At 58.5% G+C, this 56,845-nt stretch carries 55 protein-coding genes and 1 pseudogene (1 of these 56 cut by a window edge); 14 read left to right on the top strand and 42 right to left on the bottom strand.

What is annotated here, in order from left to right; genetic code table 11:
• The 3 genes in view from trbB to ACZ9HU_RS20635 are tightly spaced (at most 14 nt apart) and all read right to left on the bottom strand, a layout consistent with a single transcriptional unit that may run on beyond the window.
• On the bottom strand, nucleotides 1-786 hold the 5' portion of the coding sequence (gene trbB, locus ACZ9HU_RS20645; protein WP_476107783.1) for a P-type conjugative transfer ATPase TrbB. It extends 231 nt beyond the left edge of the window; only the first 786 of its 1,017 coding nucleotides appear in the window; its start codon is at nucleotides 784-786; its stop codon lies off the left edge, out of view.
• A complete protein-coding gene (locus tag ACZ9HU_RS20640; RefSeq protein ID WP_476107782.1) occupies nucleotides 783-1,196 on the bottom strand; it encodes a CopG family transcriptional regulator in 414 nt (137 codons plus the stop codon). Before ACZ9HU_RS20640 ends, trbB begins: the two co-directional genes overlap by 4 nt.
• Nucleotides 1,197-1,210: 14 nt before the next feature.
• On the bottom strand, nucleotides 1,211-3,259 hold the full coding sequence (locus ACZ9HU_RS20635; protein WP_476107780.1) for a conjugal transfer protein TraG: 2,049 nt from the start codon (nucleotides 3,257-3,259) through the stop codon (nucleotides 1,211-1,213).
• Between the two features lie 161 nt (nucleotides 3,260-3,420).
• Here ACZ9HU_RS20635 and ACZ9HU_RS20630 point away from each other — a divergent pair, with 161 nt between their 5' ends.
• From ACZ9HU_RS20630 to parT, 3 genes are all read left to right on the top strand, one after another.
• Nucleotides 3,421-3,669, top strand: a complete 249-nt coding sequence (locus tag ACZ9HU_RS20630) for a hypothetical protein (RefSeq protein WP_476107778.1) — start codon at nucleotides 3,421-3,423, stop codon at nucleotides 3,667-3,669.
• Between the two features lie 79 nt (nucleotides 3,670-3,748).
• Nucleotides 3,749-4,225 (top strand): antitoxin Xre/MbcA/ParS toxin-binding domain-containing protein, encoded by a 477-nt coding sequence (locus tag ACZ9HU_RS20625; RefSeq protein WP_476107776.1) that lies wholly within the window; start codon nucleotides 3,749-3,751, stop codon nucleotides 4,223-4,225.
• Nucleotides 4,222-4,701 (top strand): type II toxin-antitoxin system Prs ADP-ribosylating toxin ParT, encoded by a 480-nt coding sequence (parT, locus tag ACZ9HU_RS20620; RefSeq protein WP_476107775.1) that lies wholly within the window; start codon nucleotides 4,222-4,224, stop codon nucleotides 4,699-4,701. Before ACZ9HU_RS20625 ends, parT begins: the two co-directional genes overlap by 4 nt.
• Nucleotides 4,702-4,731: 30 nt before the next feature.
• On the opposite strand, the gene rlxS is transcribed toward parT, so the two are convergent.
• The 3 genes from rlxS to ACZ9HU_RS20605 all read right to left on the bottom strand — a co-directional run bounded on the left by rlxS (nucleotide 4,732) and on the right by ACZ9HU_RS20605 (nucleotide 7,868).
• A complete protein-coding gene (gene rlxS, locus ACZ9HU_RS20615; RefSeq protein ID WP_476107774.1) occupies nucleotides 4,732-6,693 on the bottom strand; it encodes a relaxase/mobilization nuclease RlxS in 1,962 nt (653 codons plus the stop codon).
• 373 nt (nucleotides 6,694-7,066) lie between these two features.
• Nucleotides 7,067-7,201 carry a hypothetical protein gene (locus ACZ9HU_RS20610; RefSeq protein ID WP_476107771.1) on the bottom strand — a complete coding sequence of 45 codons (135 nt, stop codon included), beginning with the start codon at nucleotides 7,199-7,201 and terminating at the stop codon, nucleotides 7,067-7,069.
• 346 nt (nucleotides 7,202-7,547) lie between these two features.
• Complete coding sequence (locus ACZ9HU_RS20605; protein ID WP_476107769.1) at nucleotides 7,548-7,868, bottom strand: DUF736 domain-containing protein; 321 nt, start codon at nucleotides 7,866-7,868, stop codon at nucleotides 7,548-7,550.
• Nucleotides 7,869-8,241: 373 nt separating this feature from the next.
• Here ACZ9HU_RS20605 and ACZ9HU_RS20600 point away from each other — a divergent pair, with 373 nt between their 5' ends.
• Nucleotides 8,242-8,466, top strand: a complete 225-nt coding sequence (locus ACZ9HU_RS20600; protein ID WP_476107768.1) for a hypothetical protein — start codon at nucleotides 8,242-8,244, stop codon at nucleotides 8,464-8,466.
• Nucleotides 8,467-8,493: 27 nt separating this feature from the next.
• On the opposite strand, the gene ACZ9HU_RS20595 is transcribed toward ACZ9HU_RS20600, so the two are convergent.
• The 19 genes from ACZ9HU_RS20595 to ACZ9HU_RS20505 form a co-directional block, all read right to left on the bottom strand.
• Nucleotides 8,494-8,748, bottom strand: coding sequence for a hypothetical protein (locus ACZ9HU_RS20595; RefSeq protein WP_476107767.1), 255 nt, complete (start codon nucleotides 8,746-8,748; stop codon nucleotides 8,494-8,496).
• A 109-nt stretch (nucleotides 8,749-8,857) separates the two neighbouring features.
• A complete protein-coding gene (locus ACZ9HU_RS20590; RefSeq protein ID WP_476107765.1) occupies nucleotides 8,858-9,172 on the bottom strand; it encodes a DUF1905 domain-containing protein in 315 nt (104 codons plus the stop codon).
• A 251-nt stretch (nucleotides 9,173-9,423) separates the two neighbouring features.
• The gene (locus tag ACZ9HU_RS20585; RefSeq protein ID WP_476107763.1) at nucleotides 9,424-9,600 is read right to left on the bottom strand and encodes a hypothetical protein; all 177 of its coding nucleotides are present in this window, start codon (nucleotides 9,598-9,600) and stop codon (nucleotides 9,424-9,426) included.
• 29 nt (nucleotides 9,601-9,629) lie between these two features.
• On the bottom strand, nucleotides 9,630-10,100 hold the full coding sequence (locus tag ACZ9HU_RS20580; protein ID WP_476107762.1) for a hypothetical protein: 471 nt from the start codon (nucleotides 10,098-10,100) through the stop codon (nucleotides 9,630-9,632).
• A 134-nt stretch (nucleotides 10,101-10,234) separates the two neighbouring features.
• Nucleotides 10,235-12,127, bottom strand: a complete 1,893-nt coding sequence (locus ACZ9HU_RS20575; RefSeq protein ID WP_476107761.1) for a ParB/RepB/Spo0J family partition protein — start codon at nucleotides 12,125-12,127, stop codon at nucleotides 10,235-10,237.
• Nucleotides 12,128-12,298: 171 nt separating this feature from the next.
• On the bottom strand, nucleotides 12,299-12,685 hold the full coding sequence (locus ACZ9HU_RS20570; RefSeq protein ID WP_476107760.1) for a DUF2958 domain-containing protein: 387 nt from the start codon (nucleotides 12,683-12,685) through the stop codon (nucleotides 12,299-12,301).
• Nucleotides 12,682-13,728 carry an ArdC family protein gene (locus ACZ9HU_RS20565; RefSeq protein WP_476107759.1) on the bottom strand — a complete coding sequence of 349 codons (1,047 nt, stop codon included), beginning with the start codon at nucleotides 13,726-13,728 and terminating at the stop codon, nucleotides 12,682-12,684. The genes ACZ9HU_RS20570 and ACZ9HU_RS20565 overlap by 4 nt, the downstream gene beginning before the upstream one ends.
• Before the next feature lie 451 nt (nucleotides 13,729-14,179).
• Nucleotides 14,180-14,803, bottom strand: a complete 624-nt coding sequence (locus tag ACZ9HU_RS20560) for a lytic transglycosylase domain-containing protein (RefSeq protein ID WP_476107791.1) — start codon at nucleotides 14,801-14,803, stop codon at nucleotides 14,180-14,182.
• The gene (locus tag ACZ9HU_RS20555) at nucleotides 14,800-15,267 is read right to left on the bottom strand and encodes a S26 family signal peptidase (protein WP_476107758.1); all 468 of its coding nucleotides are present in this window, start codon (nucleotides 15,265-15,267) and stop codon (nucleotides 14,800-14,802) included. Before ACZ9HU_RS20555 ends, ACZ9HU_RS20560 begins: the two co-directional genes overlap by 4 nt.
• A gap of 94 nt (nucleotides 15,268-15,361) precedes the next feature.
• Nucleotides 15,362-15,589, bottom strand: a complete 228-nt coding sequence (locus tag ACZ9HU_RS20550; protein WP_476107756.1) for a helix-turn-helix transcriptional regulator — start codon at nucleotides 15,587-15,589, stop codon at nucleotides 15,362-15,364.
• A 378-nt stretch (nucleotides 15,590-15,967) separates the two neighbouring features.
• Nucleotides 15,968-16,894: an SDR family oxidoreductase gene (locus ACZ9HU_RS20545; protein WP_476107755.1), complete on the bottom strand. Its 927-nt coding sequence runs from the start codon at nucleotides 16,892-16,894 to the stop codon at nucleotides 15,968-15,970.
• 53 nt (nucleotides 16,895-16,947) lie between these two features.
• A complete protein-coding gene (locus ACZ9HU_RS20540) occupies nucleotides 16,948-18,180 on the bottom strand; it encodes a cytochrome P450 (protein WP_476107753.1) in 1,233 nt (410 codons plus the stop codon).
• Between the two features lie 25 nt (nucleotides 18,181-18,205).
• Nucleotides 18,206-19,837 (bottom strand): GMC family oxidoreductase, encoded by a 1,632-nt coding sequence (locus ACZ9HU_RS20535; protein ID WP_476107752.1) that lies wholly within the window; start codon nucleotides 19,835-19,837, stop codon nucleotides 18,206-18,208.
• A 28-nt stretch (nucleotides 19,838-19,865) separates the two neighbouring features.
• Complete coding sequence (locus tag ACZ9HU_RS20530) at nucleotides 19,866-20,735, bottom strand: SMP-30/gluconolactonase/LRE family protein (protein WP_476107751.1); 870 nt, start codon at nucleotides 20,733-20,735, stop codon at nucleotides 19,866-19,868.
• 72 nt (nucleotides 20,736-20,807) lie between these two features.
• Nucleotides 20,808-23,306: a TonB-dependent receptor gene (locus tag ACZ9HU_RS20525; RefSeq protein ID WP_476107750.1), complete on the bottom strand. Its 2,499-nt coding sequence runs from the start codon at nucleotides 23,304-23,306 to the stop codon at nucleotides 20,808-20,810.
• 40 nt (nucleotides 23,307-23,346) lie between these two features.
• A complete protein-coding gene (locus tag ACZ9HU_RS20520; protein WP_476107748.1) occupies nucleotides 23,347-24,387 on the bottom strand; it encodes an aromatic ring-hydroxylating dioxygenase subunit alpha in 1,041 nt (346 codons plus the stop codon).
• A 21-nt stretch (nucleotides 24,388-24,408) separates the two neighbouring features.
• Nucleotides 24,409-25,611 carry an MFS transporter gene (locus ACZ9HU_RS20515; RefSeq protein ID WP_476107747.1) on the bottom strand — a complete coding sequence of 401 codons (1,203 nt, stop codon included), beginning with the start codon at nucleotides 25,609-25,611 and terminating at the stop codon, nucleotides 24,409-24,411.
• Nucleotides 25,608-26,510 (bottom strand): HpcH/HpaI aldolase/citrate lyase family protein, encoded by a 903-nt coding sequence (locus tag ACZ9HU_RS20510; protein ID WP_476107745.1) that lies wholly within the window; start codon nucleotides 26,508-26,510, stop codon nucleotides 25,608-25,610. Before ACZ9HU_RS20510 ends, ACZ9HU_RS20515 begins: the two co-directional genes overlap by 4 nt.
• Before the next feature lie 32 nt (nucleotides 26,511-26,542).
• Entirely contained in the window at nucleotides 26,543-28,264 is a 1,722-nt protein-coding gene (locus ACZ9HU_RS20505) for an aromatic amino acid ammonia-lyase (protein WP_476107743.1), read from the bottom strand.
• A 54-nt stretch (nucleotides 28,265-28,318) separates the two neighbouring features.
• Between ACZ9HU_RS20505 and ACZ9HU_RS20500 the strand changes: the two genes are divergently transcribed.
• Complete coding sequence (locus ACZ9HU_RS20500; RefSeq protein WP_476107742.1) at nucleotides 28,319-28,795, top strand: Lrp/AsnC family transcriptional regulator; 477 nt, start codon at nucleotides 28,319-28,321, stop codon at nucleotides 28,793-28,795.
• Between the two features lie 140 nt (nucleotides 28,796-28,935).
• On the opposite strand, the gene ACZ9HU_RS20495 is transcribed toward ACZ9HU_RS20500, so the two are convergent.
• The 10 genes from ACZ9HU_RS20495 to ACZ9HU_RS20450 all read right to left on the bottom strand — a co-directional run bounded on the left by ACZ9HU_RS20495 (nucleotide 28,936) and on the right by ACZ9HU_RS20450 (nucleotide 39,011).
• Nucleotides 28,936-30,642, bottom strand: coding sequence for an acyl-CoA dehydrogenase family protein (locus ACZ9HU_RS20495; RefSeq protein WP_476107740.1), 1,707 nt, complete (start codon nucleotides 30,640-30,642; stop codon nucleotides 28,936-28,938).
• 68 nt (nucleotides 30,643-30,710) lie between these two features.
• Entirely contained in the window at nucleotides 30,711-31,982 is a 1,272-nt protein-coding gene (locus tag ACZ9HU_RS20490; protein WP_476107738.1) for an NAD(P)/FAD-dependent oxidoreductase, read from the bottom strand.
• Between the two features lie 14 nt (nucleotides 31,983-31,996).
• A complete protein-coding gene (locus ACZ9HU_RS20485; RefSeq protein WP_476107737.1) occupies nucleotides 31,997-32,314 on the bottom strand; it encodes a 2Fe-2S iron-sulfur cluster-binding protein in 318 nt (105 codons plus the stop codon).
• Nucleotides 32,315-32,325: 11 nt separating this feature from the next.
• Nucleotides 32,326-33,162: an S-formylglutathione hydrolase gene (gene fghA, locus ACZ9HU_RS20480; RefSeq protein WP_476107736.1), complete on the bottom strand. Its 837-nt coding sequence runs from the start codon at nucleotides 33,160-33,162 to the stop codon at nucleotides 32,326-32,328.
• Nucleotides 33,163-33,173: 11 nt separating this feature from the next.
• Nucleotides 33,174-33,572 (bottom strand): VOC family protein, encoded by a 399-nt coding sequence (locus ACZ9HU_RS20475; RefSeq protein WP_476107735.1) that lies wholly within the window; start codon nucleotides 33,570-33,572, stop codon nucleotides 33,174-33,176.
• A gap of 26 nt (nucleotides 33,573-33,598) precedes the next feature.
• A complete protein-coding gene (locus tag ACZ9HU_RS20470; RefSeq protein WP_476107734.1) occupies nucleotides 33,599-34,711 on the bottom strand; it encodes an S-(hydroxymethyl)glutathione dehydrogenase/class III alcohol dehydrogenase in 1,113 nt (370 codons plus the stop codon).
• Nucleotides 34,712-34,784: 73 nt separating this feature from the next.
• Nucleotides 34,785-36,203, bottom strand: coding sequence for an aldehyde dehydrogenase family protein (locus ACZ9HU_RS20465; RefSeq protein WP_476107733.1), 1,419 nt, complete (start codon nucleotides 36,201-36,203; stop codon nucleotides 34,785-34,787).
• A 50-nt stretch (nucleotides 36,204-36,253) separates the two neighbouring features.
• The gene (locus tag ACZ9HU_RS20460) at nucleotides 36,254-37,276 is read right to left on the bottom strand and encodes a Rieske 2Fe-2S domain-containing protein (protein WP_476107732.1); all 1,023 of its coding nucleotides are present in this window, start codon (nucleotides 37,274-37,276) and stop codon (nucleotides 36,254-36,256) included.
• A gap of 45 nt (nucleotides 37,277-37,321) precedes the next feature.
• Nucleotides 37,322-38,053, bottom strand: coding sequence for a hypothetical protein (locus tag ACZ9HU_RS20455; protein ID WP_476107731.1), 732 nt, complete (start codon nucleotides 38,051-38,053; stop codon nucleotides 37,322-37,324).
• Complete coding sequence (locus tag ACZ9HU_RS20450; protein WP_476107730.1) at nucleotides 38,046-39,011, bottom strand: bile acid:sodium symporter family protein; 966 nt, start codon at nucleotides 39,009-39,011, stop codon at nucleotides 38,046-38,048. The genes ACZ9HU_RS20455 and ACZ9HU_RS20450 overlap by 8 nt, the downstream gene beginning before the upstream one ends.
• A gap of 147 nt (nucleotides 39,012-39,158) precedes the next feature.
• Here ACZ9HU_RS20450 and ACZ9HU_RS20445 point away from each other — a divergent pair, with 147 nt between their 5' ends.
• On the top strand, nucleotides 39,159-39,470 hold the full coding sequence (locus ACZ9HU_RS20445) for a hypothetical protein (protein WP_476107729.1): 312 nt from the start codon (nucleotides 39,159-39,161) through the stop codon (nucleotides 39,468-39,470).
• A gap of 310 nt (nucleotides 39,471-39,780) precedes the next feature.
• Here the strand turns inward: ACZ9HU_RS20445 and ACZ9HU_RS20440 are convergent, their stop codons facing one another.
• Together ACZ9HU_RS20440 and ACZ9HU_RS20435 are read right to left on the bottom strand one after the other, a co-directional pair.
• Nucleotides 39,781-40,524, bottom strand: a complete 744-nt coding sequence (locus ACZ9HU_RS20440) for a helix-turn-helix transcriptional regulator (protein ID WP_476107728.1) — start codon at nucleotides 40,522-40,524, stop codon at nucleotides 39,781-39,783.
• A 61-nt stretch (nucleotides 40,525-40,585) separates the two neighbouring features.
• Complete coding sequence (locus ACZ9HU_RS20435; protein WP_476107727.1) at nucleotides 40,586-41,536, bottom strand: HEPN domain-containing protein; 951 nt, start codon at nucleotides 41,534-41,536, stop codon at nucleotides 40,586-40,588.
• 241 nt (nucleotides 41,537-41,777) lie between these two features.
• Between ACZ9HU_RS20435 and ACZ9HU_RS20430 the strand changes: the two genes are divergently transcribed.
• From ACZ9HU_RS20430 to ACZ9HU_RS20400, 7 genes are all read left to right on the top strand, one after another.
• Nucleotides 41,778-42,542: a helix-turn-helix transcriptional regulator gene (locus ACZ9HU_RS20430; protein WP_476107726.1), complete on the top strand. Its 765-nt coding sequence runs from the start codon at nucleotides 41,778-41,780 to the stop codon at nucleotides 42,540-42,542.
• Nucleotides 42,543-42,617: 75 nt separating this feature from the next.
• Entirely contained in the window at nucleotides 42,618-43,235 is a 618-nt protein-coding gene (locus ACZ9HU_RS20425; protein ID WP_476107725.1) for an acyl-homoserine-lactone synthase, read from the top strand.
• On the top strand, nucleotides 43,225-44,097 hold the full coding sequence (locus ACZ9HU_RS20420; protein ID WP_476107723.1) for a phytanoyl-CoA dioxygenase family protein: 873 nt from the start codon (nucleotides 43,225-43,227) through the stop codon (nucleotides 44,095-44,097). Before ACZ9HU_RS20425 ends, ACZ9HU_RS20420 begins: the two co-directional genes overlap by 11 nt.
• On the top strand, nucleotides 44,094-44,714 hold the full coding sequence (locus tag ACZ9HU_RS20415; RefSeq protein WP_476107721.1) for a GntR family transcriptional regulator: 621 nt from the start codon (nucleotides 44,094-44,096) through the stop codon (nucleotides 44,712-44,714). The genes ACZ9HU_RS20420 and ACZ9HU_RS20415 overlap by 4 nt, the downstream gene beginning before the upstream one ends.
• A gap of 92 nt (nucleotides 44,715-44,806) precedes the next feature.
• The gene (locus ACZ9HU_RS20410; RefSeq protein ID WP_476107720.1) at nucleotides 44,807-44,926 is read left to right on the top strand and encodes a benenodin family lasso peptide; all 120 of its coding nucleotides are present in this window, start codon (nucleotides 44,807-44,809) and stop codon (nucleotides 44,924-44,926) included.
• A gap of 84 nt (nucleotides 44,927-45,010) precedes the next feature.
• Nucleotides 45,011-45,691, top strand: a complete 681-nt coding sequence (locus ACZ9HU_RS20405; protein ID WP_476107718.1) for a lasso peptide biosynthesis B2 protein — start codon at nucleotides 45,011-45,013, stop codon at nucleotides 45,689-45,691.
• A complete protein-coding gene (locus tag ACZ9HU_RS20400) occupies nucleotides 45,688-47,436 on the top strand; it encodes an asparagine synthase-related protein (RefSeq protein WP_476107716.1) in 1,749 nt (582 codons plus the stop codon). Before ACZ9HU_RS20405 ends, ACZ9HU_RS20400 begins: the two co-directional genes overlap by 4 nt.
• Here the strand turns inward: ACZ9HU_RS20400 and ACZ9HU_RS20395 are convergent.
• The 5 genes from ACZ9HU_RS20395 to ACZ9HU_RS20375 all read right to left on the bottom strand — a co-directional run bounded on the left by ACZ9HU_RS20395 (nucleotide 47,390) and on the right by ACZ9HU_RS20375 (nucleotide 55,839).
• Nucleotides 47,390-49,525, bottom strand: coding sequence for an Atxe2 family lasso peptide isopeptidase (locus tag ACZ9HU_RS20395; protein WP_476107715.1), 2,136 nt, complete (start codon nucleotides 49,523-49,525; stop codon nucleotides 47,390-47,392). The genes ACZ9HU_RS20400 and ACZ9HU_RS20395 overlap by 47 nt on opposite strands.
• A 38-nt stretch (nucleotides 49,526-49,563) precedes the next feature.
• Entirely contained in the window at nucleotides 49,564-52,077 is a 2,514-nt protein-coding gene (locus tag ACZ9HU_RS20390; protein ID WP_476107714.1) for a TonB-dependent receptor domain-containing protein, read from the bottom strand.
• A gap of 130 nt (nucleotides 52,078-52,207) precedes the next feature.
• Nucleotides 52,208-53,266 carry a FecR family protein gene (locus ACZ9HU_RS20385; protein WP_476107712.1) on the bottom strand — a complete coding sequence of 353 codons (1,059 nt, stop codon included), beginning with the start codon at nucleotides 53,264-53,266 and terminating at the stop codon, nucleotides 52,208-52,210.
• Nucleotides 53,256-54,134, bottom strand: coding sequence for an RNA polymerase sigma factor (locus ACZ9HU_RS20380; RefSeq protein WP_476107710.1), 879 nt, complete (start codon nucleotides 54,132-54,134; stop codon nucleotides 53,256-53,258). Before ACZ9HU_RS20380 ends, ACZ9HU_RS20385 begins: the two co-directional genes overlap by 11 nt.
• Nucleotides 54,135-54,252: 118 nt before the next feature.
• Nucleotides 54,253-55,839: a sensor domain-containing diguanylate cyclase gene (locus ACZ9HU_RS20375; RefSeq protein WP_476107708.1), complete on the bottom strand. Its 1,587-nt coding sequence runs from the start codon at nucleotides 55,837-55,839 to the stop codon at nucleotides 54,253-54,255.
• 147 nt (nucleotides 55,840-55,986) lie between these two features.
• On the opposite strand from ACZ9HU_RS20375, the pseudogene istA reads away from it, so the two are divergent.
• A pseudogene (gene istA / locus ACZ9HU_RS20370) lies at nucleotides 55,987-56,763 on the top strand (IS21 family transposase); the annotation flags it as partial.
• Nucleotides 56,764-56,845 lie beyond the last annotated feature (82 nt).

Here is a 56,845-nt window from a genome sequence, read left to right as displayed (position 1 = left end):
CGCCGATACCGCGCTATTGGCATGGACCGTGGCGATGCCGCCGGGGTGCCCGGTGTTCCAGGCCTTGAGCATGTCGAGCGCTTCGGCGCCCCTGATCTCGCCCACAATGATCCGGTCGGGGCGCAAGCGCAGCGTCGAGCGTACCAGATCGGCCATGGTGACATGGCCCGCCCGTGTTCGCAGGGCGACCGTGTCGGCAGCCGCGCATTGCAACTCGCGCGTGTCCTCAATCAGGATCACCCGTTCCTCAAGATGGGCCATCTCGGCAAGCAGCGCATTGGCGAGCGTGGTCTTGCCCGAACTGGTGCCGCCGACGACCAGAATGTTGCGGCGCTCGGCCACGGCATCGACGAGGGTACGGGCCAAGGGTTCATCCATGATGCCATCGCGGACATAATCGGCGAGGCGATGGATCCGTGCCGCCGGCTTGCGGATGGCGAAACATGGCGCCTGCGTCACTGGGGGCAGCAGGCCCTCGAAGCGTTCGCCTGCGCCCTCACCATGGGGCGGCAGTTCGGCCGAGACGATGGGGGCATCTGCATGGACTTCGCTTCGCGCGTGGCTGGCGACGAGGCGGATGATACGTTCGGTTTGGGCCGGGTCGCACAGGATGCCGGTATCGACCCGCCCCTGCCCCAGCCGGTCTAGCCAGAGGCGACCGTCGGGGTTGACCATGATCTCGACTACCAGAGGATCGGTCAGGGCATCGGCGATTGAAGGCCCCATCGCGCTGCTCAGCATGGCGCGGCGGCGCTGGGCGGCTATATCGGGGGCGGTGCCAGTCATGGCCGTTTGCCCTCCGTACGATCAGCGCCGAGGCTGCGCTGTCCTTGGGCCATGGCTTCCCCAACTCGCCGGACAAAAGCGTTGAAGCGATCTCGGCCCAGCGCACGGGCAGCGTCGTCACCCTCGGCAAGCGGAGGCTGGACCATCAATTCGTAGCGGATGAAGAGCGCCAGACTTTCCAGCAGCACATGACCGTCACGCTCGATCCGGCCCAGCGCCAGCGACATGCGATCAAGCCGCTGCCCAAACCGGACCTCGAGTTCGCTGGCGGCCTGCCGGTTGAGCCATTCGGTCAGAGCATCGGTCAGGACGCCCGATTTGGACGCACCGGGCTTTGCCGCCAGAGCCTCGAACCTCTGGCTCAGATCCTCGGGCAGAAAGAGCTGATAGCGCACACGTTTGGAGGACATGACCTGCCTCCCCTTCACAGGCCGGGCAGGGCATCGCGCCCTGATCCGATGTCATGATCATCGCCTTCGTTCATCGCGCGGGCGCGGACGAGATCGCTGGGCTGGCGGGCCTGATCCATGGCCTGGTTGTCAGCCCCCGGATCGACATCGTCGCGCTCCATTCCCAAAGCATCAACGGAACGGACAGGCTCTTCTACCTTGGGCATTTCCTCGCCAAGGGAAGGATGAAGCTGAAGCTGCTGGCCGCCTTCGTCGTCGTCATGGCTCGCCGACTGGTCGGTCATGGTCAGGCGGGCGTCGGGGCGGGCATCCTGTCCGGCCCATGCGTTGTCACGAGTGACTGGAGCGTCACGATAGTGGCCGCTCTCCAGCCGGGGGGCGGGAAGCAAGCGTCCCTGAAAATTGGCATCCTCGAAATAGCGCAGCTTGCGGGCGCGGATCGGCGCCATGCCGGAGATCATCACCAGTTCGTCACTGGCGGGCAATTGCATGACTTCGCCCTGGGTCAGCAAGGGCCGCGCAGTTTCCTGACGGCTAACCATGACGTGTGCCAGCCATGGCGCAAGCCGGTGACCGGCATAATTGCGCATGGCGCGCTGCTCGGTCGCCTGCCCCAGCGCGTCGGAAATACGCCGCGCGGTGCGCTCGTCATTGGTCGAGAAGGCGATGCGCACATGGCAATTGTCGAGAATGCTGTTGTGCTCGCTATAAGCCTTCTCGATCTGGTTGAGGCTCTGGGCGATCAGAAAGGCGCGGATGCCGTAGCCGGCCATGAAGGCAAGGCTGGTCTCGAAAAAGTCGAGGCGACCGAGCGCGGGAAACTCATCGAGCATCATGAGCAACTGGTGTCGGCGGGCAGTCCCCTTTTCGCCTTCAAGCTTTTCTGTGAGGCGGCGCCCGATCTGGTTGAGGATCAGGCGGACAAGCGGCTTGGTGCGCGCGATGTCGGAAGGCGGGATAACCAGATAGAGCGAGAGCGGCGTTACACCTTCGACAAGATCGGCAATCCGCCAGTCGCAGCGCGAAGTGACCTCGGCCACGGTCGGATCGCGATAGAGACCCAAGAAGGACATGGCCGTCGAAAGCACGCCCGAACGTTCGTTCTCGCTCTTGTTGAGCACTTCGCGCGCGGCCGAGGCCACGACCGGATGAACGCAAGGGTTTTCCTTCGTGCCCAGATGGTTGGTGCTCATCATCTGCTTCAGGGTGGCAACGAAAGTGCGCTGCGGATCGGAGAGGACCGTCGCGACCCGCGCCAGCGTCTTTTCTTCCTCGGCATAGAGGACATGGAGGATCGCGCCCACCAGCAGCGAATGGCTGGTCTTTTCCCAATGGTTGCGGCGTTCGAGCACGCCTTCCGGATCGACGAGAATATCGGCGATGTTCTGAGCGTCGCGCACCTCATGCTCACCGCGCCGCACTTCGAGCAGCGGATTGTAACGGGCCGAAAGCGCATCGGTGGGATTGAACAGCACGGCATGGCTGAAAGTGGCGCGCCACCCGGCCGTGAGCAGCCAGTTCTCCCCCTTGATATCGTGGATGACAGCCGAGCCGGTCCAGCTCAGCAGCGTGGGCACGACGAGGCCGACGCCTTTGCCCGAACGGGTCGGCGCGAAGGCCAGAACATGCTCAGGACCGTCGTGACGCAGGTAGCTTTGCTCGAACGAGCCGAGAAAGACGCCCGCATCGCGAAGCAATCCCGCCCGCCTGATATCGCGGCGATCAGCCCAGCGCGCCGAACCATAGGTCGTGACGTTGCTTGCCTGACGGGCGCGCCACAATGATCCCGCAACCGCTGCACCAAAGCCGAGAAAACCGCTGGTCCCCGCGATCATCCCGGCTTCGCTGAAAATGTGCGGCGCATAGGCGTCGAAATAATACCACCACGGGAATATCGACCAGGGGTAATAGACCGGCACATGCCCGAGCATGAACCATGGCGCGCCCAACCCATCCTGCCAGGCAAGGCGCCATGCCGCCCATTCGCTGGCCAGCCAGATGCCGACGAAGGCAACGGCAAAGACCATGAAAATCTGGCCGATAAGCAATTTTGTGGGGGTCATGACATGGGCTCCGGAAAGACATTTGTCAGCCCGGCAAGAGTCTCATGCTCTTTGGAAAAGGTGTTAGAACCTCAGAGTCGCCAATTGCCACCTTTGTGCCGACTCCCGTACCGCGGCGGTCTGCGATTGACTTGAAGTTCCATATTTGTTCTCATGCTGCCATGATCCGAGTCGATGATGAAATCCTGTCGCTGCACCTCGAAGTCGCGCTCGCCGTCGCGGCTCCTTCCCTGCTTGATGGGCTGACCGATAGCGATCGGCGCAAGCGGCAGGCCGCGACCTGCGAAATCGCGCGCTATCTTGCCGAAAGGATCAGAGGGCTGGACATCGAGGGGGAGCGTTATCTCACCCCGGCCACATGGCAGCGCGGGTTGTTTCCTGAAGATCTTGGGCCGATAGGTACGTCTTAACTTCCTTGTAGGCCGATTGATCAAGGCTGGATTGCAATTTTGCTCAAAGGAGCTATATAAACGCTCAAAGGAGCAAAGCATGGCAACGACTGTAGAGCAGGATCGTAGAGTAGCGTCGGATGGGCGGAGTTTTGCCTACCGGGAACTCTACAGCGCGTCGCCGGTGGATCGGGTGAGCCTCATCAAGGCCGGCGTGGCCGCCAAAAGGGTCAAGTTGCTTGTCCGCGAAATGCACGTGGATCAAGGCGTGATCTTCAAGGCCCTGAACCTCAAGACCGCGACCGTCAACAAGAAGGCGGCCAAGGATCAGGATCTGTCAGCTGAGGAAGGCGAACGGGTGGTTGGTCTCGCCAAGCTTGTCGGCCAGCTGGAAACGATGATTGCGGAGTCGGGCGATCCCACCGGGTTTGACGCCCCGGCATGGTTGTCGCGCTGGCTGCGCGAGCCGCTTCCAGCACTTGGCGGCAGGCAACCGATTGACCTTCTCGACACGATGGAAGGGCAATCGATCATCTCGAATGCCCTCGCCACCATCCGCAGCGGAGCCTATGCGTGAGCCAATTGCTTTGGCGTATTGCGACGGATACGCCGGACTATGAGGCCGATGACATGTCGGGTGAAGGGGCAAGAATCACTGGTGGCCGCTGGAACGAGAAAGGTGTCGCCGTCGTCTATGCGGCGAGCAATCGCTCGCTGGCTTGCCTGGAGACGGTGGTTCATCTGAATTCCGGCGGGTTGCCGCTCAATCGCTATCTGGTGCAGATCACGGTGCCCGACGATCTTTGGGCTGCTGCCGAAGTAATCACCGCAGCAACGGCGCCGGTGGGTTGGGACGCCGAACCGGCCGGGCGCGCCAGCATCGCATATGGTACAGTCTGGGCGCATGGCCTCCGCTCGGCGCTATTGCTGATCCCTTCGGTCATCGTGCCTGAGGAAACCAATGTGCTGATCAACCCGGCGCATCCCGATGCGGCAAGGGTGACTGCGAGCAAGCAGCGCAAGTGGCTTTACGATCCCCGCATGGTGCGGTGATACTAGGAAATCCGAAGGGACAACGGTCGCTTACGACACACCCGGCCCGCCGCGCTGGCGTCCAAAGGTCCAGTCGATCCTGCCTTCTCGCATGATCCCCGAAACGCCCTGACCGACACGTCGTTCAAGCACCGGACGCCAAGGCACCAAAGTGAAATCCTTCGACCGCTCGATCAGCGCATACCGCCCACCGGTCAGTTCGACCGAGCGAGCCAACCGCCCCTCGATCCTTTCGCCCGGTCGCGCTTCCATGAAGTTCAGCCCCAGTTCTTGCGAAAGCTGCCCCGCCATCCGCAGCAACTCACGTCGCCGCAGATCCTCGATCATCCCGGGCTTGTAATGGGTCGCGCCATCCTTGATCTCGGCGAGTTGCTGATCGACGAGCCATTGCCGCCGTGCATCCAGCACCCCGCGCAACTCCTGCCCGTAACCAGCTTCACGCAATGGAACGGGCGTCTTCGATGTCAGTTCGCGATCGAGCCAGGTCGCAGCGTCGGCACGGGTCAATTGCGCCGGTGCAATGGCAGAAAGCACGGTGACCGTAACAGGTCGTTCGCGGTCGAGACGCGCCTCATGGGCGGCGACCTTCTCAAGATGATCGGGCGTGATGATCCAGCTTCCATCGGCCTCACGTACGAGATCGCGCGATCCGCGCCGGATCGCCTCGAGCCGCCGGACATGGGTCTGGGCGAAGGCCTCGCTCGCCGCCGGACCATGGCGCAGATGAGCGTCAACGGAATAGCTCCCGCCGGCAGCCTGCGCCACTGCCATGATCGTCCGGTCGGCCTCCCTTACCCCGCCGCCTCTAGGCGCGATCTGCACCACCGCGTCCTTGGCCATCGGATCAACGGCATCTCCCCTGCCAATCGCAACATAGTGCGTCCGTCCATCGGTCCCATCAACCAGCAGGTAATGGCGGTCGGCCAGTTCATCGGCAAGACCTCGCATAACCAGCCGTCCGACGACTGGCGTGGCGCCTCCAGATGGATGGTAGATGCGCTGGTCGGCTGGAGCGCGATCAAGCTCACGCGCCGAGAGTTCGCGCTGCATGGTGCGAATGATATCGCCCTTTTTTCCCATCTGCCGCAGCACCTTTTCCAGCCCTTCGGCAAGCTGCCAACGGTCGCCTGACAGCGGCGCGGCAAGCCCCATGCTTTCGAGCTTGCGAAGCCTTCCCATCCGTAGCGCTGGGGAGATATTTCCGCGATCACCGAGAGCCAGCGTCCGCTCTTTATCCATATTGCGCAGCAGAGCCCGGTCGATCGATGTCAGCCGCTCGGCATTCATGTCATGCCGCAGACGCTCCTCGATTTCGAGATCAGTGCGCGGCCCCAGATCGAGCGTCACGATGCGGCTGGCCTGCTCGCGAATGCCATGGGAAATGTAATCACGCGCGATCACCAGATCCTTCCCGTTCTCATCCTTTCCGCGCAGGATGATATGGCTGTGGGGATGACCGGTGTTGTGGTGATCGACCGCCACCCAGTCGAGCTTTGTACCAAGATCCTCCTCCATCCGCCCCATCAGTTGGCGCACGAAAGGTTTGAGATCGGGATATTGATCGCCGTCCTCAGGGGAGACGATAAAACGGAACTGGTGACGGTCTCCGTCGCTGCGTTCGAGAAAGGCTTTCCCCTCGGCGCAATCCACAATCGCATCATAGGCCTTGCCCGGCGCGCCTTCGCGAGTGACGCCATCACGCTCGATATAGCGCAGATGAGCCTTGGCTGCCGCTATCCCCTTCCCTGCCAGCATAACGAGTCGGGTCTTGACCACCACCCGACGCGCGCGAAAGCCGGCGCGCGGATCGCCCGAGGTCAGAACCCGGGCGCGCGCCGCGCCCCGACCGATCCTGCTGCCATCGAACTGTCCGCCACGCCCCCGTCCGCGCAGGCCGGCGCGCCGCGCCGCGCGCACCACCTGCGAGAGGTAGCGAATAGTCTTTCCGCGATCACCGATTTGCCCGAGGCGCGGCTCGAAATCGTCGCTCATTTTGCGTCCTTCCCACCGGAATGACGCTCCCGCAGCCGATCATGCCATAGCTGTAAAAAGCCGCAAGCCGTCTCGCAAAATCGCCATCAAGTCATTGATTTATATAAACATAGATCAATACTATCTCGCCCCCGCCAGTGCCTGTCTCGTAAATTCAACTCAAAAAAGGATGTGCAGACAATGACTTGCAAGATCTCGAGAGATCTTGCTTCTATCTTGCCTTCCCTTTCCCTGCCTCCTTCCAGCCCATCATCCCCTCATGCATCGGACAAACCATCGCCCCGCCCGGCCTGATACCCACCCCGGCGCTCGACCATGAAAAAGGCCCGCGAAAGGCCCCTTCCGGCAACCTTCCGCAGGCCTTCTAGATCGCTCAATCGCGCGTCAAAAGCCGCGCGCATTCCGCTTTTGCCGCTGCCAATTCGGCCATGATCCGCCCGCGTTCGCGCTTCGTCCGGCAGTTCGAAAGCTCGGCGCGCAACTCTTCGATATGCTGTTCAATGCTCATGACTGCCTCCTGATTGTCGCAAGACAGGAGGCGTGCCCGGCGCCGCGCGTGCCGGGTCAAGGACCGCAAAGCGGCCGCGCCAGCGGCGATGGGGGTCACGATTTTTCGGGGGCGGAGCGAGGCCGGGATGATGCAATTATCTCTCGCCCGCCCCCGAAAAATGGTGGGCCCCGTCGTCCTTGAGGCGGTGCGCGCGGCGCCGGATAATGGGCGGACCGCAGCAGACATCCCCCCCCGGACCTCTCCAATTTGACGGGCCGACAAAGGCTGACGAGACAGCCTGTGAGCGCCCCGGACAGGGCAAAAGGCCCCGCAACCCTGGAGGTTGCGGGGCCGGTCGACTGCCTTATTCGCCGGGGTTCCAGATGATCGCATAGCTGTCATCGTCATCCTGCCCGGCAGCCCGGCCAAGATTGGCGTAAAGGGTGCGCCGCCCCAATTCGGGAGCCGACATCGAGAGGCGAATATATTCGCGCTGGGACACTTCACCGGTGCGGATCCAGCCGCCGCCCAGTTCCACGCCGCCGGCCAGAACGCGATAATCGGGCTGTTCCCCGGTCTTGCCGCGATTGGGAATGATGGTGATCTCGGCGCTCACCGAGAGGGTGCGAATCTGGCCCTTGAAGCTGCCATCTTCGAGGCGTTGCACATATCCGATTGCGGGCATTGGTCATCTCCTTGGTCTTCGCCCGAAAACCGCTTCCGGGCGATGGGCGTGCCAAAGGGACGGCTGCAACGGGGCCGCGAACCGTCAGGCCGCAACGCAGTGGAGGACCGGAGCCGCGCGCTGATTTGAGAGGCGAAGCCGGGCGCGAGGAGGCTGCGGGCTTGCCCGTGGCCGGGGAAATCAGGGCGCGGCGATGGTTTCGCGAAGCCGTGGCCGTCCCAGGTCACAGCCCGCTCGGCAGGCGGTTTGACGGCAGATCGCAATGAGCAAAACCGTGGACAATCGGGGTGCCTCACCTGGGCAGCCGGGGCGAAATGAGCGAATCTCAAAGGCCGAGAAAAGCCGTCATTCCAGACCCGTGAAAGGGGAACAGATGAGCGCGATATTCTTGACCGTCCGGCGACTGATCGAGCGACTGGCACCTGCGCCGGTCTGTGTATCCTGCATCGCGGATCGCCTCTCCCTGCCGCTTACCGACGATCTGCGGGCAACCCTTGGCGAACTGGCCGTCGAGCGGGGCTTTGATCGTGAGCGCGATCATTGCAGCCTGTGCGATAAGGAGGGGACCGTGATCCGCAGACAAGGCAAGGCGGCCTGAGGCGGAAGGAAGGCACCGATGCGTCTGTCAGCCCGCCGCCTGATATTCGCGTAATTCAGCACAAAGATCGTCAAACAGATCGAAGAATAGACGTTCGAGCCCAGCCTCTGTCCCGGAAAATGCGGCAGCGGCATGGGGTAAGGCCAGATCGCTCGCAATCATCCGGCCGGTCACGAGAAAAGCAGGATTGCATGCCCGCGCCGCCTCCAGATCGCCGGTGCTGCGCATAGCGCGTGACACAAGCCAGAGGATTTCAATCAGGCGATCCCCCGGCGTGAGCACGGTTTCATCACCGCCTCCTCGCCGCGCGCAGATCGCCTGTCCTTGGCTTTCCAGCCAAAGTTCATTGCCGGATCGGGCCAAGGATTTGGCCCGTTGTGGCGGCGACAGATCAGACGACAAGCGACACCTCGATCTCGCTGCCTTCCTCGATATGCTCGCGTTTGCGGACATCGGCCTTGAGCGGCAAAAGCCATCCGCCGGTCTCGCGGTGAGGAAAGATCGATGTGCGCCATGTGGTCATACCGATGGTTGCGCGCACCGGAAGCGATCCGAAACCCGCCGTCAGCCCCAGCGAAGCCAGCTTAAGCTGAGCGGCTGCTTCCCCCTCGATACCGACAAAAAACCAGCGCATAGGCTTCTCGCCGCTGCGCGCCTGCCAGACCCAGACCTTGCCGGTGAAAGTAACTTCCTCGCGCTCGCTCATGGCAGTGTGGCGCTGATTACAACGCCCGTCATTCTGCCCGTCACCGGGTTCATCCGAGCGTTATCTTGGGCATGAAATGGCATGGGCATGGTGCCATCATGCCGCGCCGATGCGAAGGTGCCAAGCCGCTTTGAGGCATGTTTCAACACCTTCAAACAAGGCGAACCAGTTCAAAAACTCATCATAAAAGCGCCGCCCGGTCCCCTTGGGGATCGGGCGGCGCACCATGCATTACCTAGCGCGAACGACGATCATCCGTCCCTGACCGCCTGTTCGCGATCAGCAGATGCCTGCGCATTTTCCAGAGCGCGCGACAAGCCGCTGCGGGGCGTTTCGGATTCGATATGGTCGGCAAAGACCGCGCACCAGCCGCCGCCAAATTCACCGATGCGCGGCTTCGAGCAGGTCCGCCTCGGCAAGCTGGCCACGAAAGGCAAAGCTGCCCTGCACCCGGCAATCAGCCATGATCTTCCTCCTCAGCCTTGCCAATATCTGCGATCATCAGTGGCGGAACGGTGAGGTCGGCATGAGAAAACCATGCCATGATGGCCTCGAAACTGCCCAAAGCACCTGCCTTCGCCCTGTCGAGCAGGACTTCATCCTCGTCATCAGTCAGGTAGTTCATGACTTTGCCTTGCCCATGGAAAACCGCGCGTTGCGGCCCCCATGAACCGCAACCCCCGCACCAGCGCGTGAAGACCAATCCCCGCTCGATGCAGAAGTCTTCGAGCGCGTCAAACCGGCCCCATGGCACTTCATGGGCCATAAGCGAGAGTGGCTGGCCAGTGACGCAATCGGCAGCGCTAAAAGGCTCGCCATCCCATTCGAGCGAGAGTTCCTGATCGGCGATACGCTCAATAAAATCATCAAGATCGGCAGGCGACAGAATGCCGCCAACGGTGATGGAAGCTGAAACACAGTCAACCATGGGACTATCCTTTCAAGAAAAGAGAGCGCCTTTCAAGGGAAAGAGAACGGGCCGCGCGGGACCGAAGGGAGCGCGGGGACCGGCCCGGTTTTTCAAGAGTAACGGGCGGGGATAGCGTCCATCCCCGCCGCGCCTCATGCGGCCAGCGTCACGCCGCCATCAGGTTCACCGGGGCCATCGGGGCTTTCCGGTTCATCGGAACCATCGCCCCCTTCGAGAGCATCTTCCTCTCCGCCCGGCAGGTCATCCTCGGCCAGTTCATCGGGCAAATCATCGCCCTCACCATCCCCCGACAATTCACGCCGGGCGCTGGCATCGGCGGCCAGTGCGGCCTGATCGACCGTGCCGACACCGCCGCGCGCGGTATAGACGGAAGGCGGGAAGGCCATCCAGCGCGGCACCCAACCCTCACGCTTGTCGCGCCCATCCGTGCCTTCGAGATGGCCACGGATGATCGACTTGACCACCTTGGTCTTTTCGCCCGCATTGGCGCTGGCGATGGTCGCGCCCGCGACTTCCGCCATCATCGCGGTGAGCACTTCACGGTCGCGGGCCAGCTCGAAAAAGGCATCGTCGGCCTGCCAGTAGGGAGCCATATCCATGGCAATATGCTGGCCGATCACATCGATGATCGCGCTGCCCGAAGCCAGCGTTTCACCCATCACCACCGCGATGACGGCAAGCAGATCAGCATCGCCGAGTTCCATCAGGCGCAGAAAAATGACGACCAGATCGCTGCCCATACCATTACCCAGACCGGTGACGGTCGGCTCGTCAGGATCGAGGGAGAGCAGGGCAATCGCCTTGCGCCGCGCCGCATCAAAATCGGCTTCGCCCCGGCTGTTCTCGATGCTCTGGGCAATCGCATCATTACGGGTCGCCTGCTTCTCGATATGGACATTCCAGAGCGAGGAACCGGCGATGGCATGGGCCACCATCAGGCGCAAAGCCAGCCCGCCGTGATCGATCAGCGCAGCGCGCAAGGCGGCATGGCGGTGCAGATCGATATAGCATTGCATCGGCCCGGTCATTTCCGGCCTCGGGGGTTTGGCCACCGGGCTGACCGCCTCGCCGCGCTCGATGCGGCGGGCTTCCTTGGCGGTGACATAGCCTTCGTGGAAGATCACCTCGCCATTGGCGCGCACGTCGATATAGACCCGCCCGCCCTTGCGCTTGGGGGCCTTTTCATGCTCCCAAGTGTGGAAATGTTCAGCGGGCGGAACGATCACCACATCGGGCCAGCCTTCTTCGAGATAGACCGCGCGGCGCTCGGCAATAGCAGCATTTTGCGCAGCCCAGAAGGTTTCGGCATCGGCAAAATAGCTGTCCTCGCCAAAGAGGTCGGCAACGATACCCTTCCTGTCGGCGGTGTCGAAAAGGGCATGGGTGACCGGGATCGACTGCCCGCCAAACAGCCATTGCTTCAACTGATAGCCGGTTGGGCAATAGGCATCGGGATCATCATAAAGCGCCAGCCATGCCTTTTGCCGGCTCTTGCTGGCCATGGTCAGATGGCGAATGGTGGTGGCATCGACCTCCTTGCTGCGATAGGCCTCGCGAATGCGCGGGAGCAGATTGCCCAGCGCAAGGATGCGGCGCACGCCAAGTTCGGGCAGGCCGAAGGTGGTGGAAAGTTCCTCCACGGCCCGCCCTTCGCGCACCAGACGGGTAAAACATTCCCAGCGGGTTACCTCGTCGGGATCGAGACGCGCGCTGTTCTCGATCAGCGAGGCCTCGATGGCATCGGCATTCTCGCCGCTTTCGAGGATGGCGCAGGGCATCGGATCGACCTCCTGCCCCGCCGCACGGCGTTCCTCGGCCAGCAGGCTGGCCGCATGAAACCGCCGCGCGCCCGCGACAATCTCGAAAGTTTCGGGGCTACCATTTTGGCGCACCAGCACCGGCACGATGACGCCATGGCGGCGCATGGTCGGCAGGATGTCGGTGACATCGGGCGCTTTCTTTGAAAAGCGCATATTGGTCTTGCTGACACAAAGCTTGCCAAGTTCGATAAAGTCGAGTTTCATGACTCTTACTCCAAGCGAGTACCGGTCCGCCTGTTCCTTCCAAGAGTGGCGGACCGGTTTTGATGAAGCGGGAAACGCCCGCCCGCGTCAGGTCGTGGTCCCGATGCAAAGACACTGCTTCCCATCGGCCCACGCCAAGCTCGTCGCCGCTCTTGGCGGCATGAATTCAGATCAAAACCCGATCAGGCGCAGGGCGATTTCGGCCTGCGTGATCGAACCCAATTGGCGGGCGGTCTGCGCCCAGAGCGAAAGCGGATGACGGCTGGCAAAGTCCTCGTCGCGCTCGATCCGCAGACCGAAAGGCAGGCGAACGGCGGCAATTTCCCGCAGGGAGAAATAGCCCAGTTCCGGGCATCCGAAGCCCAAATCGGCAAGGCCGAAAAGCGTGTCGCCATCCTCGTCAAGTTCGCTGGCCAGCCATGTGGCCGCGCCGCAGGGGTTGAAGAGTTCGAGCAAGGGCACCGGGTCAGGCTCGGGCAGTTCGTCGCGCTGGGCCACTCGATGGCGGGCCGAGTTGACCGCCAGCGCAACGCGGATTGCATCGGGAAGGAGGTTCATGCCGCCGCCCTCCCCTCGCCTGTCGCGTTCAAATCGGACTGACTGGCATCCAACGGGCTGGTATCCGGCTCTCTGGCATCCGGCTGGCCCGCGCGCCCGCCGCTCTTATATTCGGCATGACGGGCCAGCAGCCATTCGGCAGCCTTGCTGGCCTGACTCGCGGCGCGAAAGATCGCCCGATTGTCCTCGCGCAGCACCTCCAGCCATGAGCCGAGATAATCGGCATGGCGCACAGTCGGCACGATGCCCAAGGCCGCGCAAAGAAAAGCCGATCCCATTTCGGCGACAAGCTCCTCGCGGGCATAGTCCTTGCTTCCGAAAGGATTGACAATCTTGCGGTCGAGCCGCGAGGAATGGCCGGTCGAATGGGTCAGTTCGTGGAGCGCCGTGCGGTAATAATTGATCTGTTCAAAAAAGGCCGGTTGCGGCGGCACCTGCACATAATCGGCGGACGGCACATAGAAGGCCTTGCCCCCGCCGATGCGAAAGGGAACGCCGGATGCCGCAATGACTTCCTCGGCCAGCGGCACGATTTCGCGTTCGGGCAAAGGTTCGGGATCGGGAAAAAGCCCCTCGCGCAGCCCTTCGCATTGGGCGACATTAAAGACGGTAAAGCGTTTCAGGAAAGGCACAGAGCGCGCATCCTCGCCGCTTTCATGCGCCCGCGCCTTCTCGGCCTGCGGGGTGAAGCGGTCGGCGTAAACCACCGTCACGCCCTTCTCGCCCTTGCGGACATTCCCGCCCGCTTCCAAGGCCTGTTTGAAGGTGAGCCAGCCCTGCGAGGGATAGGCGCATTCGATCACGCTGCCCCAGAGCAGCAGGACATTAACGCCCGAATAGTTTCGTCCGGTCAGCGCATTATGCGGAAGCGCCGGCCCCAATCCGGAGCCATCAGCCACGCCCCAAGGCTGCACCCAAGGAAAACGCCCCGCCTCAAGCTGGGCAATAATCTTGGCCGTAACTTCATCATAAAGCTGGCTGCGGTTTTCGCCGCGCGGCGCTTCGCCCTCGCGGATGGCACTAATGTTCCTTGCCTGACGCATGGTGTCCTCCTTGCGCCACCCCAAAACCCCATTGGCTTCCCCCGGAGCGGGGGTGGGCGGCACCAGCGCCTGTCAGGGCGGGACCATCGAGCCGGGCTGCACCGGCACGGCCGCAACGCAGTGGAGGAGCCGGGAGGAACGACCGGCTTGCGGCCCGGCGGGGACCGTCCAGAAGGGCGCGCCGCCCACCCGCGCTCCGAGGGGAAGGCCCACAAAAACGCCGCCGCGCGCCCGCGCGGCGTCAACAGCAACCCTACTTGCCTTTGGCCAAATGATCGTCACCCGAAGGGCCGGAACGCATGTCTGCGGTCCGGGGGCGCCAAGGCGCCTTAGAGCGTGGTCCTGCCCGGTGCCACGCCGGGTAGGATGGCCCGAAATTCTAAGTGATCAGGTCCGTGAATGGCCGGCAAAGAACGGATTGCAACCCGGCTGAAGAAGCTTTCCCGATACATCATTGTCGCCTCAAACCGGCTTCCGCCGAAGAGCGAACGAAGAGCAAAGACGCGCGGTCTGGCGATCCATCAATCCCCGCATCTGCCCGACCGCTAAAAAACAGGCTGCTGCCTGCTATCGGCATTCCCGCTGTACGCGACGCCCCCGTTCGGCCCGCTACCGCAGCTCTAGCCGCAGCCATATAGGACCTTGTCTCGACCGGCAGGCTTTGCTCGCCTGCCAGAAAAGCAGCATAGCGCCCCGGCCCGGCATTATAGGCACCGAACAGGCCGGGATAACCGAAGCGGTCATACATCAGCCGCAAATAGAAGGTTCCTGCCATGATATTGTCATGGGGGTCATGGGGATCGCTGCCCAGCCCCAAACGTTCGCGCATGGCGGCCCAGGTCCGGGGCATCAGTTGCATCAGTCCCATAGCGCCCGCCGGACTGGTGATCGCTCGCCCGTTGAGCATGGTCTGCCCCCGGCTTTCGATGGTCATAACGCGCTCGATCCAGGCTGCAGGCACACCGAAACTGGCCGAGGCCTCCTCGATCATCGCTCGCCATCGCGCCTCCTCGCCTGCCCGCGCAGGCGATGCCAGCAACAGCAACAACCCCACCCCAGCCAGCAGTCGCTTCAGCGCGCCCACAGCAGCCTCGCCCGCCCGAGAATGTCGTCACGCGATGTCGGCCCCAGATATCGGCCGTCGAAGGAGGACGGATCAGACGATAACAGGAACACGGCGTCATCGCGTAGGGTCAAACAGCCTTCCCACCACGGCAAGGCGCGCTGCCGCGCATCATGGGCAAGGCGCCAGGCGAGCTGACGGCTATTGACCGAAATGCGCGAGCCCCACGCACAGACCTTATCACCCGGAACGCCTGCAACGCGCTTGATCAGGGGAACACCAGCCGGAATATAGGCCCGGCGATCTGCCAAAGCCCGCCATGCCTCGGGCACTCGCGCCAGAACCGTATCGCCCAAGGCAGGATCGCGCGTTGATACAATGGCATAAAGGCCTACCGGCATGCTCGCCGTCGCATTCCAGACCAGCTTCGGCCCGGGACGCACGGCAACCGTGCCCAGCAGCGGTACAATGAGCACTGCAACGCACGCAAATCGTCGACCAGAGCAAGCGAACCGCTCGCCCATAACTCGTAAAGTCCGTCCCAATTCGAGTGCGCCAGAGCGAACAGCGTCAGGCATGGTGCACCTCGTCAAGACTGCCTGAATGGATCGAAGATCCCGGCACGACGGAGGCCAATGACCAGGCATTGACGTCATCGATATGGTAGAAAATGTTGTGGCCATGGCGGCGGTAGCTCGGCCCCGCCCCCAGCCAACGCATGCGTTCGAGTTGGCGCTTGGACAGGCCGAGGTAGAAACTGGCCTGCCGTGTCGTCAGAAAGGGTCGCGTGATATCCATGATCTGCACTCCGCATCGACTACAAGCGATGGCAGCAGAATTCGCGCCTCTCCGGCATCCTGAGAATCAGGATATTGCCATGATAAATTAGCGGTGCGACTCGCATCTCTAGGAGAAATGAGATGGCTGCCCGCCGACTGGAGCCGTTTTGCCAATCATGCGGTCATGCCCGGGGTGATGGTGCTACCCATTCAACCCAACTGACTGTTGGGTTTCATCAAGAAACGGCTCTGATCTGTAATTGCAGAGCGAATTCCCGACCAGCCCCGGGTCACTTTTCAGCGCCAGTCAACACCCACCTATCAAAACGCCGGAATTTGGTAAATCAGGGCCTCAATCTTAAGCCGGTGCGGTTCACAGCCGGCTAGAAATTCGATATCAGCAGTCCCCGTAGCTGCGCCCCTTGCACATTTCATAGACCTCTCGAAGAGAATAGGGCTTCTTTCCGCTAATAAGCTCGACATGATCGGTCTGTATCGCATAGTAATTTCCTGCAAAACCTATATCCTGACCAACCATTTCCTCGCTACACCATTGCTGGGCATATTCATGCGGTCGCATATCAGGAGTGAATTTGCGGGGAACCCCCATTTCGTCGAGCTGCTTGAAACGCTCTTCTACCGTAACCGGAATATATTCTACAGGGATGCCAAAAACCTCCGCTGTTATTTGCGCAATCTCGCGATACCCCATCAACTCAGGGCCGGTGATTTCATAGATAGCCTTGTCATGCCAATCCGGATTGAGCATGCAGGCAGCCGCACATTGCGCGATATCGCGCTTTGAAACTGGCGCAAGCCTGCCATGTCCTGCCGCCTGAAACCACTTGCCCGTTGCGATGACCGCGGGCGCCGCGAGCGTCGGAAAGACTTCGGCATAGGTCTGGTTCCGCAAGATCGTATAACCCATTCCGCTGTTCTGCAGATCCTGCTCAGTGACGATATGATCGGAAACCGATGGCACGGGGTTCCTCGGATGAATCCCGCCACAGGATGTGTAAACAATGTGCCGAATACCAGCTGCCTTGGCAGCCATGATGGCATTTCTGTGTTCGGGAACCCGTTTGGCGACATCGAGACTACTGATCAGCATCAGCACCTCTCCTCCACTGTATGCCTCAAGAAGGGAAGCAGAGTCTCGATAGTCGCCGTAACGGATGTCCACTCCATTTACCGCCCGCGAAGCCAGTTTTTCGGGAGTGCGGGTAACGAGCGTAATCCTGCCCGGTTGCTCAGTCTGTAAGAGCTGGGCGGTAATTCTCCTACCGAGGTCACCCGACGCACCGCTGATAACCAGTTTCTTCATAAGAAATTCCATTTTTATATATTATTTCAATGACCTATAGGCATAATCTATATTCACACGGTCATTAGACTTTCCGACTTACTGACATCCAGCCTTTGAAGGCTCCTCAAGGCGGGTGTCGAATTGCTGACTTCGCCTTCGCCGCCAACCAGACGCATATTAGGATAGGCCCTGATGAGCGCCGACAGCGCTGCTGGTCCAACCATTCGTGCCAGCATATTGCCAACACACACATGAACCCCGCCTCCGAAGGCGATATGCCGATTGGGCTGGCGCCGGATATCGAAACGCTCCGGCATAGTGAATTTTTCCGGATCGAGATTGGCAGCCGCGATCACCGCAACAACCTGTTCACCCTTGAAAATATCAATACCGTGAATATTCACGTCTTCCTGAGCAACGCGTATATTGCTCAGTACGACAGGGCTACCCAACCGGAGAATTTCCTCAAAGGCACTGGCCTCCGTCGATGGGTCACCGAGATAATCTTGCAACTGATCAGGGTTGGACAGCAGCAGCCGGGTTCCCATGCTGATGGCGGTCTTTGTAGTATCAGTTCCTCCGGCCAACAGGATAGCCGTGGTCACCGCCATATCCCGTTGACTGATTTCGATACCGTCAGATTCCTGAGCTGCGATCAGCCCGCTGATGATATCAAGCTGCGGATTCTTTCGCCGTTTCTCGATCAGATCGTTTGTGTAATCGAGAAGCAGGCGAGTGGACTGGTCCACCTCTTCAAGCAGCGCGTCTGAAGGCAGACTTGGCCCCAACAGCCGAAACTGATCCGCAAGCCACCCGCTAAACATCTCCTGATCTTCGACCGGAACACCCAGCAAGGAGCAGATGACCACACCTGGAATGGTCGCGGCATAATCTGCAACCACATCAAACTGCGCTTTGTCGCGCAAGCTTTCAATGCGCATGGCGATCAAATTATCAAGAAAATCCTTGCTTTTCCGGAGAACCGGAACAGAAAAGCTTTTCTGGACAGCTCCGCGCAGTCCGGTATGGCGCGGGGGATCAAGGTTCGACAGCGTACTGGCCAGAAACCGCAGAGATTCGCTTTTGTCAAACCGTGGATCACGCGCCAGCATCTGCGGCGCGCAAAACGCTGGCGAGCGCAATACCTCGTCGCAATGCACCCATCTGAGCAGATAGACTTGCCCGCTATCCTCGTCGCGCAGATAGGGAACCGTAGCCTGCAATCTGGCATACACATCATTGGGTGTGTGGACGCCTTCGGGGCTGCGAGCGTAACGGAGTAGATCCTGAGCCGACATTTCCATGATACACGATCCTCAAAAATTGCTTTTATTGCGGTAGCTTCGCTTTCGGAAGCGGAGGCAGGCCGAGGATGGATTGAGCGATTTTGTCGCCGATCATCACTGCCGTGCCGTTCGGGTTGCCCGAGCTCTGCACCGGTCCCACCGATAGATCGACGACCCGCAAGCCATCGATTCCGTGGACACGACAATCGCTATCCACAACCGCCATGGCATCAACACCCATTTTGCAGGTTCCCATCGGGTGAGCGGTGGTCTGCGATGCACGCCGATGAAAGGCGTCGATTTCGTCATCTGTCGTCAATTGGAAAGGAGGCACTGTTATCTCGCCTACCACGGTGGCAAGTTCAGGCATTGAGAGATATTCACGCATCATTCTATACCCCCGCCGTAATTCAGCAATATCGAACGGATCGGTCAGGATATTATACTGAATGCGCGGGGCCGCCGCCGGGTCGGCGGAATGCAGGGAAATCCGTCCTCGGCTCCTGGGGTGCGGCACAGCGTAAAGCGCGATCATGAAATGGCCGGCGCCTTTGACAAGGCCTGGAAACCAGATCGAATTGCGCAAGGTCAGAGCACTGATCATAAAACGAACATCGGGCAGCACGGTGCCCTGAGTGGATCGCCAGTTCGCCGCAGCGATCACGGGCATGGCAGACAGTTCGTTGCGCATGCCCAATGCCCAGCGTAAACATTGCCAGGCAAAACGGTCGGCACGGAACGTGCGATGGAAACCCCTAGGTTCCTTGAGCGCCGCTTCGACCACACCAGCAGGCTGATCATGCAGATTTTCGCCAACGCCCGGCAGATCGTGCAACACCCCGATACCATGCTCGCGCAGATGATCGGCCGGACCGATTCCTGAGAGCATAAGCAATTGCGGCGATTGCATGGCTCCGGCAGACAAGATGACCTCGCGCGAAGCGCGCGCCAGCTTGCGTTCGCCGTTCTGGATATACTCCACCCCGGTTGCCCGCCCACCCTCGATGACAATCCGTGTAACCAGCGCGCCAGTCTCAATCGTCAGACTGCGCCGATTCAGGATCGGGTAGAGAAATGCCCGCGCGGTTGAATGGCGCCGCCCATTCTGGCTGACATTAAAGTCGGGAATATGAAATCCCTCGGCATCGGGACCGGAGGCATCGTCAGTCACCGAAAGTCCCATAGAGCGGGCGGCGGCAAAGGCTCTTTCCGTAAACGGATTGGGAACCTGAGGCTGGCGTACGGAGATGTCTCCGCTGGCTCCGTGATAAAGAGTGTCGCCCTTCCAGTGATTCTCGACCCGGCGAAAATAAGGAAGGACAGAGGCATAGTCCCAATCAGGAAGCCCCTGACTGGCCCAGACATCGAAGTCCTTCGGGTTTCCGCGGTTGTAAACACCCCCATTGATGAGCGAACTGCCGCCCAGACCCTTGCCCCGGGGCACTTCCAGTCGGCGCCCCTCCAACCCCGGTTCGGGCTCGCTCTCGAAGCGCCAAGAGGATTTGGGGTGCATGCGCATGGAAATGCCGCCCAGGGGAATCGTGAAACGCGGATCCCGCAGTCGCTGACCTGCCTCGAGCAAGAGTACGCGCCCGCCCTCCGGACCACTCAGACGGTTGGCAACGACCGCACCCGACGAACCCGAGCCGATAACAATAAAATCCCATTCGCTCATCGCTTACTTGTCCTTGCCCATTTGTGCTTCAGGCCGCGAACTTAGGTTCCGGCAGGCCTGTCACACCCAGTTCCTCAATAATGAACATCGATCCATCGAACGGGTCCGCCTCGCGCCCCAGAAAAGCCGGACTCAAGGTCGGAACAAAGAGCTCATCGAACCCCAGCCCCCCGAATGTCACCGAACCGGGCAGTTTCTGGGGAAAATCGACAATTCGATCAATTTGGCCATCCGGATCGAAACGGACCAGTTTGCTACCCTCGCAGATTGCCGACCATAGAAAGCCAGAGGCGTCGACCGTCGCGCCATCCGGGATGCCTCCCAGGTCATGGGTTGTGGCAAATACGCGGCGTGAGCCAACCTTGCCGGAGTCGAGATCGTAATCATAGGCGTAGATGATCTGGCGAACACTGTCGGCATGGTAGAACGTGGCATTATCAGGCGACCAACAGGGGCCATTTGCGAGAATGATGTCCTTGTCGATCATCCGCAATTCGCTCGCTCCAGGATCAAGAGCGAAGAGCATACCCAGAGGTTCCCGCATACTGCGATCACTGGAACCTACGATAAAGCGACCAGAGCGGTCGACCTTGCCATCAGCCAGAACCAGACCCTCATGAAGAAGCGGGCTGCCAGCCAACCACGAGCAGGCCCCGCTGGTAAAATCAAGCGTGTAAACACCATCCGCCAGGGCGACCAGCGCTCCGCCCCCTTGACGCAGCACCATCGATCCGGCTGGCGAGGGCAAGGACCACGACTGAACGGCCAGTGTTTCCGGATGGTAACGCCAGACCGCACAACCCAGAATATCAATCCAGAATAGGGCCTGACCTGCGGCATCCCAGACCGGGCTTTCTCCGACCATCGCCTTTGGCACATCGAGTCGATTGATTTTCAAGTTAATTCCCCTGGCTGAACATAGGATGTGCTGGAGGCTTCCATCTGTCCGCCTCCAGCACATTGAGCTCGATTAGAACTTCTTCTTGATCGAGACGGCCCATTCGCGCGGTCGGCCCGGCATGCCGGAAATCGCACCCGCTCCCGCGCTGGTCAGATCAAATTTCGACACGAAATAATATTTGTCGAACAGGTTTGTCACCTCCGCCGACAGTTCAAGATCGCCGCCATGATTGCGCCAGGTCAAACGGGCATTGGCAAGAGTGTACCCATTGGCGGTTGCATAAAGCGCGGATGGAGAACCGGCGGCAGGCACGGTTGCATTGCCTGCGATGGAACCCTGACGTGCGATATCGAAGCGCGGCGTCAAAGAACCATTGGCGCCAAGCTTGGCTTCATATTGAACCCCAAAGCTCCACTGCGCCTTGGCCACACCGCGAGGCGGCGAAGCAAGCTGGCTCACAAGTGCGGGATTGGCCGAGCAGCCCGAAGTCGCACCGGCAGAATCGACAACCGCCGGAACAACACAGGTCCATTTCCAGTCGAGAACCGAAGCCGAAGCATCGATCTGCAACCCTTCCATGGGCTTGACCAGCAATTCGGCCTCAAGCCCCTTCACGTCGGCATTGCCAGCATTTTGCGGCACCGCGCAGGGGCCAGGGCCACCGAACTGCGGGCAGGAGAGCAGAGTCAGCTGCGCGCCGGAAAACTTGTTCAGGTAAGCAGAGATATTCAGACGGACCTTGCGATCAAACAGGTCGGTCTTAACGCCGATCTCATAGGCGGTCAGCTTTTCCGGACCAAAAGGGACAGCCTGCGCCGCATTGAATGGACGAGGTGCGATGCCGCCGCCCTTGAAGCCGGTCGAAACGGTGGCATAGGCCAGAATTTCCGGCGAGAAGCGATAGTCGATGCTGGCGCGATAGTCGAAACGATTGCCCGAATAGAGCCCGGTTCGGCCCGTCAGTGCCGTACCGTTCACGCCATTATAGCCCGCACCATAAGTCGCCCCGACCGGATCGAGGAAAGCATTAATCGTAGTGCCGTCCAGATTGTAGCGATTGAAAGTATAGGCCTTGGACTCGTGGGTGTAACGCCCACCCAGGGTCACCGTCAGAGCATCAATCGGCTTGATGATAGCCGTTGCAAACCCTGCGCTCGATTTGCTTCGAACCGGATCGTTGCCGATAAATTGCAGCGGGAACACTGGAAGCGGTCCGGTTGGCAGGGCAACGGAGACGTAGCGGATATCCTGCATTGTGTAATAGGTCGTCTTCTCGTCGGAAATATATCCACCGACGGTAAGATCGATCTGGTCGGAAACCTTCGCGTTCAGACGAAGCTCCTGACTGGCGAACCAACTGTTCAGGTTGCTGTAGCCGAAACCGACGTTAGCTGGCGAAAGATCACCGTCATTGCTGAAACTGGTCTTGAACGCGCGGTAGGCGCTGATGGATTGCAGTTTGAGCGCATCGGAAAGCTTGATGTCGATATTGCCGGAAACGCCCCAGCCGCGATAGTCGGTGGTGCTGGGCGCGCTAGTTGCATTGAGCGGCAAGCCGTTCAGCGCCGGGATCGCACCGGCAACGAACGAGGCAGCCGGCTGACCGCTGGTTGCATAGTTACAGTAAGGCCCGCAAATGAACCGGGAGTCGTAGGGTAGGCCGTTGGACGTGCGCACGTTGGGATTCGTATTATTTGCATAGAGCAGAACTTCTGCCGAAGCATTGCGCTTGTCGTGAATGTAATCCGCGCTGACCATGGCATCGATCATGTCGGATGGGCTGTAACGCAAAATGCCGCGCACTGCCTTATAGCCGACATCGCCGTCCTTGCTCACCACGCAATCACTGGTCCTCACAACCGCCGGAACGCCGCTCGAGGGGTTCTTGCAGCCGTAATCGTATCGGGTGACATAGCCATCCTGATCGGCGAAAGTCCCGGAAATGCGGCCGAAGAGCCCCGGAGCCACCGTGAAATCGGCACTGCCGCGCAAGTTGATACGATTTCGGATGCCATAGGTTGCACTCAGATAGCCACCCGTTTCGCCACTCGGCTTGCGCGAAATGAACTTGATGGCCCCGCCTTCCGAATTGCGACCGGTCAGCGTCCCCTGGGGGCCGCGCAAGATTTCCACACGCTCGACATCGAGGAGATCGAAATTCGCACCGGTCAGTCGAGGATAGTAGACATCGTCGATATACAGACCAACGCCAGGCTCGAGCGCAGGGTTGAAGTCAATTTGCCCCATGCCTCTGATAGTTGCCGAGATCGCCGGCCCAAAAGCCGCAGTGGTTGGCCTCAGGACAACGCTTGGAGCCTGATTTGCGACATCGGTCAAACTCGTCTGACTGCGCGCCTCAAGGGTCGCTGCTGTCACAGCGGTGATGGCAATCGGCGTGTCCTGAAGTTTCTGCGAACGGAACTGCGCCGTCACGACGATTTCCGGCGCGGTTGCACTGGCAGCAGTACCACTTTGTGCGAATGCCTGCGTCCCGGTCATAATGGCCAGAACGGAGACGCTTGCCGAAAAAGAAATACGAACAAATGATTGAATTTTTTTACCGCTCATTTTAGCTCTCTCCCATTTTATTTGTAAAAAATAGTCAATACTATCTGTCGAATTTTTCCACTAGGCGATTGAATATCGTAACCCCCTTATCCGCCGAAATTGGCATCATTTTTCTATTAGGGTCGGTATCGATTATTCTTTGCTGACTTTCGATCATGACCTTGTCTTCTTCGAAGGCCATTTTTGTGACCGCCATCATCGCGTCACGCAGCGTTTCGTCGCCATGATCGCGCCGAGGGCCGGTGGAAAAGAAGTAGCGCGCCTTTTTGCGCCCAACGGGAGTGACCGCCTGGCTTGTGACTGAAACTGCGCCAATCGCATCGGCGAAGTCAGGCTCACCCATGTTGCATTGACGCGCAGTTCCGGTTTTGAAGACGCCCTGCTTCATGATGAGAATTCCGGGAACGAGATAACTGTAGCTCATCCAACCATCGACCAGATCCCCGGTACGGCGGCCGACCGGCCCCGGATTATCCGTGAGCCAGCGTTCGAACCGAACGCCATTTTCCAGAGGAACTACTTTGGGCAATTCCTGGGCAAAGACATTGCCAGCCCCGAAAGATTTTTCGTGAACGTAAGTTAGGTGGCTAAAATCAAGTAAGTTGTCGTTGATGAGCTTTGCCTCGGCCTCATAGTCCAACTGGCCATGACCAAGCAGATATTCGGGATCATCAAGCCCCACTGTAGCAGGAATTGCGGCGGCATCGGCCCGCTCCGGATCCCCCATCCATACCCAGACCCAGCTATGGCGCTCCACACAAGGGTAGTTTCGAACGCGCGCTTGCGCGGGAATTAGATCTTGCCCCGGAATCTCGGTTACCTGTCCTGTCGCATCAAACAGGATGCCGTGATACATGCAACGCAGTTGCCCGTTCTCGCAACGCCCCAAGGAAAGCGCAGCGTGGCGGTGAATACAACGATTTTCCAGCGCAGCGATTTTTCCGTCATTTCTACGAAAAAAAACGATTGGTTCACCAAGAATAGAAATCGAGTATGGCTGACCTTCTGAAATTTCATCCGACCATCCGGCAACATACCAGCAATTGCGAGCATAGACTGGCTCATGATCTTTAACCGTCATCGCCGCTTTCCTTTCACTATTCTATTTTACGTGATGAATCTTCTGCATCAGATCACCGCGCAGGATCATCACCGCGATCGCACAAAGAACCATCGGAAAAATCAAAAGGCCGATGACCATTTTGAACGATGCATGCGTCGCAATTAAATGAGTCAAAATCATTGGCCCCAGGATCGAACCCAGCCGCCCCATTCCCCCGGACAGGCCCATCGCCGTGGCGTGGATGGATGGGGGATAGAGTGACGCGACGAGAGACCCGAGCGCGAGCTGGCTGCCGATAGCGCCTGCCCCAATCAGCAACAGCAGCAGTAGCCAGACAACCTTGGCCTCAGGCGCATTCGCCAGAATTGACAATGCGATAGCCGCAATGACGAAAGCAGCGGTCAAAGCGGGCGCGGCTTTGCCCTTGTCGGATACCCACGCAAGCAGCAATCCTCCCAGCACACTGCCCAGTGCGAGAAGCCCGGATGCCCTCTGCGCGTCACCGCGAGCCCAACCTGCCAGTGACAGCAAAGTTGGAAGCCAGTTGATAAGCGAATAGGTTGCCAGAAGACTGACAAAGAAAATTCCGCATATCAGCATCGTTCTCCGCCGGAGCGCGGAGGAGAAAAGAACAGCCGGAGATCTGGGTTCAAAATTACTCTCACTCCGAGACGCCCGCTTCCTTCCCTCGCCAACCACCGCTCGCGTCGCAAGCAATCCGGTGATGGGCAGCAGGGGAAGAAGTGCTCCCAGATAAAACAATCCCTGCCAGCCAGCCACTTTCTCTAGACTTGGCGCGGACATTCCGGCGAGGAACGAACCCGCACCGGCCGAGGCGGCAATGAGCGTCAAAGCGAATGTCCGGCGCTCCGGCCGTACAATGCTCGCTGCCTGCGCCAGGGTTACGGGCAGCAAAGCTCCAAGCCCCAACCCAGATACAAAGCGCCAGCCTGACAATTCAATGGGCATCTCGACCGAAGTCATTCCCAGAGTTGACAGCGCGATGGCAAGCAAAGCTACAACCATCGCCAGCTTGCGCCCGAAACGATCAGCAAGTGGAGCCAGCATGATCGCCCCAACAGCCATTCCGGTGACCCCAGCAGTAATGACGACGCCGAAATTTTGCGGCGGCAATCCGGTGGCCTTGGCCAGCGACGGAATTGCCAACCCCATTGTCTGCACATCGTAACCGTCGATCAGGATAGCTGCCGCGCACAGGACAAGATGCAGACACTTGCTCAAAGCGGTGCCTCCGCTCTGGCAATCGTCGCCATCGCGGGCGCGATGACCACGGGATCGAGAAATTCTCCGCCAGCCATGCCTGAGCCATCGCCGGCAGCCTGCATGGCTTCCATCTGAGCCAGCACCATACGTGCACGCTCCAGTTCGGCAGAGGTCGGACGATAGGCCTCATGCACGACGCGTACCTGCTCTGGCGCCAGCACGAGCTTGCCATCGAAGCCCATCATCGCGCCCCAGCGTGCATCCTGTGCCAGGGTCGCATGGTCGTTGATGATCGGCCAGGGCGCATCCAGCGCCCACAAGCCATAGGTCCGCGCGGCGAGAATGATGCGTGCGCGGTGGAAATGGAACAGGTCCCCCGGATAGAGAGACCGGTCCATAATATAGGCGGCGATATGCACACCAAGCGATGCACTCAGGTCGCCAATCGCAAAGCCCAGTGCTTCGATATTGGCAGAGCAGGAGGCGAGCCTGTCGATATTGGTGAGAGCCTGGGCCGATTCGATGCCAACGACATAGCCGATCGCATTTTCGAATCCTGCCATGGCACGATGGCGGCCAATTTCCCCATCCAGCCATTGGATCTCATCGACAGTTTCGGGCTTGGACAGAAAGATAGTGTCGAGCTTTCCACCGGCTTTGCCAACGACTGTCGCGATATCATCCGAGGCAAACGGGCTCGACACGGCGTTGATACGCACCGCCTTGGCCGAACGCCCCCAGATATCTTCGTGCAGCATTCTGACGATGGATTCCCGCGCTTCCTGTTTGCGTTCGGGCGCGACCGTGTCTTCCAGATCAAGGCAGATCAGATCAGCGTTGCAGGTCTGAATGCGCTGCCGGGTTTCAGCTTCACCCAGTGTACCGGGAATAAAAATCGTGGTGCGGCGAAGTTTCATCGCAATGCCTTTCTGTTTCAGACCCGAAGAATTCAGGCGCGATCTGCAAACTCGTACAGCGCGCGCCGCACCGGGGCGAGTGCGGCAAATGTCGTGCCGCGGGCGGCAACATCGGCCAGCAGGCTTTCGACCTTGGGCTGAATGAATTCTTCCAAATCATTCCAATGCAAGGGCCGGGCAGCATCGGGCGCTCCCAGCGCGGCCTTGCGAGCTGCGACATAGAAGTCTGACGTCCCCGGCGAGAGAACAGCTCTCGCATCATAGGTCCCTGCATTCAGCTTGGAGCGCAATTCAACGGCCTGAACGCCGCAAATGAGCGCAACAGTGAGATAATGCTCCAGGACATCCAGAGATTCCCTAGCCAGATTGGCGCTGTTCATCGCCTGACTGTTGATATTCTGGTTGAACTGTTCAGCATGAGTCGGGAATCGATCAACGATAGACTGTCCGTAGAAGCTGATCAGGGGCATCATGGAATTGCCGCCGATTTGCAGCGACTTGAGCCCGACATTGGTGCCCAGTTCTACGTTGCCCACCAGCGAAGCGCTGAGGCCGTAAGAAAACTCCGGCGTCATCAACAAAGCAATCTGAGTATCGATATGCTTGGCGAGAAGGCCGATGAAATAGCGCAGCTGATCCATCGCAACGCCGGTGTATTGGGCCAGGAAGTTTCCTGTATGAAAAATCTCGCCTCCTACAGGATCGATAAGCGGGTTATCATTGGCGCAATTGGCTTCGACGGCGACCTGTCGGGCCGCATTGGTCAGCCCGTCTATGATTGGGCCGAGATATTGCGGAAGACAACGCAGCGAATATCGATCCTGGATCAGCTTCCCAAAGCGCCCTTCGCGGTCTCCGGCGGCCTCATTGCGAATGATCTTAGACCCCTGAACCAGCTCAAGCATCACCTTCGCCGTCCATACTTGCCCTGCATGGGGCTTCACCTCATGAATGAACGGGTGAAAGCTTTGATCTGTCGACAGCATGGCTTGCGCGAACAGCGCATGAATACCCAGCGCCAGACTGGCCAGATCCAGAGCCCGTGCACAGGCGTTCGCAGCAACGCCAGTGCAGGCACCGGTCCCATTGTTGAGTGCCAGCCCCTCCTTGGGCTCAAGTTGCAGCAGCTCAAGCCCGAGGCGAGCCAAGGCAGTGTGGCTGTCGAGCGTTTCCTCGCCGCAATCGACCAAATAGGCCGGATCAAGGCCAAGCACCGCACCCGCGATATAGGAAAGCGGCACAAGGTCACCCGATGCCCCAATCGACCCGCGCTGAAACACATGCGGATGCATGCCAGCATTCAGGAAAGCGACGTAGCGCTCGATGATCTCCAGACGAATGCCGGATGCCCCTTTAATAAGGGAATTCGCCCGCAGCAGCATGGCCGCGCGAACATCCGTGACTGGAAGGCGAGGCCCGGTCGTGCTCTTGTGCTGCCACAAGGCCAGTTTCTGCACATCGGCCAATTGTTCGGGACCGACATAAACATCCGCCATTCCGCCAAATAAAGTGGTCACGCCGTAGATCTGCTCCCCCCGAGCAACGCCATCCTGAATGACTTTGCGTGAGGCAGCCACACGTTGCAGAACAGCGGGATCATTGGTGATCCGGACTTCCGCGCCCAAGGCTACTGCCTGAATATCGGCAATGGTCAAACCCTCGCCAGAGAGCGTAATTGCCATCGGTCCTCTCCTTTTATCGTTGATCACATAATAATGCCATTTTACGGTCATTTCCTGCTTTTCTGCGACCATAATTCGACCTATCTGGTCATGTTGATTCACATTTACCCAAAAAAAGGGCACTATATGACCGACGAGCCAAGCCGCCTAAATCTTCAGGATCGCAAGATTCTCAAGGCGCTACAGGAGGACGGCCGGTTGACGAATGTCGCTTTGGCCGAAAAAATCGGCATGTCGCCCAGCCCATGCCTTCGAAGAGTGAAGCAACTGGAAGATTCCGGGATCATTGATCGCTACACAGCGGTTCTTGACAGGAAGAGATTGGGCCTTGGAATTATGGCTTATGTTGAAGTGAAAGTTCCTCAGATTTCCGGAAGATCTATTCTGGAAGAATTCAAGGAAGCCGTCATCAAGGAGCCGAGCATAGTGGCATGCTTTATTACGGCGGGCCAATTTGACTTTCTGCTCCGGGTTGTTGCCCGCGATATGGATCACTATTCCAAATTGGCGCAGGAAGTGTTGCTTCGCCTGCCTGGCGTTCAAGATATGCGCTCCAGCTTTGTTCTTGGCGCATTCAAGGACGATACAAAATTGCCGGTATAGGTATTTCGACATTCGCGGACAAGACAGGCGACCATCTGCCAACGCTCATGTGACTGTCGATTTTCATTTCTAACGAGACGGCGCACTGTCGTTATTTCGCTAAGCCTCTTATGGCCAAGGTTCGCGGCTACAGAGGCGCATCATCCAAAATATTCAGGATTGATCGAACTGAATTCTCCAACCAGATCCCTACCCATCGCAACTTGCGACGCTTCCGAATGCGCCATTGGCAAAGCAATACGCAGCCAATGGCGCCCAAGACCTGCCAAATGCTCGTACAATGGTGAGCCTGTCAGCATGGTGAGCCGGAGTGCAATCCAGCCCGTGGTCGCCAGTGACGCGAGTTGAAGAAACGGATAGGCCACCGCCAATGCATTGGCCTTGCTCAAACCTCTGGCACCTTCTTCCAGCAACGCTAACAGCGCCACCATTTGCCGCCCCGCATAACTTTCTCCCGCGCTAGCCAGATCACTTCGTACCTTGCCAACGAAGGCAGCCATGGCCCGTCCTTCATCGCCCAGCACGCGGCGCATGGTCAGATCCAGCGCTTGCATACCGCTGGTGCCCTCGTAAATCGAGAGCACGCGCGCGTCGCGCAGATACTGCTCGGCGGGCCACTCCTTGGTATAGCCGGCACCACCCAAAACCTGAATCGCTTCGCTTGCGCAGCTAAAAGCCGCTTCGGCACAAAAATTCTTGGTGATGGGCAACAACCACGCCAGAAGGTCGCCCGCTCCGGCCTTGGCATCAAGATCAGGCTCGTGCGCCTGAAGATCGGCCATCAGCGAGGCGGTCAGGACCAATCCCCTGACCACCTCTGCCCTTGCTCCTAAATTCAACAACTGGCGCTGCACATCACCGTGCTGATTTATGGGGACAGGCAAGCCCTCCCATCCCCCGCCCTGACACCTTTCCAAACTATAGCGCCAGGCCAATTCCGCTGCGGCACCTGCAATTCCGGCTCCCTGACTGCCGACTGAAAGGCGCATGCCAATTATCATCGTGAAAAGCTGAGAAAGCCCGCGATTCAATGTGCCGATTAGCCAGCCTTGTGCCTGTTCAAAGCCCATTTCACAGGTTGGTGAGCCATGCAGCCCCAGCTTTTCTTCAATACGTCGTACAAAGACACCATTGCTCCGCCCATCGATAATATTGGGGACAAGGAAGAGACTGAGGCCGGAGGAGCCGGCCGGAGCATCAGGCGTGCGAGCCAAAACCATATGGCCAATTCGCTCGGTCAATGGATGGTCGCCAAAGCTGATCCACATTTTCTCGCCGGTCACAGCCCAAGTATCATCTGCATTTGGGCGAGCCAAGGTGCGCAATCGAGGAACATCCGATCCAGCATCGGCCTCCGAAATACAAATCGTCGCGCCCCAGCTTCCATCGACCAGACGGGGTAGCCATTCATGCTTGATCGGCTCGCTTGCGTATTTGCCTATAACGCGCGCCGCGCAACGAATGGGCGTGGACAACATACCAAATGCAATGCCCGCGCGGTTGAACATCTCTTCGCAAGCCGAATGCAACAGCATGGGCAAGCCCGCGCCGCCATATTCGACCGGACCATCGATCGTCGTCCAGCCGCCTGCCACAAAAGCGGCCCAGGCCTCGGCGTGATCAGTCGCGAGGTTCACCCGCCCATCTGCTAAAACGCATCCCTTTTGATCCGCACGGCGGTTGAATGGGGCCAAAACATCTTCGGCCAAGGCAGCGGCAGCTCCGACCACCTCACCCAACATCGCCTCATCCAAGCCCGCATCTGGAAATAATGCACTCAGGCGACCAAATTCCGGGATAGCCAACATTTGAGCCACGACAGCCGTGGCGGCATCACTATAGCTCAACGAAGCCTCCGTACATTTTTGATGAGCCGCCCGCCGTCAGCGCCGCCTGATCTCGTCGGGATTAAAGGTCAGATCGATTGAACGGCGCTTGAGCCGACACAGTCCGAGGATGAATTCAACAGGTCTTTTAATGGCAGGGTGACATCGGCCAGTTGCGCCAAACCAGGGTGGGCTCCCGCCTCAACAAGCTTGCGCCCTTGAACGTAGTCCTTGACCATGTTGACGCAGTCCAGCGCGATGACCTTGCCTGACTTCAAATAGATCACCGAAAAGGCCCGCGTCGCCGGATCACCGCGCAGAACGGAAGTGTCATAACCCAGCGACAAACCAGCGGTCTGTAACTTGAGGTCATACTGGTTCGACCAGAACCACGGGAAGGCACGATAGGGCCTGTTCTCGCCCATGATGTGCCTGGCAACGCAGGTGGCCTGATCATTGGCGTTCTGCACCGATTCCACGCGCATCACCGCCCCTTCGGCGAAATCGCAGGCAAAGGCAGCGCAATCGCCCACAGCGTAAATGTGCGGCAACGAGGTGCGGCAAAACTCGTCAACCTCGACGCCATTGCTCCCATTGGCGCCAGCCTCGATGAGCGGCGCAACGGCAGGGATGATGCCGATCCCGACAATCACCGCATCCGCAGCGATCACCTCGCCGCTGGTGAGTTCCACGCCGGTTACGCGGGTCTCGCCCGTCAGGCGTCTGATGCCGACATTGGTACGCAGATCAACGCCATGTGCCCGGTGCTCGGCCTCGTAAAAGGCGGAAAGTTCAGATCCGGCGACGCGCGCCAGCACGCGTGGCAGGGCTTCGAGCAGCGTCACTTTGCGACCCAGCTTGATGAGAACCGCCGCCGCTTCCAGACCGATGTAGCCGCCGCCGACCACGACGAAATTCTGAGCACCAGCATCAATTTCGGCCATCAGCGCATCGGCATCGGCGCGCGTGCGTACACCGTAAACACCGGGCAGATCGCCGCCCTCTACCGGCAGGCGGCGCGGATCGCCACCGGCGGCCCAGACCAACCTGCCATAGGCGATGGCCGCTCCATCCGAGAGCGTGGCGACATGCGCGATAGGATCAATTTTGACCACTTCACGACCGAGCCGCATCGTGATGCTTTTGTCTTCCCAGAACTGGGGCGGACGGATGTAGAGCCGTTCAAAACTCTTCTCGCGCGCGAGATATTCCTTGGAAAGCGGCGGGCGCTCATAGGGCGGTTCGTTTTCGCGGCCCACCATCGCGACGCTGCCTTCAAAGCCGCTCTGGCGCAAGGCAATGGCGCATTGCGCGCCTGCATGACCGGCGCCCACGATCAAGACGTCAGAAAAGTTTGTCATCCCTAAACCTTCCGTCAGTCGGCCGGAGCAATTCTGACCCGGATCGCGTCGAGGTCGTCCGTCAATTGAACCTGACAGGAAAGGCGCGAATTTGGTTGCCGGTACTCGCTGCTATCCAGCAAATCATTTTCGTCGTCGCTTAATCCTTGTGTCAATGCACTCGGACCAGCCTCGATGAAGACATGACAGGTGGCGCAGGAACAGCAGCCGCCGCACAAGGCCAGAAGATCATCGAAGCCATTGTTACGCAGCTCTTCCATCAAACTGGCACCGGCATTTCCGATAATGGTCTTTTCGGTGCCATCGAGGCCGACGACATGAATGTTCGCCATTTGTAAGATCCTTAAGTCTTGAGACGCTTTGCATGCCATGCGACATGTTCGGCCATGAAGGTTGAGATGAAATAATAGGAATGATCGTATCCGGGCTGCATACGGATCGTGGCAGTCATGCCTGCTCTGGCACAGGCCATGCTCAGCAAGGACGGCTTGAGCTGATCGACGACAAAGACATCCGCATCACCCTGATCGACAAGCAAATCGGGCAAACGCGCTCCATCCTCGATCAGTGCGCAGGCATCATATTCGCGCCACGCCGCCCGATCAGCCCCCAGATAGCCGGTCAACGCCTTGTTGCCCCATTCGCAGTTCATCGGGCTGGCGATCGGCGCAAAAGCACTGATGGAACGGAAACGATCAGGGTTGCGCAGCGCCACGGTAAGAGCGCCATGCCCCCCCATCGAATGGCCGGTTATGGCCTGCCGCCCCATGTCGGCTGCGGGAAAATGATCCGCGATCAGCGCCGGCAGTTCATCCTCGATATAGGATCGCATATGGAAATGCTCATCCCATGGCGCCTGCCTGGCATTGACATAAAAGCCTGCCCCCTTGCCGAAATCATAGGCTTCATCATCAGGGACAACCTCGCCTCGCGGCGACGTATCCGGCGCGATGAAAATGATCCCATGCTCGGCGCAGGCTGCGCGGAATTCGCCCTTTTCCGTGACATTAGCATGGGTACAGGTCAGCCCCGAGAGAAACCAGAGAACCGGTAATCTTGTGCCGGACGCATGGTCCGGCACAAAGACCGAAAAGGTCATGGGCGTTCCGGTGGCGGTGCTGTGATGCGTGTAGACGCCCTGCGTGCCGCCATGGCTCTTGTTGGTGCTGACCTGCTCCATATGGCCCTCTGTCAGACGAAGGTGTAGGCGCAGATCTTGTTGCCAGCCGGATCGCGCAGATAGCCGGCATAGGCGCCCGGCAAGTGGCTGCGCGCACCAGCGGCGCCTTCATCGGTGCCGCCGGCGGCCAGACCGGCGGCATGGAAGGCGTCAACTTCTGCCGGGCTGGCGGCGGCAAAACCCAGCGTTACCCCATTGCCCGAGGGAGCCTCGCCATTGCCCGGCTTGAGCACCAGAAAAGCCGGTTTGCTCTTGCCGTAGAGAACCACGGTTTCGCCAAAAGGCCCGAGGTTTTGAATGCCCAGCGGAGCCAAAGCAGCGTCATAGAATGCCGTCGAAACAGCGAGGTCATTCGCGCCAAGGCAGGCATGCGAGAAGACGTCATCACCAGAAATCACCGGATCAGCCATTACAATTACTCCTATTTAGATAATGATCAGAACACCACGACGCTGCGGATGCTTTTGCCCGCATGCATGAGTTCAAAGGCAGTGTTGATGTCTTCAAGGCCCATGACATGGGTGATCATCGGGTCGATCTCGATCTTGCCGGTCATATACATGTCGACGATCTTGGGCACATCGGTGCGGCCCTTGGCCCCGCCAAACGCCGTGCCGCGCCAGTTGCGTCCCGTGACAAGCTGGAAGGGACGGGTTTCGATGGTCTTGCCCGCTTCGGCCACGCCGATGATGATGCTGGTGCCCCAGCCGCGGTGGCATGCCTCAAGCGCGGTGCGCATGACCTCGGTGTTGCCGGTGGCGTCAAAGGTGTAATCCGCCCCGCCGTCGGTCAGCACCACGATGGCCGCCACGATCTCCTCACGACTCATGCCCCGCGTGTTGAGGAAGTCGGTCATGCCGAAGCGGCGGCCCCATTCCTCGCGATCAGGGTTAAGGTCGACGCCGATGATCTTGTTGGCGCCGGCCAGACGCGCGCCCTGAATGACGTTCAGACCAATCCCGCCGAGGCCGAACACCACCACATTGTCGCCCACCTGCACCTTGGCCGTGTTGACCACCGCGCCAACGCCTGTGGTCACGCCGCAGCCGATGTAGCAGGCCGATTGGAACGGCGCGTCTTGGCGAATCTTGGCCAGTGCGATTTCGGGAAGGACGGTGAAATTCGAAAAGGTCGAGCAGCCCATGTAGTGATAGATCGGCTGACCCTTGTACGAAAAGCGCGTGGTGCCATCGGGCATCAACCCCTTGCCCTGTGTCGCGCGGATGGCGGTGCACAGATTGGTCTTGCCCGAAAGGCAGCTTTTGCACTGGCGGCATTCGGGCGTGTAGAGCGGGATCACATGGTCGCCCGGCACCACGCTGGTGACGCCTGCGCCCACTTCGCGCACGATCCCCGCGCCTTCATGGCCCAGAATCGAGGGAAAGATGCCTTCTGAATCAAAGCCGTCCAGCGTGTAGGCGTCGGTGTGGCAAATGCCGGTTGCCATGATCTCCACCAGAACCTCGCCGGCCTTGGGGCCTTCGAGATCGACTTCCACAATCTCCAGCGGGGTTTTCGGCGCAAAAGCAACGGCGGCGCGGGTCTTCATCTTCATTTCTTTCCAATTAGCGAGGGGAATTTCAATCGATCATGCATTTATACAGCAGTTCTTCGATGAAATATTACTCTTCGACCAACTCGATTGCGTTGACGATATGCGCTTGAGTATATTCCAGCAGGCCCGCTTCACCCAGTTCAGCCCCAAGACCCGACTGCTTTACGCCACGAAATGGAATGTTCGCATCAATGGCGAGATGCTGATTGACCCAGACCGTACCGCTATCAATTTGACGAGCGACAGCGATTGCACGAGCCGTGTCCTTGCCCCATACCGTGCCGCCAAGCCCATATTCGCCAGCATTTGCACGCGCGATAACCTCGTCGATATCGCTAAATTTCAACACTGGCAGAACTGGTCCAAATTGCTCTTCACGTACCAGCGGAGATTCGTCGTCCAGATCCGCTATGATCGTGGGCGGAATGAAATAGCCAGGGCGGTCGATCGGTGCGCCACCAGCCAGAACGGTGCCTGACGCACTTGCATCTGCCAGCAAAGCCGAGACCTTATCGAACTGCATCTTGTTCTGCATGGGGCCGACAGTCGTGCCCTGCTTTGCGCCGTCATCCACCACGGCCGCCTGCGCCAGTTTGGCGATTTCAACGCAAAACTCGTCATAGACGCTTTCATGAACATAGACTCGCTTGATCGCCACACAGATTTGACCGGCATTGGTCATGGCGCCCTGATAGACCTTTTGCGCGGCTAGCTTGGCCGGCATGTCGTCCAAGACGATGGCTGCGTCATTTCCACCGAGTTCGAGCGTCACCCGCTTCACGCCGGTTGCAGCAGATGCCATGACTTTTTTTCCGGTAGCGGTAGATCCGGTGAAGCCGATCTTGGCAATGTCGGGGTGGGAGGAGAGCAACCCTCCCAGGTCATTCTGATCGACGATAATATTGACCACCCCAGCAGGCAGTACATCGGCAATGATTTCGCCCAACAGCAAAGAAGTAAGCGGAGTCGTTGGAGCCGGCTTCGCAACCATGGTATTGCCGGTAATAAGGCAGGGAGCCAATTTGTTAGCCAGAAGGATCATGGGGAAGTTCCAGGGCGTGATGGCAGCGCAAACCCCCAGAGGCGTCCGATGCTCAAATACCTTGTGACCGTTCTCATGCTTCATGATCTTTTCGGCGACGCGCATCTTGGCGAAGCCTTTGAGCGTGAATACCGTGCCCATGACTTCGTATTGAGCTTGATCGAGAGGCTTTCCTTGCTCAGCGGTAAGCAGCCGAGCGAACTCGTCTGCTCTTGCCATGAGCCTGTCCGCGATCTCATCGACCAACGCGGCCCGTTCGTCCTGAGTCTTGCTTGCCCACGCAGGAAAAGCACGCTTGGCGGCTGCCACAGCAGCGTTAAGTTGTGCCTCGTCGGACTTGGGGCATTTGGAGACCACCTGCTCGTTAGCAGGGTTAATCACATCAAAGCTTGAAGTACCGTCCACGAGTTGGCCATCAACCAACATCTTATATGCGTGTGACATATCGCTCTCCCGACAATTCTAATATGGATTAGGCTACGATCGCAGAATGCCTAATTTGAGCTTTTGATGGCCCGGGCGATGAGTTGCCGGGCACGGACGCCACCTTCATCGATACGATAGGCAGCGAGCTTGAGATCCGGGTTTGCATCGATGGCTTTTTGCTGAGCCGCCAGAATTTCTGCATCCTCAAGAAATACCCCACCCTGCTGGCGTTTGAAGCGAGCGGTAAATCCGGTATCCTCAAGATCAAAGTTTCGCGCCATCCCCCAAAAATAATGATGACTTGTTTCGGTTTCCGGCGTCATGAAATCGACCACTATACCGCGCACACCCTGATCATGGTTTTCCAAAGTCGTGCCAGTATTTGCCTGAGCCACCCCGACATCGATCATGACTGCAGATGGCAACAGAAATTGACAAATTTGCCAGCGATCCACCAAACCGTCCTTGCGGAGCGCGCTTCGCCAAAATGGAGGTGCGTTGACGCTAGGCATCCATCTCGACACAAAGACATTATCGCCCTCAACTCGCGTCTCGATCGGTGCCTCCATGATTTCAGGCTGCCCGATGGAACCAGCATGAACGTAAGTCTCGTGCGTCAGGTCCATCAAATTATCGACCATAAGGCGATAATCGCAATCGATCTGGTAATAACTGCCGTCAAACGTCCAGCCTTCAGCTGCACAAGGCCATAGATTGGGAATAAGTTCAGGGTTCGCCTTTTCCTTATCACCGACCCAGACCCAAATGAAACGATACCGCTCCTCAACAATAAAAGTTTCAACACAGATCGATTTGTTCACCGGATCTGTTCGAATGGGCATTTCGACGGCATGGCCATCCGAGCCAATTTTCAAACCATGATACTTACAGCGGATGTCATCGCCTTCCCGCAGCCCCAGCGAAAGAGGCAAGAGGCGATGAGGACACGCATCCCGCATCGCAATCGGCGTGCGATCAAGCCGGCGGTATAAAACCATCGGAACACCGCAAATTGTGCGAGCCAGCGGTGCTTCGTCCACTTCCGCGTCCCAAGCCGCCACATACCAAGCATTGCGTACCCAGGTTCCCATACATGCCCCCTAAAGCTCAATTTTTCTTTGTCGTTAGATTGGTTATTAGAGAAAGTTATTCGGCCAGATCATTGTTCGCCACATATGGGCGACATCCGATCCATCGAAACCCAATCCCTCTTCGGGTTCACGAAAGTGACGACCGATAATGTCCGTGAAAATTTCGGGATCGAACGCGGGAACGTCGTCAAAGAAGTATGTGTCGTACAGGGTGACAAGACGCGACGTCATGTACCACTTATGATTACGGGCATACTCGGCATCACGCTTCAGATACTCAGGCGGCTGATAATCGGCACCGAAAAATGCATCATAGCTCTCTGGATAGGAGTAGCCGACTTCAGGATCTGGCACATAGCGCAGCGCTTGGTGATATCGGACTGCCCACGCGATTTCCTCATCGACATAAGGGGCAATCATCTGTCCGCCCCAATAACCATGGTCTGAGCGAATAAAGCATCCGTTTGAGATGTCGTGCAGTAACACTGCAAGAACAACGCGCTCATCCTGCCCTTGCTCAAGAGCCCTCATGGCACTCACCGTAAGATGACGCACTGTGATATCGCTAAATCTAGCCCGAAAGAAATCGATCAATTTGGGCTTAGCCGGCATCCGCGTAAGCATGGGATTGTCGCCCATCATAAAGACACTGTCTTTATTGAGGCGCGCCAGCATCTCGGGCTCAGGATCCGGAACAGAAGTGCCGATCCTGCCGACTGGAGCGGGCACCACCATGCGTTCACGACCCGCCTGCGGCCATTCAGAGAAATCACACATTGTTTGAATTCCTAGCGTAATGATTGGCGATCCATGCACATGCCATCAACTGAGCCTGATGGAAGATCATGATGGGCAACAATGCAACGCCTGCTGCCGTTCCAGGAAAGAGAACTTTTGCCATCGGTATCCCCTGCACCAAGGATTTTTTCGTCGCACAGAACTGCAAGGCAATTCTATCCTCGCGCGTAAATCCTCCACGAAATCCTACCCAGAAGGTCGCCCCTAGCATTATTACGAGAGTAATTATGCAGATCACAAAAAGAACAAGCAGCTGCTCCAATCCGATCAACTTCCAGATTCCTTCTCGAACTGCGGTCGAAAATGCACTGAAAATTGACAAAAGTATTGTCACGCGATCAGTAATGAAAATCGTTGATTTGTTGCGCGCAACCCAGTCACCGATCCATTTTCGCAGGAACTGACCAAGTGCGAATGGAACCAGAATCTGAACAATGACGCCCTGCAATCCTTCAAGATTGACTTCAGACCGCTTAGCCCCAACCATTACCCCAACGAGGAGTGGGGTGAGAAGGATACCAAGGACTTGTGACACCGAGGCGGCTGCAACCGCCCCTGCAACATTTCCGCGTGCCAGAGATGTGAACGCGATCGAAGATTGCACCGTAGAGGGCAAAGCGCACATAAAAAACACGCCAACCCAAAGCTGGTCCGGCAATAAACTATGCAGACACGCCCGAAGTAGGATCGCCAAAAGCGGAAATGCGACAAATGTGAATGCCAAAATAATCGCATGCAGTCGCCAGTGAACCAAAGCCCCCTTCAATGCCGATGCTGGAATTTTAGCACCGTGGAAGAAAAATAAGGCAAAAATGGCGACGGACGAAACATTGGATATTATAGCACCAATTGCACGATCAGGCGGAAAATTACTTGCAAGCAATACCGTTGCGATAATGAGTATAAGAAAATTATCAGGCAGCAGACGTTTAAGCATCACGTTCTATCCCATCCCACCCAACCGCATTTGCACACTAGCGGCTTACTCACGGAAATGAGATAGCACTATTTTTATGTCATTTTCTGCTTAAATAGCCGAGTATCTCAAAATTTTTGCAACATTTATGATGTTTTTGAAGTTATTTTGGCACATTCCACCTTACACCGACTCAAGGCAGGTTTTGAATCCCAAATAGCTTGGCAGATTTTTCTCGGATTGATCAAAAGCGAAAGGCTTATCGACGCAAAAATGTCCTCCTGCGGATACTACCCTATCTCGGCGGTCGTCTGGCAATGGACTCGACAGATCGTCGATGCTGCGGAAGTCGCCACGCCCAAGCGGCGGACGGCAAGCCGCAAATCGCCATCCCCAGTTTCTGCTTCAAGAGCAGCATCACGATTTTCCGGGTGCCCGGCGCATAAATACAACAAAGTCAATGGCTTGACCATGGATTGAGATCTGTTCGCCCGGTAGAAAAGCAAGATTGGGCTATTCATCCACGCTATCGGTATCAAACGTGCCAAGGCGAAAATCTCGCGGGACAAGCTAACCTACAATATGAAACGCCCGATTTTCCATTAGCAACAGGCAACCATAGAATTAAGCGTGCCTGCAGTGCAGGAAACTGCGAAGACACGAAAATTTAAAACCCGATAGGCTGCTATCCACTTCCAAGCCATGGACCCTCTGTCAAAATTGCTAATTTCATAGGCTTTTGGAGGTGACCCTCTGCTCCAACTCATCATTCAAAATAATTCCAGACATTTCACCTAGCACGAATTACATCATCAAAAGCAACGAGCCCCAGTCGAAGCGCGGTGACACAAAGCTGTGTCCGAGTACCAACTCCAAATGCCCTGCGAAGTTGGCCCATATAAGTTTCTATCGTAGTTCGGCTAAGCCCATAAATCATGGCAATTTCGGGATCAGATTTCCCGATGGCCACACATTGCAATATTTCAAGTTTTCGAGGACTGAGTGAAGGCACAAGCTCAGCCTTTAACGGATAGCCGCGCAACCGCCTCGCCTCATGAAAGGCGGTAGCACCAACCAGCGTAGCCGCGCGGCAATTCCACTGCGAGGGCAAAGCTTTGCCCGTTACAAAAGAACAGGTGCCAGTTGGCTCTCCCGGCACGCTGACTGGGAGAGTAAGCCCATCACGCAACCCATGACGATTTGCTTCGTACAATATGTCTTTTTGGCGCCGCTCCAGACCAATCAGGTCGGATATTTTTCTCCAGAGAAAGGCCTTGCTGGCGCGCTGGCTGGCCAACATGATCGGATCATGTTGGTAAAATTTTTGCTCGATGAACCTTTCGGCGTAATCGCCGTAATTGTCGATTCGGATTAGCTTGGCTCGCGGCAGATGGAACCAGAGTCCTTGCACCAGAGCAAAGCGCTCAAATCCAAGCTCAGGCACCACGGCTTCCATCAGCCCGGACAGGTCGCTCAGCGACCGGCAACGGCTGGCACTATTCTCAAAGGTCTCGACCAACCGATACAGCCCCATAGAACCTCCACCGTTTGAAGACAGGTCACCTGCGTATCACCTCATTGGTACAAACAATCTGTCACGATGAAATTTGCCCGTTCGGATCGGCTCCGCTGACAGCCAGAGCCAGTTGTTCGAGCCGTTCGATACACAATGCCTCCACCAGATCACGCAGATGAGTAACCCAGCCGGAGATCACTTCAAGATCCTCGCGCTCAATGTGATATTGCTCGGAATAGCGCGCTTCGACATAGGCCCTTTTGAGCAATTCGAACCGGCGCTTGTCGGCGCGCAGCACCCTCGGCCAAGCCTCGATCAATCTGGGATCGCGGCTCTCGACCAGCGAACGCAAGAATTTGATATTATGCGACCGAGGGACATAGAATGAAGTCACCAGCAGGTAACACGAGAATGCGCGCTCAGTCGCCTGATGCATTAAGAAGGCAGCATCTCGATAGGCAGCCGAGCCCACCCCTTCGCCTCTTTCCGCTGAAGATGAGGCCAGCCAGATTGCGCTGTCCACAGTACCCAACCATTGTCCAAAATAAGCTTTCGCCATCTCATAGGCATCAGCTGGCGTTTGAGGCTTTGGCGTTGCCAGCGGATGCCCCGGCAAGTCATGCAGCAAAATTCCATCTCGGGCGATATCAGCCCAGAAATACTCCCCTCTGCCGAGCGAACGATTTACCTCGTCCAGAGTGTGAACAATGATGTTGACCAGACGCCCGACCTTTGGATCGCGCATGATCCGCTCATCGATCTCATACCAATATTCAGCAATGTCGGTCAGATCGGCATGGTTGACGATCACCAGCAGATCAAAATCTGACTGATAGCCGTTCGCGGGCTCATCTACCCAGTCGTTGCGGGCGTAACTTCCGAACAGGATGATCTTGAGAACCTTGCCATTTCGGAGCCAAGCCTGTGTCCGCGACGAGGTGGCCCTTTCAAAGCCGTCCAGAACCATTCTGGTAACGCGGTGGAGTTCAGCCTGCTGTCGCAGCGGGAGATGGTCAAGATCGCTTCGCATGGTGCCACTTTCCTCCATCATCCCTGCTCATGGCAAGAGCTATCCACGATCCGGCATTGAGTACGTAATTTGAATGATTTGCTGCACTGCATCATATGTCATAGAATTGTAATGCGGCGCTCGCGTGATGCGAACGAACCGTTTGTTCCACTGGCCAGTTGCTGGCGTGAGACCCCGGTTTTGGCCTCTTTTGGAAAGGAAGGACGATCGCTCGGCTCAGGCGGCCTGAGGCGCACGCTGCATGTCGATCGATAATGAGATGATCCGATTTCGCATTCTGAACGAGTTCAATGCCGCCCTCGCCATCGTATCTTCGCCTGAAGGTTTGCGGCAGACGCTGATTGCCGCCAAAGAGACGATGGGCTTCGATTACGTGGCCATGACCCACCACGTTGATATCCGTGAAGGGAGTCGGAAACTGATCCGGATCCACGACTATCCGGAAGCATGGGTCGAACGTTTCGACCAGCTTCGCCTCGGGCGGGTGGATCCTGTCCATCGTGCCAGTCAGACCCGGAAAGCAGGCTTTCTCTGGAACGACATCGGCCAAATGATCTACATGTCCCCTGCGGACCGGGCCATTATGGATGCGGCTCGCGAGTACGGCATCGGCGATGGCTTTACAGTCCCCGCTCATGTTCCAGGGGAATCCAATGGCTCTGTATCTTTCGCCATGGCGGTCGGCCGCCCCATACCCCACGACATGCTGACCATAGCCCCTCAAATCGCTGATCGCGCCTTCGACACGGCCAGACTCCTGTGGGGCATCCGGCCTCCCTTCATACGAAGACCGATTTTGACGGCGGCGCAAAGCCGTTGCCTGAGATGGATATTCCGCGGCAAATCGGATTCCGAAACCGGCCAGATCGAGAAGATCCAGACCTGTACGGTCGCCCGTCATGTCAGGCATGCCCGTGAACGTTATGGCGTGGAAAAAAGGACATCGCTGCTCAGCCGTACGCTGTTGGATGGGACACTCAGTCTCGCCGATTTCTACGACTACTGACATTCCCCTTTCAGGGAATAGGATAAATTCTCCAAAATTCTGATGCTTGCCTTCCCCTTTCAAGGAGCGCAAGCCATGTTGCATGTCCTAGCCTATTCGCCGGATTGGCGGTCCGATCCGGTGCTTTGCTCGATGTTTTCCGCGCGAAAGCGCGTGTTCATTGATCTGCTCAAATGGGACCTCCCCGTCTGCGACAATGCCTACGAATTGGATCGCTTCGACGAGCCCGGAGCGGTCTATCTCATCGTCAGCGCTGCCGATGGCAGCCACCGGGCATCAGCCCGGCTTCTGCCGACAACCCGCCCTCACCTTCTCAGCGCCATTTTCCCTGACCTATGCGCCGACGCGCCGCCCACGGGGGCCACCGTTCGTGAGATCACCCGATTTTGTCTGGAACGAAATTTGCGCGCACAAGACCGTCGGCGGGCGCGAAACGAACTTATCACCGCACTGGCCGACTATGGCCATGTCCACGAACTGTCCGCCTATACTGGCGTCGCAGAACTGGCCTGGTTTGAGCAAATCTGCGCGTTCGGCTGGGATTGCCGGGCGCTGGGCCGCCCCAGACAGCAGGATGGGCAGCAGCTTACCGGGCTGCGGATCGACCTGAAACCCGACACACGGGAACGACTGGCGGCAACCGGCATCTATATACGGACGCTCAAGACCTTGGAGGTCCGTCATGCAGCATGATCGCCCTCACCAGCACGAGATCGCAGTTCTGGCTGATACACTACGTCAGGACGGCTTTCTGATCCTTCGGGGCCTGATGCCACCTGCGCAGGTTACAGCACTCGACGATGACCTTGCGCAGCCCTTTGCCGAAACGCCCTTCAGCAAGGGCGGCTTCTATGGCGCGCGAACCCGGCGGTTCGGAAAGCTGCTTTGCCGCTCCCAGCACGCCGCGCCCTTCATCACGCAGCCGCTGATCTTGGCACTGAGCGAAGCAATTCTCAGCCCCTTCTGCGACAATCTGCAACTCAACCTCACGCAGGGGATCGCGATCCACCCCGGCGCCCCGCTCCAACCGCCCCACCGCGATCAGGACATGTGGCGGGGCGAAACAGGCCGCGTCGAATATCTCATCAACGTCATGTGGCCCTTCACCGACTATACAGCGCAGAATGGCGCAACGCTGCTCTGGCCCGGCAGTCATGGCGCGGAAGGCCTTCAAGTAGGACCGGATGGCGCGCCCTTCGTCGCAACGATGAAGCCGGGCGATGCTTTGATTTTCCTTGGCTCAACGCTTCATGGCGGCGGCGCGAACCACAGCACAGAAATCCGGCGCGGCATGATCGTGAGCTACTGCCTTGGCTGGCTCAAACCCTATGAAAATCAATGGCTGGTCTATCCGCCAGAAGTAGCACGACATTTCCCGCCAGAGCTCTCCGCGCTGGTGGGCTACCGGCAGCATCGGCCCAACCTCGGCAATGTCGAAGGACGGTGCCCATCCCTGCTGTTGGGGAACCCGCCAGTTGCCCCCTTGGGCGCGGTCGATGAACTTCGCCCCGATCAGGCTGCGATGGTCGTACAATTCGTGGAGGCCAATCTATGAATGCCGGCCCGACCTCAACCCGTATCTATGAAACTTTGCGCCTGCAGTTACGGCAACGAGGGTATCGCCCAGGCACGAGGCTCGATCCCCTCCGTCTCGCGGACGAGCTCGGCAGCAGCCAGACGCCAGTGCGCGATGCGCTCCATATTCTGGCCGGCGAGGATCTGGTGGTTGCCTTGCCCAATGGCGGCTTCACCACCGCAAGTTTCGACGAACAAGGGCTTTTTGACCTTTATTGCTGGAACAGTGATGTACTGACCGCCGCCTTGCGATGCCAGACGCCGCAGAACGCCTCGCCCTCGCCTGAAGAAATCACAAATCGGAATGAGATCGATTTGGCGGACCGGGTTGCGATCCTGTTTCAATGGGTCGCCAACAGTTCCACCAATCGTGAGCATGGGTGGGCCATAACCCGCATCAATGCGCGGCTCTATGGTGCCCGCATGGCAGAAGGGACCATGATCAAAGAGGGAGAGCAAGAGCTGCATGCCATGAACCTGTGCTTCGGCCAGAACATGTACTCAGACATGCGCAAGCTCGTAGCGCGATACACAAACCGCCGCAAAAGATTAGCTGGCCAGATACTGATAAATATTCAGCGCAATGCCCTCATATAAAGACGAAATATATCCCGTATAAGTTTGGATCACACGCTGCTCCTTCATACCATTACCGAGCCGCACTTATGCGGCTAGAAGGAGTAAAGCTCATGAAGCGCAATGACACCGTGATCGAACTGGGCGTCGCCAGCAAGGAAACCAAGGGCCAGAACGGCCTTATCCCCGACGAGCAGAACGGCCAGAACCAGGCCGGCATCGCCCGCGACTGACCTCGCGGATCGCGTCCGGCTTAGGCCGGGCGCGATCTTCGTTTCGATCATCCTACATTACTCGGGTTCTGGATCGATCCTGCCATGACGCTTGCAACCGGTCACTTCACATTCGCACCCGGCATCAGTTGCTGCGAGGTCGAAGGGCAACTCATCCTTCTCGATCAGCAGGCGGATCGCTATCTCGCGCTGAAAGCCGAGCAAGAGCAGTCCCTGAAACATCTGTTGGCCGGAACGGCTCGTACCACGGGCGATGACAAATGTATCGGCGAACTGGCCAAGTCCGGCATCCTGATGGAAGCCCGTGGCGGGCCTGCACCAAAATTGTGCGAACACCGACTCCCAGTAATAGCTCACATCTCCTCAAGCAAAGCCGAGGTTTCGGCCTTCACCCAGCTTCGTTTTGCGCTGCGGGTGATGATCGCACGGCGTTTTCTCCAATGGCGAGGCCTCTCGGTATCGCTACACCAGTTCAGACAGCGGAAGGCATCGCTTTCAAGCCCATGTATCGATCCCGGCCCCGCCTTGCAGGAAGCTGCCAATCTGTTGAGGCGCATCACGCTGTTCACAACAAGCCATGACCAATGCCTGCCGATCGCGCTGGGCCTTGCCCACCACCTTTTGGATCGCCGGGTGCCAAGCGAAGTCGTTCTTGGCGTCCAGCTCGGCCCCTTTCAGGCCCATTGCTGGCTGCAACATGGCGAGCATCTGATCGGGGACGACCTCGACATCACCCGCACGTTCAAACCGATTCTGGTGATATGATGGAACAAGCCTATCTGGCTCAGATACCTGCCGTGCCGAGTTTTCCGCTTCCACCTTTGGACGCCCCCAAGGGTTTCGATGCGCTGCTCAATGTCGCATCGCTGCGCCTGTTTACGTCAGCCTCAGTCCCTCACCAGATCTCACCGTATGGCGCCATTCTCGGCCGGATCTATTCTCGTCAGACCATCGAACCGGTGACGGCCCTGTCCCCGCAAGATTGGGCTGCGATCGCAGAGACAAAAGGCCAGATCCTGATCGACCAATTTTGGGGTGATTACGTCGCGTTCCTGATCGACGGCGATGGCGATACGGGCGCCAATGCCCGGATCATTCGCGCCCCATTCGGCCGCCTGGGCTGCTATTGGGTTAGGGACGGGCACACGATTACCATCACCTCGCATCCCGGGCTTCTGACCGACACCGGGGTCTCGCAACTTCAGATCGACCCGCTGGCACTGGCCCGCCACATCGCGCAGCCCGAGATGGCGCAGGACCTGACATGCCTGCATGGGCTGCACTCGCTGGCCGGTGGTAATCGGCTCAACTTAGAGCGTGAAAGACCCTCAGTCGATAAGCTTTGGTCGCCATGGCACCATTGTAACGACCGGCTGGGCGTCGCCAGCATCGAGCATGCCGGAGAGGTTTTGAGACAGGTTCTGATTGCGAGCGTCGCCGCTCAAACGCAGGACTATAGGCAGATTGTCCTTATGCTGTCGGGCGGCTTTGACTCCTCCGCTCTCGCAGCCTGTCTGCAGCAAGCCAAGCATCCATTTCAGGCGATCACACTGGTGACCCAATCGGCGATGGGAGACGAACGTCATTTCGCGCAGCTAGCGGCTCAAGCAACCGGCGCTCAGCTTATGGAGGCCTATCGGACGCTGGGTGGCGTGGATCTGGCAATATCCGCCGCGGCCCGAGGAGCACGCCCTTTCGCCCGAGCCTTTACGCAGGAAAGTGATCGCCTCGTTGGCTTGTTCGCAGACAAACAAGGTGCTGATGCCGTGATCGATGGTGGCAGCGGGGACAATCTATTTTTCAACTACATGTCGCTTGCCGCGCTCGTCGAAGTCTTCCGTCATAATAGCCTCGGCAAACGGTTCTGGCAGTTGAGTACCGCCTTCGCCGATCTCACGGGCGCCAGCATCGCCAGTGTGGTGGCAAGGACTATCCATCGCGCCGTAACCCGTGACAATAGCCTGCGCATTGAGAAGAGAGACCATTTCCTCACCCCGGATTTACGAACGGTGCTGAACCACCTTCCCCTCCATCCTTGGCAGGAACCGCCAGCGACGATGGGGGCAGGCAAGGCCGCGCATGTCGCCTTGCTCATGCCGACGCAGGCCAATGTTGAACAGGGTCCACCGCTTGATGGCCTGCGCCCCCGCTTCTCGCCCTTCGTATGCCAGCCGATTGTCGAAACCGTGCTGTCGCTTCCCATCTGGTGCTGGTTCGCCCCGGGTCACAACAGGGCAGCAGCGCGGACGGCTTTCGCACAGAACCTGCCGCCCGAACTGATCAACCGGCGTACCAAGGGCACGCCTGCTCCCTTCATGCATGAACTCTACTTCAAAAACCGGCCTCGCATTCGCTGTATGCTCCTCGATGGACGATTGGCGGGCCTTGGCATCCTCGATCTTGATGCTGTGCGCACCATGATCGATGCGGTCGGCCCGACGCGCGATTTCCGATATTCGCTGATCATGGATCTGGTTGACGCGGAAGTGTGGGCACGCTCGTGGGATTAGCCGCCGCCGGACTGAGGCGAGCATCCCGCGCCGCCTTCATTTTTTCCCAGCGGGCATATTGAACTGCCTTGGCTGGGTCGGCGTCCTTCTTACCTTGCAGCCAGAAGGCGAACCAGTCGAGGTTTCGATTGTAAACATTCAGCCGATGAACAGGCTGTCCCTTCACATGCTCCTCATCTGGAAAGATATACATTTCAACAGGCTTTCCAGCCTCGCGCAGCGCCGTGAAGGCTTCGAGCGATAGCTGGAATTCCTTGTCCGCCAGTTGCATCAGCAAGGGCGCCTCGATCTTGTCGGCGTTGAGCGAAATCGAGGCCGATTTCCAGAAATCCGGGCGGTTTTCGCTGGCCAGGGGTATGCCGATCTTGTCATGCTGCCAATCGGCCCAGGCAATGCCGCCATTCGTCATGGCGGTGTGCGGCTCCAAACAGCAGGTGCTGATCGCAGCGGCGGCAAAGACCGGGTAATTGATCATGGCGAAGCGCGCCGTTGTTGCGCCATCGCTCAAACCGGTGATCCCCATGCGGGCGGGATCGGCGATCCCCATCGCGACCACTTTCTCAACGCCCGTTTGCAGCGATGAGAGCAGGCTGCGCCGCTCGGACCAGTCCTGCTGATTGGCGGCAATGATCCTGTCAACGGTCGTCATGCCCAAAAGCGACAAGGCATAAAGCGGTGGGCGTTCGAGGCTCAGGACCGCAAAACCCTGTTCCGCATATCGGAAGATGGGATATTCATCGCCGGTACCGCCGCGCAGGAAGCCATCGCTATGATATTGCACGACGATCAGGGGCAGGTGCTGGCCGGGCTGATAGTCAGGCGGCAACACTAGATCACCCCAGGCCGGCAGGCCGAAGCTGTTTTTCCAGGTCAGGCGCTGGACCTTCCCCAACCGCACTTGCGCAAATTCCGGGTTGGGCTCGAAAATGACCTTCTGACGCCCGGTCTTCGCGTCCAGCCTGACGATATGCCTTGGAACCTTCGAGTTTTCGCTATCGCAGATCAGGTGTGCTCCAGCCTGAATGCAACCGGTCAACACATCGCCTGTGGCAAGAATACGGTGCGGCCCGCCCTTTCCCGGACGCCAGCGATAGAGGCCCATGCTGCCATATTGCCAGCCTTCGCGGCGAAGGAAGATGAGGGCGGACGAAGCCTTATCCCACCAAAGCCCGACGATCTTTCCCCGGCACATTTCCCACGGGCAATCGACCTGCCTCTTACGCGCATCCATCACCTTCAGGCCGGATGGCGCGAAAAACCCTGTTCCGACCCGCTCGGTCCATGCCCGCGCGCCATTCGACGCCTGAGCTTTGGGCGCCAGCTCATCGTCAGCCGTGGCAGCTGCCCTCAAAATCAGAGCATCCGCTTCGGATGCCAAAGCGCCAGCCCCATCGGCCAAAGAGATGCTGGTCACCTCTTCGGGCAAGGGCGCAGGCATCTGTGGGCGCGGGGAAATATTCGGGATGATCCGCGCGTCATAAAGCCAGCCGCTCGTCGCTTCTTGGTCGAATTCAGTCTTAAACTTCGCCTGATCAGGATGGGTGGCCACGATCAATCGGCTGCCATCATTGCTCCACGCCATACCAACGACATCGGCTTGCGAATGGGTGACCTGCTCCGCCCTGCTGCCATCGGCCCGCGCGCGCCATGCCTGAATCACGCCATGATCACGCCGCTTATAGGCCACCCATTGACCATCCGGCGACCAAACCGGTCTCACCAGCTTGAGAGCCCCGTCGAACATTTCCAGACCGCGTAAAGGCCCGGAATTGAAAATGGGTTCCCCGCCAGTATCGATCAGGCGCGCGCGGCCATCGACCAGACCGACGACAACGACACCTCGGCAAACGATATTCAACTTCACCTCCGCGCTGGTCAGGATGAAGGCTAGCTCTTTGCCATCAGGCGAGAGTGCCAAAGGGCTGATCCCCATGACGGAAGCATCGGAAGGACCGATGTCCCGCAATTCGACCAGATCAAGCGCGGTGATGGCGCGGGAACCCGCCGCGCCCACGACTTGTGGGGGCAAAAGGCCTTCGCAATCCGCGCTTGCATAGCTGCCCAAAGCGAACGTTCCGCTCAGTGTCATGACGGATAGAAGGAGGCGCTTCCGCCTCATAAGCCAGCTTACCATTTCGTGCTGACTCCAAAGCTGAGGAAGCGCCCGATCGGCGAGTAATTGGCCGAGTCATAGGGCGTATCTGTCAGTGTGGAGATCGTGATCTGGCTCGGCTTGGCGTTGAAGATGTTCTGGGCCGAGACGGAGACAGCCAGATTATCGAGGTGAGGCATCAGATGCGGCAGGGCATAGTGCGCCGTGAGATCCAGCGTTGCCATAACTGCAAGCCGCTTGGGCGTGGCATAGCGGTTGTCGATCACCCCGCCGATATAATGGCCGGTGAGATTGACCATCGCATCGTCATGTTTCCATGTGACGCCCGCCTGCCCGCGCCAATGGGGCGGACTGAAAATATTGCCGGCCAGTTGGATGATGGGCTGACTGCTGCTCAATTGCTGGCGGCTGTCGAGATAGCTCGCATTGGCAGCCAGCCTCAAATGATCGTGCGTACTCAGATCAAAGGCATATTCAGCGAGAATATCGACACCCCTGGCCCATTGATGCCCGGCATTAACGTTGCTGTTGTCGACAATCGCCACGACATTGGCCGAATTATAGGCGTAGCTTGTCGCGTTCAGATAGGTCGAGGCCGCGCCGATCACCGCCGCCTGCGTGGCCGCATCAGGCGCATAGGTGATCTGATCGCCGAAGATCGGATTGCTCAGCGCCTGCGACAGTGTGGTAATCGGCGTGACGATCCGGTCGCGATAATGGATGTTGAAATAGGTCACCTCCAACCTTGCCCCCGGGACCGCGCGCGGATGGAAGGCGATACCGGTTGACCATGTCGTCGCCCGCTCCGGCTTGAGCGAGGGACTTCCACCCAGCGCCAGCAGCACCGCCGATGTTGCCGGGGAAGTTGAGGCAGCCCCGACCGATCTGGCAGGATAGAGATAGACGCTTCGGGGCTGATATTGTTCATAAAGAGTAGGCACACGGAAGGACTTGCCCCAGCTTGCCTTGATATCAAAATCCTCACCCGGAGCGTAGATCAGCCCAAATTTCGGGGTCGCGACACTGGCAACGCCGGGATAGCGTTCGTAGCGGACCGCCGCGCTGGCATTGAGTTGCCTGATGAAGGGTATTTCCTGCGAAGACCCGATGATCGGAATGGCCAGCTCGCCAAAGGCATAATAGCTGTCCTGCGTATGCTGGGTGTTCACTGCGCTGCCGACACCGGCGTATCGGACGAAGCTGACCGTTCGATACCCGCCGCCGCCTGCGAGTTTCAGAGGACCGCCAGGCAGATCAAGCAGTTTGCCATCGCCATTCAATTCCACCGAACTGGCCGAATTGCGGTAATAGCTGGTCGCGGTCGTCGCGCAGCTTGCCAGACATAGGGTGCTGACAAGATCGACGCGCTCCTTGCCCGTCGTACCGGCCAGATTGAAGCGCCAGCCGGAATCGAGCTGCAGTTTGAGACTCGGTGCGATCCCCCAGATTTGATCCTTCGTGTTGAGGGCGCCGGTGCCTGTCTGGCCGCCTGAAACCTGAGGATAGGTTCCGGTCGAGCGCCGCAGGTTGAAATAGGCATCGGTTGTGAAAGTCAGTCTGTCGCTGAGCGCCTGATGACCGTTGAACGCCATGCTGTGATGCCAAATCGCCGGCATCAGCGAAAGCTTGGGCGCGACATCGCGGGCATAGGAGCGTTGACGCCCCCAAATGGCGTCGGAGGAACTGTAATCATAGGCGAGGATGATGCCGCCATTCTTCCAGCGCTCACCTCCGGCCAACCCATATTGCTGCTGGAAATTGCCGCCATCGGTGCTGCCGCCGATCCGCGCATTGGTCTCAACGCCCTTCATGTCGCGACGCAGTACGATATTGGCGACGCCCGCCACCGCGTCCGAACCATAGAGCGCGGAAGCTCCATCGGGCACGATTTCGATACGATCGATAATGCCGAAGGGAATGGCCGAGACATCGACGCTCTGGCGCGATGCGGTATAGGGAACCCGGTGTCCGTTGAGCAGGGTAAGCGTTGCATCGCTGCCCAGACCGCGCAGATTGATCGATGAGGCCCCGCCGACATCAACACCTCGGCCAGCCGGAACATTCGTGCCGACGCCAGGGTTCTGACCGCCGCTGAAGCTTTGGGGAATATCGCGCACCAGCCGCCCGAGATCCGAGTAGCCGCTTTCCTCCATCACCGACCGGGTGACGGAAATGACCTGCGATGCGACCGGCGCGCCGGCAATCCTTGAGCCCGTTACAATGATCCCGTTAGAAGCATCGCCCTGCTGCGCGCCGCGCCGGATCAGGTAATTGCCATCCAGCACCTCGACATGAAGGCCGGTCCCGTCAAGCAGGTGAGCGATAGCCTCTGGCAAAGTGTAGCTGCCCGACAATGCCGCAGCCTGCTTTCCTTCGGTATCCCGCGCGGCGGCGATAATATTGCCATGGGTCGCCGAGGCCAGATCGCGCAAGGCCTCACTCAACGGTTCAGCGGGAAGATTGACCTCATGGCGCTGCCCTTCCTGAGCAAAGGCCGGGCAGAAGCTACCGGCCGCTACAGCAGACATGAGGCCTGCTACCGCCCGTTTCATTCCTGATACTTGCATTATCATGCCTCCCTGACGCGACCTCAGCGTGCGTCTCGGGGGCATTGACGGGAGCGGGCGAAAAGCTTCCCCCCCTCCCCGCGAAAATTTTTTATCTCATGGGTCCATTCTTGCCAGCGAGGGAGAGTTGACCGTCTGGCCGTTCGACCAAAGTCAGCCCCAGCGCCTGCGCGGCGATTTGCGCAAAGGCCTTGGGTTTGCGCGCGTCAAACCCGCCGGATACTCGCAACTCGCCAAGCTGGGGATCGCCAAGGACGATCTTCTGCCTGTTATACCGGTTGATCTCCTCGACCGCATCACCAAGGCGAGCCTCATTGAAGGATGCGCGCCCGGAAACCCAATCCAACTCGTCAGCCTTTATCAGGCTGGGCAAAGGCAAATCGGTTGCTTGCGAAAAGCTGAGTAGCTGCCCCGGTGTGAGATTACGGGCAGTCACGTTTTGCGCCGATGGCCCGCGTTGCAGGCGTACTTCGACCGCACCGCGCAGGAGCGCCACCCGGACACCACCGGCCCCGATAGCGACATCAAAGATCGTCCCGTGAGCGATGACTCGCCCATCTCCTGCATCCACGGCAAAGGGACGCGAGGCATCATGCGCGACGGTAAAGCGCGCGCGCCCATGATCGAGCCGAAGCTCTCGCGCCTCGGCGGAAAAGTGGACCCGCAATTGCGAGTCCGCGTCGAGCAGCACCGTCGAACCATCAGGCAAGCCGATCTGCCGGGTTTCACCCAGCATCGTGACATAAACAGCATCGGAAACCGGGTTTGCCGCTTCGGAGCCAGCGATCAAAGCGCGTTGCGATGGATCCATCATATAAAATGACAGAAGCCCGAAAGTGGCAGCCAGCCCCGCCGCGATAGCCGGGGCAACAAACGGATGGCGTTTAACAAAAGGCAGACGGGTAAGACGGCTATTGGCCACCAGTCCTCCACCAGCGGCGACATCAACCTTGGCCATGGAGGCTTTGACTCGTTCATAAGCCGCTGCATGTGCCGGGTCTGCGCCGCGCCATGCCTCAAAGGCGGCAAGCACCGCGATACGGCCACGGGCGGTTTCACCCGGCCCTGTTGCGTCGCCAAGCTGAATGCGGACCAGCCAATCGCTTGCTACGCGATCAAGATCTGCCTCGGCATTCGGATCAGTTGGCATCATCGACTCCAAAATGGCGGTGCAGATGCACGACCGCCCGGCCAAGGTGCTTATCGACCGCCTTGACGCTCAATCCCGTCTTCGCGGCGATTTCCGCGCGGCTATAGCCATGAAACCGACGGGCAATGAAAATATCCCGCGTCAGTGGCTTGAGCATCATCATAACCCCTTCGACACGGCTTAGCATATCCCTTGCCTCATGGGCCGCAAGTTCATCCAAAGCAGGCAAGGCGATATCGTCAACGGGCACAGCGTACAGGGCCATACGCCGCTCGGGGTTCCTGCTACGATCATTCAGGACATTCACGGCCACTTGCGTCAGGTATCTTTCGGGACATTCAGGCGCCGCATCGCGCTCCAGAACCGCAGAGGCAAAGCGGGTAAATGTTTCGTGGACGAGATCGGCAGCATCCTGCGGATCTGATCGGCGATTGAAAAGGCGCAGCAGGCGTCCTGCCTGCGAGCGGTAGAGCGCTTCAAGGGCGCGCCGTCCAAAGGACGGGTTGCCTGCTTGCTGCGCATTCGGCACCTGGCTGTCCTGATTGCATACTAAGTCCATCGACGTAGTCGCCGCGCCGGGCCTCAGGCTCATGGTGATCGCTCGCCCTGATGGAATGGGCTGAGGCTGCCCAGCTTCAAAAATAACACCTGCATGACCGCGCAACATCCTTCGCTGGCGAAACGAAGGCGGCTGCAAACCGGGTGCTGAGAACACGATCGAAGAACGCGCGCCGCTGCCTTTGGCGGCAAAACCGCTTGGACATAGCAACGGCCACCCGGCCGCACAGATCAAGTGCAGCGGATTTGATTTTCGATCAAGGTTCTCAGGCCTCGGCGGCGCCCTCGCGTCGCACAGGAAAGTCTGCATAAGCCAGACATTTAGGCAAGCGGTCAGATGGACTACCCATCAGAAAGACCGAAATCGTCGCGCAATTGCCACATCAGTTCGGAAAGGTGCTTGTTCAAGAGCTTTTACGGTTCAGCCCTCAGGCCCGCATCCGCACAGCATTGCGGCCTTGCGTCTTGACCTCGTAAAGGGTTTCACCAGCGGTATGAAACAATTGCGCCTTGGTCCAACCCGGCACCATTTCAGCGACGCCGCAACTGAACGTAACGCGTAAAAGACGACCATCCTTTGCCGAATTCGCCAGAGCGTGGCACCGGTCGAGGATCCGGTTGCATATCTGTTCAGCCGTGGAAGCATCCGCACGAAACAAGATCGCAAACTCATCGCCACCAATGCGGCCCACCAGATCGTTCACCCGGATTTCGGCCTTGAGGCATTCTCCAATTCTGGCAAGAATGTCGTCGCCCTTATTGTGGCCGAACTGGTCGTTGATGATCTTGAAATGATCGACATCGATCAGGGCCAGCGTGCATATTCCGCCTTCATCCATGGCTTCCTGAACGCTCTGGTGGAATCCGGCCCGGTTGAGAACCTTGGTCAGGTCATCAGTATAAGCCTTTTTCTCCAGCTCGCGTTCGCGAAGAGCGCGGGTGGTGATGTCGTGGAACGTGACAACCGATCCTGAACCACCCTCGTCATCATCGAGGGGAGCAAGCGAGGCTTCGAGACAAATGCCCTGCGTTGCTTGCAGATCGACAACGGTATCGCTGCCTTCAAATAAGTTCTCAAGGCCGGACCATTTATGGGCCAGTTGCCGCCATGAAACTCCGATCAGACTTTCAGCCGCCGTTCCCAGAAGTGCCTCTGTGGGGCCACCGGCAAAGATACAGCACCCATCCGCATCAAAGCCCAGCACGGCATCCGGGCCATTTGCCAGAATCATGCGGATCGATTTTTCACGGTCGTGGAGCTTTTTCCCCACATCGGCGCGCGATGCAACGACTGCAACAACGGTAAAGCAGGTGACCAGTGTCATGATCAGATAGAATTGAAAGAAAGCCGATTTGGCCAGCAGACCGCCATGCATCAGCGCGACCGGCCCATGGCCCTCCATCGTGACCAGAGTGCCCACAATGGCCGTGATGAGCATGGCGATTTGGATGCCCTGACGCCCCAACGGGAAGGTCAGCAGGACAAGGGCGCAGATCGGCAGAAAGAGCAGCGGCATATCGTTTTGCAGAAAGACGAAGGCAACCAAAGCCGAATAGGATGCCAAAAGCCCCAGCATCTTCCATCGCTGCGCCGCGCTCTTGATGCGATAGCATTCGGCATAGGCGCCATCCCAGATCGATTTGAAGAACGGAGTGGCGACCATAAAGCCCACCCCATTGCTGAAGAACCAGCGCGCGAAGGAGGGGACAAAGGGCTGCTGATAAATCACCAGCGTCACCAGCGAGCCCAGCGCCCCGCCGATGGCAGGCGTAATCAAGCCCGCCCAGAGCACGAAATGGCCAAGCGTGCGGATGTCGGACAGCAGGCCCGGCATGGACAATCGGCGCTGCAGGAGCGAGGCCGCCACCCACACCTGCCCCATGTTGATCACGGCATAGAGAATATGCCCCCAAGCAAAACCGCGCATGGCATCATTGGCCAGTTGATTGGCGATCAGACCGGCAAGGAGAACCGGCTTCTGTAGCACGGCAATCTGGATGAGAACGCGCGACAATGAAGATGAGAATCCGGTGTGTTGGGATCGGCGCGGGGCGTAGCCCGGAGCCGATCCCAACACACCGGAGGCATTCTGTTTCAGAGTGTCTGTGATGGTCGTGGTGGCCGCTATGCATGAGGTTTTCCCGGAAGGAGGACCTGACGTGTGGCCGGTCGACACATCAATGATCATCAGGTGAGACTTTTCATGACCAACAGACGTAATGCGCCCGTCGCTCTGGCGGCGGCAAAGGCCGGGTCCAGCACGGCCACCGGCTACCGCTTGCTGCAAAGCGGCGAACTCCCATCCCAGAGGCAAAGCGCTCGCAGCCGCAGACGCCCAGATCCCTTGGCGGGGATATTCGAAGAGATTGTCGTCCCCATGTTAGAGGCGTCTCCGGGGCTGCGGCCCATCGCAATCTTCGAGGAACTGCGGCGCCGATCTCCAGAGACCGAGTTTGGCTCACGACGGACGCTGGAACGGCGCATCCGTCATTGGCGCGCATTGCATGGGCAAGACCGTGAAGTTATTTTCCGCCAGGTACATGAGCCGGGACGTATGGGCCTTTCCGACTTTACCTGCATGAACGATCTGGAGGTAACCATCGCCGGTAAACCACTGGCTCACCTGCTTTATCATTTCCGGCTGCCGTGCGGCGGCTTCGAGCATGCCCATATCATTCTGGGCGGCGAGAGCTTTGTGGCTCTGGCCGAGGGACTGCAAAATGCGCTGTGGTCGGCCGGCGGGGCACCGCGGCTGCATCGAACCGACAGTTTGTCAGCCGCATTCCGTAACCTGGAGGCCGATGCCAAGGCCGACTTGACCCGGCGCTATGATGCGCTTTGCGCCCACTACGGGATGGAACCGACGCGCAACAACACAGGTATTGCCCATGAGAATGGCTCGATCGAGAGCGCCCACGGCCATATCAAGGTGGACTTGTAACGGATTTGTGCCGGTCACCTATCTCACTATGCCACCTTGGCCTCGAATGCGAGGGGGCTGATGCCGCCCAGATATGAAT

It is taken from the genome of Novosphingobium sp. Sphag1I (assembly GCF_056279125.1).
The sequence above is the reverse complement of the archived record's forward strand: the minus strand, read 5'-3'. Positions and strand labels throughout refer to the sequence as shown.

Coding starts and splice junctions, on each gene's coding strand:
- ACZ9HU_RS20545 (WP_476107755.1), bottom strand. CDS start 16,894: ATGAAGAAACTGGTTATCAGCGGTGCGTCGGGTGACCTCGGTAGGAGA.
- ACZ9HU_RS20385 (WP_476107712.1), bottom strand. CDS start 53,266: ATGCCAACTGATCCGAATGCCGAGGCAGATCTTGATCGCGTAGCAAGC.
- ACZ9HU_RS20400 (WP_476107716.1), top strand. CDS start 45,688: ATGATGGAACAAGCCTATCTGGCTCAGATACCTGCCGTGCCGAGTTTT.
- ACZ9HU_RS20575 (WP_476107761.1), bottom strand. CDS start 12,127: ATGAAACTCGACTTTATCGAACTTGGCAAGCTTTGTGTCAGCAAGACC.
- ACZ9HU_RS20390 (WP_476107714.1), bottom strand. CDS start 52,077: ATGTCTGCTGTAGCGGCCGGTAGCTTCTGCCCGGCCTTTGCTCAGGAA.
- ACZ9HU_RS20600 (WP_476107768.1), top strand. CDS start 8,242: ATGAGCGCGATATTCTTGACCGTCCGGCGACTGATCGAGCGACTGGCA.
- ACZ9HU_RS20520 (WP_476107748.1), bottom strand. CDS start 24,387: ATGACGGTTAAAGATCATGAGCCAGTCTATGCTCGCAATTGCTGGTAT.
- ACZ9HU_RS20630 (WP_476107778.1), top strand. CDS start 3,421: ATGATCCGAGTCGATGATGAAATCCTGTCGCTGCACCTCGAAGTCGCG.
- ACZ9HU_RS20415 (WP_476107721.1), top strand. CDS start 44,094: ATGAATGCCGGCCCGACCTCAACCCGTATCTATGAAACTTTGCGCCTG.
- ACZ9HU_RS20410 (WP_476107720.1), top strand. CDS start 44,807: ATGAAGCGCAATGACACCGTGATCGAACTGGGCGTCGCCAGCAAGGAA.
- ACZ9HU_RS20425 (WP_476107725.1), top strand. CDS start 42,618: ATGTTGCATGTCCTAGCCTATTCGCCGGATTGGCGGTCCGATCCGGTG.
- ACZ9HU_RS20640 (WP_476107782.1), bottom strand. CDS start 1,196: ATGTCCTCCAAACGTGTGCGCTATCAGCTCTTTCTGCCCGAGGATCTG.
- ACZ9HU_RS20570 (WP_476107760.1), bottom strand. CDS start 12,685: ATGAACCTCCTTCCCGATGCAATCCGCGTTGCGCTGGCGGTCAACTCG.
- ACZ9HU_RS20475 (WP_476107735.1), bottom strand. CDS start 33,572: ATGGCTGATCCGGTGATTTCTGGTGATGACGTCTTCTCGCATGCCTGC.
- ACZ9HU_RS20450 (WP_476107730.1), bottom strand. CDS start 39,011: ATGCTTAAACGTCTGCTGCCTGATAATTTTCTTATACTCATTATCGCA.
- ACZ9HU_RS20510 (WP_476107745.1), bottom strand. CDS start 26,510: ATGAAACTTCGCCGCACCACGATTTTTATTCCCGGTACACTGGGTGAA.
- ACZ9HU_RS20590 (WP_476107765.1), bottom strand. CDS start 9,172: ATGAGCGAGCGCGAGGAAGTTACTTTCACCGGCAAGGTCTGGGTCTGG.
- ACZ9HU_RS20625 (WP_476107776.1), top strand. CDS start 3,749: ATGGCAACGACTGTAGAGCAGGATCGTAGAGTAGCGTCGGATGGGCGG.
- ACZ9HU_RS20605 (WP_476107769.1), bottom strand. CDS start 7,868: ATGCCCGCAATCGGATATGTGCAACGCCTCGAAGATGGCAGCTTCAAG.
- ACZ9HU_RS20435 (WP_476107727.1), bottom strand. CDS start 41,536: ATGCGAAGCGATCTTGACCATCTCCCGCTGCGACAGCAGGCTGAACTC.
- ACZ9HU_RS20395 (WP_476107715.1), bottom strand. CDS start 49,525: ATGACACTGAGCGGAACGTTCGCTTTGGGCAGCTATGCAAGCGCGGAT.
- ACZ9HU_RS20465 (WP_476107733.1), bottom strand. CDS start 36,203: ATGTCACACGCATATAAGATGTTGGTTGATGGCCAACTCGTGGACGGT.
- ACZ9HU_RS20535 (WP_476107752.1), bottom strand. CDS start 19,837: ATGAGCGAATGGGATTTTATTGTTATCGGCTCGGGTTCGTCGGGTGCG.
- ACZ9HU_RS20470 (WP_476107734.1), bottom strand. CDS start 34,711: ATGAAGACCCGCGCCGCCGTTGCTTTTGCGCCGAAAACCCCGCTGGAG.
- rlxS (WP_476107774.1), bottom strand. CDS start 6,693: ATGAGCGACGATTTCGAGCCGCGCCTCGGGCAAATCGGTGATCGCGGA.
- ACZ9HU_RS20550 (WP_476107756.1), bottom strand. CDS start 15,589: ATGGATATCACGCGACCCTTTCTGACGACACGGCAGGCCAGTTTCTAC.
- ACZ9HU_RS20440 (WP_476107728.1), bottom strand. CDS start 40,524: ATGGGGCTGTATCGGTTGGTCGAGACCTTTGAGAATAGTGCCAGCCGT.
- ACZ9HU_RS20565 (WP_476107759.1), bottom strand. CDS start 13,728: ATGCGTCAGGCAAGGAACATTAGTGCCATCCGCGAGGGCGAAGCGCCG.
- ACZ9HU_RS20405 (WP_476107718.1), top strand. CDS start 45,011: ATGACGCTTGCAACCGGTCACTTCACATTCGCACCCGGCATCAGTTGC.
- fghA (WP_476107736.1), bottom strand. CDS start 33,162: ATGGAGCAGGTCAGCACCAACAAGAGCCATGGCGGCACGCAGGGCGTC.
- ACZ9HU_RS20540 (WP_476107753.1), bottom strand. CDS start 18,180: ATGGAAATGTCGGCTCAGGATCTACTCCGTTACGCTCGCAGCCCCGAA.
- ACZ9HU_RS20490 (WP_476107738.1), bottom strand. CDS start 31,982: ATGACAAACTTTTCTGACGTCTTGATCGTGGGCGCCGGTCATGCAGGC.
- ACZ9HU_RS20525 (WP_476107750.1), bottom strand. CDS start 23,306: ATGAGCGGTAAAAAAATTCAATCATTTGTTCGTATTTCTTTTTCGGCA.
- ACZ9HU_RS20610 (WP_476107771.1), bottom strand. CDS start 7,201: ATGAGCATTGAACAGCATATCGAAGAGTTGCGCGCCGAGCTTTCGAAC.
- ACZ9HU_RS20500 (WP_476107742.1), top strand. CDS start 28,319: ATGACCGACGAGCCAAGCCGCCTAAATCTTCAGGATCGCAAGATTCTC.
- ACZ9HU_RS20420 (WP_476107723.1), top strand. CDS start 43,225: ATGCAGCATGATCGCCCTCACCAGCACGAGATCGCAGTTCTGGCTGAT.
- ACZ9HU_RS20505 (WP_476107743.1), bottom strand. CDS start 28,264: ATGGTCGCAGAAAAGCAGGAAATGACCGTAAAATGGCATTATTATGTG.
- ACZ9HU_RS20380 (WP_476107710.1), bottom strand. CDS start 54,134: ATGCAGACTTTCCTGTGCGACGCGAGGGCGCCGCCGAGGCCTGAGAAC.
- ACZ9HU_RS20460 (WP_476107732.1), bottom strand. CDS start 37,276: ATGGGAACCTGGGTACGCAATGCTTGGTATGTGGCGGCTTGGGACGCG.
- ACZ9HU_RS20485 (WP_476107737.1), bottom strand. CDS start 32,314: ATGGCGAACATTCATGTCGTCGGCCTCGATGGCACCGAAAAGACCATT.
- ACZ9HU_RS20635 (WP_476107780.1), bottom strand. CDS start 3,259: ATGACCCCCACAAAATTGCTTATCGGCCAGATTTTCATGGTCTTTGCC.
- ACZ9HU_RS20580 (WP_476107762.1), bottom strand. CDS start 10,100: ATGGTTGACTGTGTTTCAGCTTCCATCACCGTTGGCGGCATTCTGTCG.
- ACZ9HU_RS20430 (WP_476107726.1), top strand. CDS start 41,778: ATGTCGATCGATAATGAGATGATCCGATTTCGCATTCTGAACGAGTTC.
- ACZ9HU_RS20455 (WP_476107731.1), bottom strand. CDS start 38,053: ATGTGTGATTTCTCTGAATGGCCGCAGGCGGGTCGTGAACGCATGGTG.